General features: G+C 45.0%; 44 protein-coding genes, 1 tRNA gene, 1 other RNA gene and 1 pseudogene. 12 read left to right on the forward strand and 35 right to left on the reverse strand.

Annotated features, from left to right (window positions below; genetic code table 11):
- Together A3739_RS05135 and A3739_RS05140 are read right to left on the reverse strand one after the other, a co-directional pair.
- A partial coding sequence (locus tag A3739_RS05135; RefSeq protein ID WP_156502371.1) for an efflux RND transporter permease subunit occupies positions 1-1,976 on the reverse strand: 1,976 nt, incomplete at its 3' end.
- Positions 1,977-1,995: 19 nt separating this feature from the next.
- Complete coding sequence (locus A3739_RS05140; protein ID WP_068500587.1) at positions 1,996-3,174, reverse strand: efflux RND transporter periplasmic adaptor subunit; 1,179 nt, start codon at positions 3,172-3,174, stop codon at positions 1,996-1,998.
- 125 nt (positions 3,175-3,299) lie between these two features.
- Here A3739_RS05140 and A3739_RS05145 point away from each other — a divergent pair, with 125 nt between their 5' ends.
- Together A3739_RS05145 and bioA are read left to right on the forward strand one after the other, a co-directional pair.
- Complete coding sequence (locus A3739_RS05145) at positions 3,300-4,067, forward strand: pseudouridine synthase (protein WP_068473324.1); 768 nt, start codon at positions 3,300-3,302, stop codon at positions 4,065-4,067.
- 1 nt (position 4,068) lies between these two features.
- Positions 4,069-5,349 carry an adenosylmethionine--8-amino-7-oxononanoate transaminase gene (gene bioA / locus A3739_RS05150; protein ID WP_068473327.1) on the forward strand — a complete coding sequence of 427 codons (1,281 nt, stop codon included), beginning with the start codon at positions 4,069-4,071 and terminating at the stop codon, positions 5,347-5,349.
- A gap of 294 nt (positions 5,350-5,643) precedes the next feature.
- Here bioA and A3739_RS05155 read toward each other — a convergent pair whose 3' ends face one another.
- From A3739_RS05155 to rlmE, 17 genes are all read right to left on the reverse strand, one after another.
- The gene (locus A3739_RS05155) at positions 5,644-6,954 is read right to left on the reverse strand and encodes a hypothetical protein (protein WP_068473330.1); all 1,311 of its coding nucleotides are present in this window, start codon (positions 6,952-6,954) and stop codon (positions 5,644-5,646) included.
- 310 nt (positions 6,955-7,264) lie between these two features.
- Complete coding sequence (locus A3739_RS05160; RefSeq protein WP_068473334.1) at positions 7,265-7,729, reverse strand: YiiD C-terminal domain-containing protein; 465 nt, start codon at positions 7,727-7,729, stop codon at positions 7,265-7,267.
- A 150-nt stretch (positions 7,730-7,879) separates the two neighbouring features.
- Positions 7,880-8,641: a tellurite resistance TerB family protein gene (locus tag A3739_RS05165; RefSeq protein ID WP_068478027.1), complete on the reverse strand. Its 762-nt coding sequence runs from the start codon at positions 8,639-8,641 to the stop codon at positions 7,880-7,882.
- Between the two features lie 203 nt (positions 8,642-8,844).
- Positions 8,845-10,938: a polyribonucleotide nucleotidyltransferase gene (pnp, locus tag A3739_RS05170; protein WP_068500590.1), complete on the reverse strand. Its 2,094-nt coding sequence runs from the start codon at positions 10,936-10,938 to the stop codon at positions 8,845-8,847.
- 361 nt (positions 10,939-11,299) lie between these two features.
- Complete coding sequence (rpsO, locus tag A3739_RS05175; RefSeq protein ID WP_068478048.1) at positions 11,300-11,569, reverse strand: 30S ribosomal protein S15; 270 nt, start codon at positions 11,567-11,569, stop codon at positions 11,300-11,302.
- Positions 11,570-11,644: 75 nt separating this feature from the next.
- Positions 11,645-12,640, reverse strand: coding sequence for a tRNA pseudouridine(55) synthase TruB (truB, locus tag A3739_RS05180; protein WP_068478020.1), 996 nt, complete (start codon positions 12,638-12,640; stop codon positions 11,645-11,647).
- Positions 12,641-12,653: 13 nt separating this feature from the next.
- Entirely contained in the window at positions 12,654-13,070 is a 417-nt protein-coding gene (gene rbfA / locus A3739_RS05185; RefSeq protein WP_068474514.1) for a 30S ribosome-binding factor RbfA, read from the reverse strand.
- Between the two features lie 27 nt (positions 13,071-13,097).
- Positions 13,098-15,650, reverse strand: a complete 2,553-nt coding sequence (infB, locus tag A3739_RS05190) for a translation initiation factor IF-2 (RefSeq protein WP_068478018.1) — start codon at positions 15,648-15,650, stop codon at positions 13,098-13,100.
- Between the two features lie 28 nt (positions 15,651-15,678).
- Positions 15,679-17,178, reverse strand: coding sequence for a transcription termination factor NusA (gene nusA / locus A3739_RS05195; RefSeq protein ID WP_068478016.1), 1,500 nt, complete (start codon positions 17,176-17,178; stop codon positions 15,679-15,681).
- A gap of 26 nt (positions 17,179-17,204) precedes the next feature.
- On the reverse strand, positions 17,205-17,711 hold the full coding sequence (gene rimP / locus A3739_RS05200) for a ribosome maturation factor RimP (RefSeq protein WP_068478046.1): 507 nt from the start codon (positions 17,709-17,711) through the stop codon (positions 17,205-17,207).
- 251 nt (positions 17,712-17,962) lie between these two features.
- Positions 17,963-18,048 (reverse strand) — tRNA-Leu (locus A3739_RS05205).
- A gap of 40 nt (positions 18,049-18,088) precedes the next feature.
- On the reverse strand, positions 18,089-18,448 hold the full coding sequence (gene secG / locus A3739_RS05210) for a preprotein translocase subunit SecG (protein ID WP_068476836.1): 360 nt from the start codon (positions 18,446-18,448) through the stop codon (positions 18,089-18,091).
- A gap of 31 nt (positions 18,449-18,479) precedes the next feature.
- The gene (tpiA, locus tag A3739_RS05215; RefSeq protein WP_068478015.1) at positions 18,480-19,232 is read right to left on the reverse strand and encodes a triose-phosphate isomerase; all 753 of its coding nucleotides are present in this window, start codon (positions 19,230-19,232) and stop codon (positions 18,480-18,482) included.
- 81 nt (positions 19,233-19,313) lie between these two features.
- Positions 19,314-20,657, reverse strand: a complete 1,344-nt coding sequence (gene glmM, locus A3739_RS05220; RefSeq protein WP_068478013.1) for a phosphoglucosamine mutase — start codon at positions 20,655-20,657, stop codon at positions 19,314-19,316.
- Between the two features lie 27 nt (positions 20,658-20,684).
- On the reverse strand, positions 20,685-21,488 hold the full coding sequence (gene folP, locus A3739_RS05225; protein WP_068478011.1) for a dihydropteroate synthase: 804 nt from the start codon (positions 21,486-21,488) through the stop codon (positions 20,685-20,687).
- Positions 21,489-21,544: 56 nt separating this feature from the next.
- Positions 21,545-23,476, reverse strand: a complete 1,932-nt coding sequence (gene ftsH, locus A3739_RS05230) for an ATP-dependent zinc metalloprotease FtsH (protein ID WP_068478006.1) — start codon at positions 23,474-23,476, stop codon at positions 21,545-21,547.
- Between the two features lie 121 nt (positions 23,477-23,597).
- A complete protein-coding gene (gene rlmE / locus A3739_RS05235; RefSeq protein ID WP_068478005.1) occupies positions 23,598-24,215 on the reverse strand; it encodes a 23S rRNA (uridine(2552)-2'-O)-methyltransferase RlmE in 618 nt (205 codons plus the stop codon).
- Between the two features lie 99 nt (positions 24,216-24,314).
- Here rlmE and yhbY point away from each other — a divergent pair, with 99 nt between their 5' ends.
- On the forward strand, positions 24,315-24,623 hold the full coding sequence (gene yhbY, locus A3739_RS05240) for a ribosome assembly RNA-binding protein YhbY (protein ID WP_068478004.1): 309 nt from the start codon (positions 24,315-24,317) through the stop codon (positions 24,621-24,623).
- Positions 24,624-24,704: 81 nt separating this feature from the next.
- Here yhbY and greA read toward each other — a convergent pair whose 3' ends face one another.
- The 7 genes from greA to grpE all read right to left on the reverse strand — a co-directional run bounded on the left by greA (position 24,705) and on the right by grpE (position 34,871).
- Positions 24,705-25,181, reverse strand: coding sequence for a transcription elongation factor GreA (greA, locus tag A3739_RS05245; protein WP_068477249.1), 477 nt, complete (start codon positions 25,179-25,181; stop codon positions 24,705-24,707).
- Positions 25,182-25,230: 49 nt separating this feature from the next.
- Complete coding sequence (gene carB, locus A3739_RS05250; protein ID WP_068478003.1) at positions 25,231-28,437, reverse strand: carbamoyl-phosphate synthase large subunit; 3,207 nt, start codon at positions 28,435-28,437, stop codon at positions 25,231-25,233.
- A 75-nt stretch (positions 28,438-28,512) separates the two neighbouring features.
- The gene (carA, locus tag A3739_RS05255) at positions 28,513-29,643 is read right to left on the reverse strand and encodes a glutamine-hydrolyzing carbamoyl-phosphate synthase small subunit (protein ID WP_068478038.1); all 1,131 of its coding nucleotides are present in this window, start codon (positions 29,641-29,643) and stop codon (positions 28,513-28,515) included.
- A gap of 249 nt (positions 29,644-29,892) precedes the next feature.
- On the reverse strand, positions 29,893-30,696 hold the full coding sequence (gene dapB / locus A3739_RS05265; RefSeq protein WP_068478002.1) for a 4-hydroxy-tetrahydrodipicolinate reductase: 804 nt from the start codon (positions 30,694-30,696) through the stop codon (positions 29,893-29,895).
- Positions 30,697-30,927: 231 nt separating this feature from the next.
- The gene (gene dnaJ / locus A3739_RS05270) at positions 30,928-32,061 is read right to left on the reverse strand and encodes a molecular chaperone DnaJ (RefSeq protein ID WP_068478001.1); all 1,134 of its coding nucleotides are present in this window, start codon (positions 32,059-32,061) and stop codon (positions 30,928-30,930) included.
- Positions 32,062-32,193: 132 nt separating this feature from the next.
- Positions 32,194-34,128 carry a molecular chaperone DnaK gene (dnaK, locus tag A3739_RS05275; RefSeq protein WP_068500592.1) on the reverse strand — a complete coding sequence of 645 codons (1,935 nt, stop codon included), beginning with the start codon at positions 34,126-34,128 and terminating at the stop codon, positions 32,194-32,196.
- A 131-nt stretch (positions 34,129-34,259) separates the two neighbouring features.
- A complete protein-coding gene (grpE, locus tag A3739_RS05280) occupies positions 34,260-34,871 on the reverse strand; it encodes a nucleotide exchange factor GrpE (protein WP_231876611.1) in 612 nt (203 codons plus the stop codon).
- Positions 34,872-35,046: 175 nt separating this feature from the next.
- On the opposite strand from grpE, the gene recN reads away from it, so the two are divergent.
- Complete coding sequence (recN, locus tag A3739_RS05285; protein ID WP_068478036.1) at positions 35,047-36,711, forward strand: DNA repair protein RecN; 1,665 nt, start codon at positions 35,047-35,049, stop codon at positions 36,709-36,711.
- 20 nt (positions 36,712-36,731) lie between these two features.
- Here recN and fur read toward each other — a convergent pair whose 3' ends face one another.
- Positions 36,732-37,136, reverse strand: a complete 405-nt coding sequence (fur, locus tag A3739_RS05290) for a ferric iron uptake transcriptional regulator (RefSeq protein ID WP_068477987.1) — start codon at positions 37,134-37,136, stop codon at positions 36,732-36,734.
- Positions 37,137-37,264: 128 nt separating this feature from the next.
- On the opposite strand from fur, the gene A3739_RS05295 reads away from it, so the two are divergent.
- Entirely contained in the window at positions 37,265-37,639 is a 375-nt protein-coding gene (locus A3739_RS05295) for an outer membrane protein assembly factor BamE (RefSeq protein ID WP_068477985.1), read from the forward strand.
- Here A3739_RS05295 and A3739_RS05300 read toward each other — a convergent pair.
- Positions 37,636-37,929, reverse strand: coding sequence for an RnfH family protein (locus A3739_RS05300; protein ID WP_068476034.1), 294 nt, complete (start codon positions 37,927-37,929; stop codon positions 37,636-37,638). The two genes, A3739_RS05295 and A3739_RS05300, sit on opposite strands and share 4 nt — an antisense overlap.
- On the reverse strand, positions 37,919-38,356 hold the full coding sequence (locus tag A3739_RS05305) for a type II toxin-antitoxin system RatA family toxin (protein WP_068477983.1): 438 nt from the start codon (positions 38,354-38,356) through the stop codon (positions 37,919-37,921). The genes A3739_RS05300 and A3739_RS05305 overlap by 11 nt, the downstream gene beginning before the upstream one ends.
- A gap of 146 nt (positions 38,357-38,502) precedes the next feature.
- Between A3739_RS05305 and smpB the strand changes: the two genes are divergently transcribed.
- The 3 genes from smpB to A3739_RS05325 all read left to right on the forward strand — a co-directional run bounded on the left by smpB (position 38,503) and on the right by A3739_RS05325 (position 40,315).
- Positions 38,503-38,985 (forward strand): SsrA-binding protein SmpB, encoded by a 483-nt coding sequence (gene smpB / locus A3739_RS05310; RefSeq protein ID WP_068476070.1) that lies wholly within the window; start codon positions 38,503-38,505, stop codon positions 38,983-38,985.
- A 242-nt stretch (positions 38,986-39,227) separates the two neighbouring features.
- Positions 39,228-39,614: a transfer-messenger RNA gene (gene ssrA, locus A3739_RS05320) on the forward strand.
- 236 nt (positions 39,615-39,850) lie between these two features.
- Complete coding sequence (locus A3739_RS05325; protein WP_068500596.1) at positions 39,851-40,315, forward strand: hypothetical protein; 465 nt, start codon at positions 39,851-39,853, stop codon at positions 40,313-40,315.
- Positions 40,316-40,419: 104 nt separating this feature from the next.
- On the opposite strand, the gene A3739_RS05330 is transcribed toward A3739_RS05325, so the two are convergent.
- A complete protein-coding gene (locus tag A3739_RS05330) occupies positions 40,420-40,683 on the reverse strand; it encodes a DUF3081 family protein (protein WP_068477973.1) in 264 nt (87 codons plus the stop codon).
- 143 nt (positions 40,684-40,826) lie between these two features.
- Between A3739_RS05330 and A3739_RS05335 the strand changes: the two genes are divergently transcribed.
- Together A3739_RS05335 and A3739_RS05340 are read left to right on the forward strand one after the other, a co-directional pair.
- A complete protein-coding gene (locus A3739_RS05335) occupies positions 40,827-41,273 on the forward strand; it encodes a DUF3429 domain-containing protein (RefSeq protein ID WP_068477597.1) in 447 nt (148 codons plus the stop codon).
- A gap of 19 nt (positions 41,274-41,292) precedes the next feature.
- Positions 41,293-41,610, forward strand: coding sequence for a DUF6482 family protein (locus tag A3739_RS05340; RefSeq protein ID WP_068477599.1), 318 nt, complete (start codon positions 41,293-41,295; stop codon positions 41,608-41,610).
- Positions 41,611-41,642: 32 nt separating this feature from the next.
- Here the strand turns inward: A3739_RS05340 and A3739_RS28635 are convergent, their stop codons facing one another.
- The 5 genes from A3739_RS28635 to A3739_RS05360 form a co-directional block, all read right to left on the reverse strand.
- Positions 41,643-41,810: a hypothetical protein gene (locus tag A3739_RS28635; RefSeq protein WP_156493473.1), complete on the reverse strand. Its 168-nt coding sequence runs from the start codon at positions 41,808-41,810 to the stop codon at positions 41,643-41,645.
- A 24-nt stretch (positions 41,811-41,834) separates the two neighbouring features.
- Complete coding sequence (locus A3739_RS05345; protein WP_068477972.1) at positions 41,835-42,194, reverse strand: hypothetical protein; 360 nt, start codon at positions 42,192-42,194, stop codon at positions 41,835-41,837.
- A 125-nt stretch (positions 42,195-42,319) separates the two neighbouring features.
- Positions 42,320-43,075: a MipA/OmpV family protein gene (locus tag A3739_RS05350; protein ID WP_068478034.1), complete on the reverse strand. Its 756-nt coding sequence runs from the start codon at positions 43,073-43,075 to the stop codon at positions 42,320-42,322.
- A 188-nt stretch (positions 43,076-43,263) separates the two neighbouring features.
- Positions 43,264-44,769 carry an AbgT family transporter gene (locus A3739_RS05355; protein ID WP_068477971.1) on the reverse strand — a complete coding sequence of 502 codons (1,506 nt, stop codon included), beginning with the start codon at positions 44,767-44,769 and terminating at the stop codon, positions 43,264-43,266.
- Between the two features lie 174 nt (positions 44,770-44,943).
- Positions 44,944-46,707 (reverse strand): ABC transporter transmembrane domain-containing protein, encoded by a 1,764-nt coding sequence (locus A3739_RS05360; protein ID WP_068477968.1) that lies wholly within the window; start codon positions 46,705-46,707, stop codon positions 44,944-44,946.
- A 445-nt stretch (positions 46,708-47,152) separates the two neighbouring features.
- Between A3739_RS05360 and A3739_RS05365 the strand changes: the two genes are divergently transcribed.
- Together A3739_RS05365 and A3739_RS30705 are read left to right on the forward strand one after the other, a co-directional pair.
- Positions 47,153-47,632 carry a helix-turn-helix domain-containing protein gene (locus A3739_RS05365; RefSeq protein ID WP_068477966.1) on the forward strand — a complete coding sequence of 160 codons (480 nt, stop codon included), beginning with the start codon at positions 47,153-47,155 and terminating at the stop codon, positions 47,630-47,632.
- 134 nt (positions 47,633-47,766) lie between these two features.
- A pseudogene (locus tag A3739_RS30705) lies at positions 47,767-48,815 on the forward strand (MASE1 domain-containing protein); the annotation flags it as partial.

Below are 48,815 nucleotides of genomic sequence, written 5' to 3' on the forward strand. Positions count from 1 at the left end.
GCGCCAGCAATCGCGTCTGCACTTAACTCAGGACTTTGCCGCTCATCAAAAGGTTTCAAGCCAACGAAAACAATCCCTTCATTTGAAGAAATCGAGAATCCATTCGGTGACAAACCTGGGAAAGCGACCGACGATTCAACGCCAGGGTGCTCTAAGGCAATCGCTGACATTTGTTTGATCACTTCTTCGGTTCGATCTAAGCTCGCCGCATCAGGTAATTGTGCAAAAGCAATCAAATACATTTTATCTTGTTGCGGAACAAAGCCTGTTGGAGTCGTCTCAAACTGATGCTTAGTTAAAGCCATCAGTCCGGCATAAATCGCAAGAACAATGATCGACATCCGTACAATGATTTTAAGCAAAGACGTGTAGCCATTCGTTAGAGCACCAAAAAACTTGTTGAATGGTGCAAACACAAAGCGACCAAACACTGAATCGATCATACGCGACAGAATATCTTTCTTGGCATCATGCGGTTTCAGCAACGCCGCCGCTAAGGCAGGACTCAAGGTCAACGAGTTGAAGGTAGAAATAATGGTTGATATCGCTATCGTCAGCGCAAACTGCTTATAGAACTGACCTGATAAACCAGAAATAAATGCCGTTGGAATAAACACCGCACTTAACACTAAAGAGGTAGCGATGATCGGTCCGGTTACCTCTCGCATGGCCTGTTTGGTTGCCTCAATAGAACTTTTACCCAAGGCAATATTACGTTCAACGTTTTCGACAACAACGATCGCATCATCGACCACGATACCGATCGCCAATACCAAGCCAAACAGGGTTAAGGCATTCAAAGAAAAACCAAACAAGTGCATGACTGCGAACGTACCAACCAGTGATACCGGCACGGCAACCAATGGAATAATGGACGCGCGCCATGTTTGCAAGAACAGCAGTACAACGATGACCACTAGCAACATCGCTTCTAGTAAAGTTTGAACAACCGCTTCAATAGAGCCGCGTACAAAGACTGTTGGATCATAAACGATCTTATAATCCATACCTTCAGGGAAGGTTTCTTTGAGCGCCGCCATACTGGCACGTACGTCATTCGAGATTTGGATTGCATTCGAACCCGAACGCTGGAAGATCGCAATTGCCGCTGCTTGCTTGTTATCTAATAGCGAACGTAAAGCGTAGGTATTGGCACCCAATTCAATACGCGCAACATCTTTAAGTCGAGTGATTGCGCCATTGTTACCAACACGAAGAACGATGTCTTCAAACTCTTCGATGCTTTCTAAACGCCCCTTCACTTTGATCAAGAGCTGAAATGGATTCTCTTCAACGCTTGGTTGAGCACCTATTGTACCCGCTGCTGCTTGGCGATTTTGTTCACGAATAGAGGTGATAACATCGGTCGTGGTCATACCTAATGCGGCAACTTTCTCTGGGTTCAACCAAATACGCACGGCGTAATCACCTGCCCCAAAGACCTGTGCGTTACCGACACCTTCCAAACGCGCTAACTCATCGCGTACTTTCAACTTCGCAAAGTTCGAGAGATACAACATGTCATAACGATCATCAGGCGATAGTAAATGAACAACCATCGTGAGGTCAGGAGACGACTTTGTTGTGGTAACACCTAAGCGCTGAACATCTTGCGGTAGTCGAGGAATCGCTCGCGCTACCCTATTTTGAACTTGAACCTGCGCGTCATCGACGTTAGTTCCTAGCTCAAACGTAACTGTGATAGATAAAGCCCCATCAGATGTTGCTTGCGAAGCCATGTACAGCATGCCTTCAACACCATTGATGGCTTGCTCTAAAGGCGTTGCAACGGTTTCAGCCATCGTTTCTGGATTTGCACCAGGATAGCTTGCATTGACCACGACAGTTGGTGGAACAACTTCAGGATATTCGGTAATCGGAAGTTGAAATACTGCAATCAAACCGGCAATAAAAATCAGAAGCGACAGAACGCTTGCGAAAATAGGACGAACAATAAAGAACTGCGAAAAATTCATAGCGACTCCTAAGCGTTCTTTATTGGCTAACGAGAGCAGTTTGCTCTTTCTTCAGCTCTTCCAAGAAAGCAGCGTCCACCATTTTGACATTCTCAGGCGCAACAGGCATCCCTGGGAAAACACGCTGTAATCCTGAAACAATAATTGTTTCATCTGGCGCTAAACCACTAACTGCACGCAGAGAGCCATAGCGCAGACCCGTTTGAATCGGGCGATACTGAGACATATTATTTTCATCAACCACTAGAACGTACTTAGAGTTCAAGTCAGTCGCGATAGCGGTTTCTTTAACTAGCACAGTCTCTTTTGGATCTTCCACACGCACCATCAAACGTACAAACAAACCGGCCGTAAGTACTTGTTGTTTGTCTTCGAATACTGCACGTAGGCGAATTGTACCTGTGGTGATATCAATTTTGTTGTCGACAAAATCGATATATCCTTGGAATGGGAACTCGAAAGCTGTGCCTATACCCATCAATACCACGTTATCGAGTTTGCTAGCACTCAGTGCTTTAAGCTCGAGATATGTCGACTCATCAACGTCGAAATATGCATGATAACGATCTGTCGAAACAAGCTCAGTCAACTCGGTGCGACCTTGAGTAATCCAAGTACCCTCTTTTACAAAAGCATTCGAGGCACGACCATCAATCGGTGCTTTGATTTTCGTATAGCTTAAGATGGTCGCAGCACCATCTACCGCCGCTTCTAATGCAGCCGCGTCCGAGATAGATTTTGTCAGCTCAGTTCGACGATTATCGAGTTCTTCTTGAGAAAGTGAGTTTTTCTTACGCAAGCTCACTGCGCGCTCAACATCTCTTTTTGCCAGTTCAATTTGTGCACGAGCACTTTCTAGCTCAGCCTTCAACTCGTTGTAGCGTGCGGCTTGCGTACGAGAATGCATCTCAAACAACACATCACCTTGCTTAACCACCGCGCCCTCTTCAAAAGTAACGTGTTTAATCTGACCAGACACCTGAGGCGTCATAATCACTTCTTGTTCTGCTTCTAAACGACCGGTATAGATTTTTGTCGCTGCCATGGTCAAAGCCGTTACTGATGCAACTTGAACTGGCACTGCAGGAGGCATTTGCTGTGCTTGTTCAGGGGCATTCTCCTCTTTAGAGGAACAGCCAACTAATACAGCGAAAGACAAAACTAACAACGAACCTAGGCTCAAAAAACGAGACACCATTAAAACTCCAAAAAATGAGCAAATATTGATGCACAAAAAGAATGAATGATTGCGCAAAATTAAGCGCGCGATAGTACCAAACAACAGGTAAAATCTCTAAGCCTTCTACTTCAACAGACTGTTGCATGAACAATACGAACGAATCGTCTCACAACACTGAACACGAGCCCGAAACGCTTGAGATCATTTACCAAGACGAATATATGATCGCCGCGCACAAACCGGCGGGAATGCTCGTCCATAAATCTCCCATTGATAAACGCGAAACACGGTATACGATGCGTATTTTGCGCAACCAAACAGGGCACTGGGTTTACCCCGTTCATCGCCTGGATAAACCTACATCAGGATTGCTACTGTTTGCTTTCGACCCAGAAACGGCAAAGAAAATATCTGATCAATTCGAACAGCGGCATATAAAAAAGACGTACTATGCAGTAGTCCGCGGGTATACGCCGCAAGAACTAGAAATCGATCACCCATTGAAAGAAATCGCTGCCTTCAAAAGTGATCAAGCAAAAGCAGATGAGAAAGAGCCGAAAGACGCACAAACACAACTGCGCCGTGTAGAGCGGTATGAATTGCCCATATCAGACGGACGCTTCCCTACTTCACGTTACAGTTTGGTAGAGCTAAAACCTAGAACTGGACGTAAACACCAACTACGCAGACATATGAAACATATCAGTCACCCTATTTCGGGTGACGTGAAATATGGAAAAGGCAATCACAATAGACTGTTTCGCGATGAACTCAATTGTGATCGACTAATGCTCGCAGCCACGGATCTCAACTTGGTTCATCCTATAAGCAACGAGCCATTAACGTTACACTGTTCTTTTGAAAATAGCTTTCAAGCAACGCTAGATAAGCTCGAACAATACAAGGTTTAACATGACTATCCGCTCGCATAACTCGACCGACAAAGAACATATTTGGCATCCTTACAGCGCGATTGGCTCTGATCTCCCTATATTTCATGTCGATTCTGCTAAAGGCTGCAAGATCAAACTCAAAGATGGAAGAGAGCTTATTGATGGCATGTCGTCTTGGTGGAGCACCATTCATGGCTATAACCATCCAGCTATGAATGCAGCGCTAAATAGCCAGTTGGAGAATATGAGCCATGTGATGTTTGGCGGACTGACTCATGACCCCGCTATCGAACTCACCGAAAAGCTGCTTGAGGTGCATGACGACCGCCTAAACGCGGTATTCTTTGCCGACTCCGGCTCAGTGTCAGTCGAGGTGGCGATGAAGATGGCGATTCAATATTGGGCGAGTCTAGGTAAACCCGATAAACAACGATTTCTAACTGTTCGTAATGGCTATCATGGCGATACTTTTGGCGCGATGTCGGTATGCGACCCCGTCAACGGCATGCACTCCTTGTTCGAAAAAACACTGGCCAAAAATCTTTTTGCGCCCGCGCCGCAAACGCCATTTGGCGAACCTTGTACCGATGAGGATGTCGGAGAACTAACGCAATTGTTAATTGATAACAAAAGCGAGATCGCAGCCGTAATTATTGAGCCGATCGTACAAGGCGCAGGCGGCATGCGTTTTTATTCAGCGGATTACCTAAACCGTTTACGCACGCTCTGCGATGAATACGACGTGCTTTTAATCTTTGATGAAATTGCAACGGGTTTCGGACGCACAGGAAAGATGTTCGCCTATCAGCACACAGACATCATTCCCGATATTATTACCATGGGTAAAGCACTGACTGGGGGCTACATGACACTAGCCGCCACGATGACAACACGCGACATTGCAAAAACGATTCAGTCAAAGTCGCCGGGCGTTTTCATGCATGGACCCACCTTCATGGCCAACCCTCTTGCTTGCAGTGCAGCCGTCGCAAGCTTAGAGCTATTATCAAGCTATGACATAGAAGCCGTCACCGAGAACATCGCTGAACAGCTAGAAATAGGACTATCTCCCTGCCGACAGTTAGACAAAGTTGCCGAAGTTCGAATTCTTGGCGCTATCGGCGTGGTCGAAATGAAAGACCCCGTGAATATGACTGTTATCCAACCAACGTTCGTAGAGCATGGCATTTGGGTTCGCCCCTTCGGGAAACTTGTTTATGTCATGCCGATATATGTCATGACAAATGAAGAACTTGCAGAGCTATGTGCAGGAATTGTAGAGGTAGTTTCTAAGCTTTAAGTCTGTTAGAAAAAAGGCGCTTCAAGCGCCTTTTTTTAAATGCATAATTTGGATAATAAGGTTACAAACCAAGAAATGCATGTCACTAGCCTTTTAGGTCTATGTCAATAAAAGTTTCAATTAAAGGACATGTACTCAAAGACTTATCGAATCACCATTTCTAATCAGTCTTATAACGATTGATTCTCCCTTAAAGGCTAGCTTAGGCTAATTAAGATCACACCCAATATACGACGTCAGTTCTTGTACAACTGTAGTTTTGCATATTCGATATTAGTTTTATCAAAAGTGCCATTAATTAGACAGTTTCTCGTACACAGGCATTGGCGCTCGATTCAACACCAACTCTTCTTCTGAACTAATAACGCCACTCTCATCTTCATCAAACTGAAGCGTTAAAGTATCTCCTTCAACTTTAGCAAATAACGGAATTGACTCGGAAAGAGTGTCCGTCAAGCCCGTATCAAGATTACCGTCAAAAGTAATCGAAGCAGTCAAAGCGTCATTTTCAGAGTTAATAGAGTAAGTGCCCCATTCCATCCCACTCACTTCATCTGGATTCTCAGGATTGTTTGGAGCTTCCTCATCAACTTCTAGATGCGCATAGGTACCGTTGTCAAAGAAAACAAAAGCGAGTAATTCATTTTCTGTAGAGGTATTAGTCCATGCACCTAAAATATCACTGTTAGCAGAACGTGTAAGATCAAGCGACTCGTCTTCATCAATAGTGCCATTGTTATTGTCATCGAACTCAAGAGTTAGTACGTCATCGTCAACTTGAGCGAAAATATTCGCAGGATCCGCCGCAGAGAAAACGAATAATCCTGTATCAGTATTGTCAAAAGTAATACCAAGCTCTAATAAACCCGTCTCATCATTGCGGGAGTAAGTTCCCCATTCCATACCATTAGTTTCACTGGCATCGTCAATATCAACTTCCATATGCACATACGTGCCATCTTGGAAGAAAACAAAAGCAAGCAAGTCATTTTCATCATCGTCGGTTGTCCAAATACCTGCGATACTGCTGCTAGGCGTAAAGGTTTCTCCTTCTTCAATCAGCGTTTCTTCAAGGTGAGAAATCGCCTGATCTTCTGAAATAAGTGCCGTAGTCGTTGATCCAGAATTTGCTACAAGCGTTGTAACAGCAGTGCTATTAGCAAAGTCAGTTATGGATTGAGTAAAATCGACAGCAGTCGCGACATCTGAAGCTTCATCAGCAATTTCAATACCATTATCTGGGTCACCATCGGTATCCAAACTTTGAAGTAGACGAGTAATATTTACCACTGTGTCATCTGAGGTATCCTGCGTTCCTGCGATAGTTAGAGGAGTGACAACGCCTGTTGCTTCAACTGCAGGGAGTTCAAGATCACCAATAAAAAACGTAACCGTTTCACCCGATAAGTAGTTGTACTCACCGTTATCATTCGTCACGCCAGATTGCGTATCCGTGCGGTAACCGATATTCGCAACAGCACTATCTAAGAAAACGCCTGTTGACACTGAACCACCACTGCTGGCGGGAGCGGATGAACTGCCGCCGCCACACGCACTTAAGATAAGCGCAGATACAATCGCTACACTTAGTCCTAATTTTTTCATTCTATTCTCCTTTAGATACAAACTATACTCTGTATTAAGCGTTCCGCTAAACAAACGCAGACTTTATATTCAATGATACTCACACTTGAAGGAGGTTTTAATTCTGCAGACTTTAAAGAATTGAGTACTTCAGAAACACGCTCAAACCAACAAATGTACCCGTAAATATGTCACGGACACTAAAAGTGTAGCTTAATCATAAAGACATAAAAGGAATAAGAAGTTATTTTTTTATTAAATAAATATTACAACATAAATTGCACTAAAGCTGAGCAAATTTTAGACTTAGATCACCGAAAGGGAGCGTGATTCACCTATTCAACAAAGCATATTTTCCGTTAAAACGAGCGCAGGCTTTTCCTTCGCTATTATTTACAAGCACTTCTAATTCAAAGGCAGCTTTACCTCGCGTCTCAAAGCTATGTTTGAAGTGATCTAAGGATTCCTGATCTGGAGAGAGAACTTCTGCACGAAGCGTTTCACTAAGCGGGCGCAGGTACTCAATTTCAGCCTTCGCGACGACTAATTCACCATCCAGACCTAATTCTTGAGACTTTATTGAGGACATTCCCCATGCTGTAGCAACAGCGATGACATAGATACTTCCACCAAACGCGGTTCCCTTGTCATTGGTATTCGGATCTAGCGGCGCTTCAAAAACAAGTCTATTTCCATCATAAGAATGTACCGAAATCTCTGCAGCACGAGCCAAAGGCACATTAAGCATAAAGAAGTCTTGAAGTGCGCGTGCTGCGATATCGTGTAATGCATTCATTCGGTATAGATCTCAAAAAAGAATAGGCGCGAAAGTATACCGCAAATCAAATATAAACCTAGTTGCATCACCGCATGCATACTAACTCGAATACATTAAGCGGCGATGCAAACCGAACTACTAAAAAGCGACGCAAGAACAATGCAAGAACTACGCAACCTCAACTTTGACATTTTGTGCTTGCGCGCGAAGCTGATGCTCAAGACCTGCTGGCAGATTCAATGCTTTTGAGAGCAGTGATAAATGCCTGTATTCAGACTCGTCATCAAGCTCAATTGTCAAACAAGAAGCAAGATAAATCTCTGCCTTTTGCTCCATTGAATCGAACTGTCCAACTATCTCAACCATGAGTACAGGCTGCAGGAATAGATTCAACAACTCACTCTTCACATTCACACTCAAATCTAACCTGTTAACCGTTTCGGCTATTCTGCGCTGCTCTTCTAAATCAATCTGACCATCAGCGCGTGCCGAAGCAATCATAGCTTTCACTAAACGAAGTTCGAAATCACTATCCTGTTGAGGCTGATTAATATGCGCTAAGGCTTCTCGTTCATAACTTGACTGGAAACGAGATGCTTGATGAGAGGGCGCTTCATATCCTGCATCTCGTGCGGACTGCTTTTCATGAGCTTGACCAGTATGCTGCCAATCTTTGTAGGCTCTATATGCTAAGACTCCTAATAATGCTGCACCGCCATATTTAGCCGCCTTGCCAGCTATCTTACGCCTTGATTTGCTAGCGACGAGGGTAGCGATCAAGCCTCCCGCAACGGCACCACCAGCTAAATCACCCGGAATATTGCTAGTAAAATTTGATAATTTATTTGAAGCTTGTTGATTATTCAGTTGTGACGATTCGTTCGCTTGTCCTGAACCCGTGAATTGATTGAGTAATTCTGAAAAGTTCATATACGATTCCTCTTTGTCTTCCAATTTTCTGAAAAAACCTGCGGCTTACTTTGTTCTCACAAAGACGCCGACATTGAACAAATCGTATACAGATTCAGACACCGCTAATAGTCAACTTAGCGGACGAAAAACTCGAAATTAACGATGAGGAATGGCCAAAAAAAAGGAGGCACAAAGCCTCCTTTTCAACACTTAAGCTAGACTTACGCGTCAGCTTCGATGTCTTTCATAGTCAATTTAATACGACCACGGTTATCAACATCTAGTACTTTTACTTTAACCATCTGACCTTCAGAAAGTACGTCAGCCACATTCTCAATACGCTCTTCAGAGATTTGAGAGATATGAACCAAGCCGTCTTTACCTGGCAAGATATTAACGAATGCACCGAAGTCTACGATACGCTCAACCTTACCTTCGTAAGTTTGGCCAACTTCTGCTTCTGCAGTAATCGCTACGATCATATTGATTGCTGCTTGCGCTGCTTCGTTGTTTTCAGCGTAAACGCGGATTGAACCGTCGTCTTCGATATCAACAGATGCACCAGTTTGCTCTGTGATTGAACGGATAGTCGCACCACCTTTACCGATTACGTCACGGATCTTGTCTGGGTGAACAGACATGTTGTGCATCGCAGGTGCTTTATCAGAAACAGACTCACGAGGGTTCTCGATGACTTTGTTCATTTCTTCAAGGATGAACAAACGAGCATCTTGAGCTTGTTTAAGCGCAATCGTCATGATCTCTTCGTTGATACCTTCGATCTTGATATCCATTTGAAGCGCTGTGATACCTTCGTCAGTACCCGCTACTTTAAAGTCCATGTCGCCTAGGTGGTCTTCGTCACCAAGGATGTCGGTCAGAACTGCGAAACCGTCGCCTTCTTTAACAAGACCCATTGCGATGCCAGCAACTGGTGCTGCAAGTGGAACACCTGCATCCATCAATGCCAAGCTTGAACCACAAACAGAAGCCATAGAACTTGAACCGTTTGATTCAGTGATTTCTGAAACAACACGTACTGCATATGGGAACTCCTCTTCGTTTGGCATAAGCGCTTGAACACCACGCTTAGCAAGACGACCGTGACCAATCTCACGACGACCTGGTGCGCCCATACGACCACACTCACCTACTGAGTAAGGAGGGAAGTTGTAGTGCAACATGAAGTGCTCTTTAGTATCGCCTTCAAGTGTGTCAACGATTTGTGCGTCACGCGTAGTACCAAGCGTAGTCGCAACGATTGCTTGCGTTTCACCACGAGTAAACAATGCAGAACCGTGTGCATTTGGAAGTACGCCAACTTCAACAGAAATTGGACGAACTGTTTCATTGTTACGACCATCGATACGCGGCTCTTTCGCAATGATACGACCACGAACGATTTGCTTCTCTAGCTTGCTGAAGTAAGCCTTAACGTCTTCTTCGCTTGCTGCGCCTTCTTCACCTGTTGCAATCGCTGCAACTGCTTGGTTACGAAGCTCGCCCAATGCGCCGTAACGCGCCATTTTGTCACTTGTGCTGTATGCAGCAGTAATGCCTTCAGCAAACTGCGTTTTGATCGCGTCTGCTAGTACAATGTTAACTTCTGGTGCTGACCATTCCCACTGCTCAGTACCAACTTCAGCTGCGAATTCTGATACAGCGTTGATCACTGTTTGCATTTCTTGGTGAGCGAATAGAACCGCACCAAGCATCTCGTCTTCAGTAAGCTCTTTTGCTTCTGACTCAACCATCAATACTGCGTCTTTCGTACCCGCTACAACCATGTCTAGTAAAGAGTCTTTTAGCTCTTCGTTAGTTGGGTTAAGTGAGTAGCCATTTTCATCAGTGAACGCAACACGTGCTGCACCGATAGGACCAGCAAAAGGAACGCCAGAAACAGCAAGCGCTGCAGACGTACCAATCATTGCTGCAATATCAGGGTCTTGCGTTTTGTTCGCAGACATAACCTGACATACAACCTGAACTTCGTTCACGAAACCATTTGGGAAAAGTGGGCGAATTGGACGGTCGATCAAACGCGAAGTTAGTGTTTCTTTCTCGCTTGGACGATTTTCACGCTTGATATAACCACCAGGAATTTTACCAACTGAGTATTGGCGCTCTTGGTAGTGAACTGAAAGCGGGAAGAAATCTTGACCTGGCTTTGCTTCTTTTGAAGCAGTCACTGCTACCAATACAGAAGTATCGTCAACCGTTACCATCACCGCACCTGCGGCTTGACGTGCAATACGACCAGTTTCTAGCGTAACGGTAGAGTTACCGTATTGAAATTGTTTAGTTACCGGATTCACATCGGCTCCTTTACTTTTAAATATAAAAAGAACGCCTCATCGATCACTACAACTAAAGCTTTATGCTCAATACTTTAGAAAAATAACGTAAACGCAAATTTTCTAAAGCACTCAGCTATAAAACTTTACTGCAAACCTATGAAGCTACCCTATTCGTGTTTTGATTTTTAATGCACTGGTGCTCGTTTTAGACACCTACAAAATCACGTACTTACAATAGATCAATCGCATAACAATAGAATTACGATTGTCTTAAAAACGAAAATACCGGAGGGCCCTAAAGCGCTCCGGTACTACAACTAAACTTGGGAGTTGGTTCTTGTAACCATTTACCCTTGTTTGTCTCGCTGCTAATTCGAGATTAGCGACGTAGACCTAGACGACCGATCAAAGAAAGGTAACGATCTGCATCTTTGCCTTTCAAGTAATCAAGAAGCTTACGACGTTGGTTAACCATGCGAATCAAACCACGACGTGAGTGGTGATCTTGCTTGTTACCTTTGAAGTGACCTTGAAGCTTGTTGATGTTATGAGTCAACAATGCAACTTGAACTTCAGGAGAACCAGTGTCGCCTTCAGATTGTTGGTAGTCTTTAAGAATTGCTGCTTTTTCTGCTGCGCTTAATGCCATGATATTTTCCTCAATATGCTTGTTTAAAAACCACTTACCGCGCATACGTACAGTAAGTCGTACATCGTTTTTCCTTTACGACACAGGCGTAAAGTTAATCAGCCGTTTTGCTTGCAGTTCCCACTGATCGCTCTGTTCACTTAGCTCCACTACACCGGCAAATAGCCAGTCGTCACCAAGCTCACAAGTTTTTGCGATATTCGCAATCGGCCCTAGCTGTTCATCAATTGCTTGCTTCGGAATATAGACACGATGAAAACCTGATTTTTCAGCGGGCGATATTCTAACTGTTTGCCCGTGTAATAGCGACCTTGTTTGGCGATTATTTATGCAAATATACGGTAAATTTGGTAACAAAATGTCGATAGGCTGAATAAATTTGCTCAACGCATCGAAATCACCCTCTAAATCGACCAATGTTTGCAGGCTTACAGTTTGCTCGAGCTCAAAATGACCTGCGATTGAACGGCGCAACATCGACACATGTGCACCACAACCAAGATCTAAACCAATATCTTCCACAAGAGATCGAATATAAGTCCCTTTGGAACACTCGACATACAAAGATAGCGTATCTTCTGTTATCGCATCTAAACGTAAGTTAGAAACAGTGATAGGCCGAGGTTCTCGCTCTACCGTAACCCCCTCACGCGCCCATTTATAAAGTGGCCTTCCTTGATACTTTAGCGCAGACCACATCGTCGGAACTTGCATTGTGTCGCCTCGAAACTTATCAAGACTTTGCTCTATGTGAGCACCCGAGAAATCTGGAACCTTGCGCGTCTCAACCAACTCACCTTCGCTATCTCCGCTTTCACGAATCTCGCCTAATTGAGCAGTGGTGTAATACGCTTTGCTAGACTCTAGTAGATACTTCGCAAACTTCGTTGCCTCACCAAAACATATTGGCAAAACACCTGTTGCAAGCGGATCAAGCGCACCGGTATGGCCAGCTCTTCGTGCATCAAAAAGCCAACGCACCTTTTGCAGCGCACCATTACTTGTAATATCTAGAGGTTTATCAAGAAGAAGGACGCCATCAAGAAGGCGCCCTTTTTTGCGTCGACCCATCTTTTAGTGTTGCCTAAGAAGGGTCTTGATCAGTTTGTTCGTTCGCCGCGTCATCAGCACCGTCTTTCTTACGCGCTTGCGTAATTAGGGCGTCAAGCTTACGGCCACGCCCAACAGAGCTATCGAAGTGAAAACGCAACTGCGGAATCGTACGCAGCTTTATCATCTTACTTAACTGACTTCTAAAAAAGCCCGACGCAGAATTTAAGACCTTAAGTGTTTGCTTCACTTCGTCTGAATTCGCATCATTCTCTTCAAGGGTCAACAAAGTAACGTAAACGTTGGCGAAACCTAAGTCTCGCGCAACCTCAACGTCATTTATCGTTACCATACCGACACGAGGGTCTTTCATTTCGGTACGAATCAATGTCGCCAAATCCTTTTGAATTTGATCGGCAATTCGATCAGTACGGTTAAACTCTCGTGCCATGTATTACAACTCCTCTAATGACAAAACTTATGACAAAGTACGCGCAATAGAGACCTTATCGAAGACCTCAATCTTGTCGCCCACTTTCACGTCATAGTTCTTAACACCGATACCACATTCAGTACCCGAACGAACTTCGTTTACATCATCTTTAAAGCGACGAAGCGATTCTAGCTCGCCTTCAAAGATAACGATGTCATCACGTAGTACACGAATTTTCTTATTGCGGAAGATTGTTCCTTCAAGAACCATACAACCAGCAACCTGACCGAATTTCGGAGACTTAAAGGTGTCACGCACTTCAGCAATACCAACAATGTCTTCACGGAATTCTGGCGCCAACATACCAGAAAGCGCTTGTTTCACATGATCGATAATCTCGTAAATAACGCTGTAATAACGAAGATCTAAGGATTCTTCTTCGATAATCTTTTTCGCTTGCGCATCAGCACGAACGTTAAAGCCGAAAATAACCGCATTGGTTGCTAGCGCAAGACTTGCATCTGTACCTGTAATACCACCAACACCACTACTCACAATCTTCACCTGAACTTCTTCGTTACCGATTTCATTCAAGGCAGCACTTAATGCTTCTAGAGAACCTCGCACATCAGTTTTGAGGACGATATTCAGCGTCTTAACTTCGTCTGCGCCCATGTTCGCGAACATGTTCTCAAGCTTCGCTGCTTGCTGACGCTGTAAACGGTCTTTACGCTGCTTCTCAGCACGGAACTCTGCAACTTCACGGGCTTTACGCTCATCAGCAACAACAACGAATTCATCACCAGCATCAGGGGTGCCGTTTAAGCCTAAGATCTCAACCGGAATAGATGGACCAGCTTCGTTTGCTTGCTTACCAGCTTCATCCATCATTGCGCGTACACGACCGTAGTAATTACCTGCAATCACAATATCGCCACGACGCAAAGTACCATTCTGAACCAGTACTGTCGCAACAGCACCACGACCTTTGTCGAGGCTTGATTCAACAACCGTACCTTTCGCAGGCGCTGATGGAACAGCTTTAAGCTCCAACATTTCTGCTTGTAGAAGAACCGCATCAAGCAATGCATCAATACCAGTACCAGTGTGCGCCGATACAGGAATGAACTGCACATCACCACCCCAGTCTTCTGGGATAACATCTTTTGCAGCGAGCTCGTTTTTAACGCGATCTGGATCTGCTTCTTCTTTATCCATTTTGTTGACTGCAACAACAATCGGCACGCCCGCTGAGCGAGCGTGCTGAACCGCTTCTTCAGTTTGAGGCATTACACCATCGTCTGCCGCAACAACAAGAATAACAATATCTGTACTTTGAGCACCGCGAGCGCGCATTGCGGTAAACGCAGCGTGTCCAGGCGTATCAAGGAATGAAATCATGCCGTGACCAGTCTCAACGTGGTATGCACCAATGTGCTGGGTAATACCACCAGACTCGCCTGCAGCAACTTTCGCACGACGAATATAATCAAGTAATGAGGTTTTACCGTGGTCAACGTGGCCCATTACACTAACAACTGGTGCACGAGGCATTTCTTCGCCATCGTAACTAATGCTATCTAGTACATCAGTTTCGACTGCATCTTCAGAAAACAACTTAACCTTGTGGCCCATTTCCTCAACAACCAAGGTTGCTGTTTCTTGGTCAATTGACTGGTTTTGCGTTGCCATCACACCAAGGCCCATTAGAGTCTTGATGACTTGAACTGCTTTGACTGACATTTTGTCAGCAAGCTCACTCACAACGATATTTTCACCAACTGACACTTCTTTTACGACAGGTGCACTTGGTTGTTGGAAGCCGTGAGATTTCTTTTTCTTTTTCGCTTTAAGTTTGCGAGGTTGAATCTCTTCTTCCAAAGCATCTTCAGACAATATTTCGCGAGATGCATTTACTGCGTGAATATCGACCTCTTCTTCACGCTGACGCGGTGCACGATGTCCAGCAGATTTGTTGTGCTTCTTAGGCTTATCATCATCAGAACCGCCTGCCGAATCATGCCCTTTCTTCTTAGGAGCACGTTTCTTGGAATTGTCGTCAGCATCACCTTTAGGAGCAGGAGCTGGCTTAGCAGAAGCTTTCGCAGACGCCTTTTCTGCTTCAGCTTTCGCAGCCACTTCATCAGCCGCTTTTTTCGCTTCGGCTTCAGCCGCAGCTTTTTCTTCTTCAACCTTTTGCGCTTCTACAGCTGCTTTGCGCGCAGCATCTTCAGCTTCTTGCTTGGCACGCAATGCGTCTTGCTCTTCTTTTTGCTTCTCAAGCTCAACATTTACATCTGGGCGCTTCACATAAGTGCGCTTTTTTCGCACTTCAACATTAACTGTTTTCGTTTTACCCTGCCCACCAGACATCTTTAATGTGGTTTGCGTTTTACGCTTAAGAGTGATTCGCTTCGGTTCTGATTCGTCATCACCGTGACTCTTCTTAAGATGTGCAAGTAGCTGCTTCTTCTCATCTGCTGAAACGACACCACCTGCATCACGCGCATCGAGCCCTGCGTCAACAATTTGTTGCAAAAGACGATCGATCGGCGCACCGATGTCTTCCGCTAACTGTTTAACTGTTACTTCTGACATTACAATAATTCTCCCGACTCGCTGTCTATTAGTCTTGGTTCTCTTCGAACCATGGCGCACGAGCGGTCATAATCAATTCACCAGCGCGCTCTTCAGTCATATCTTCAATTTCCATCAATTCATCGACGGATTGCTCAGCAAGGTCTTCCATGGTGATCACTCCACGGCTCGCTAAGGTCAATGCAAGGTGCTTATCCATACCTTCCATCGTTAACAAATCTTCTGCAGGCTCGCTACCTTCCAGCTTCTCTTCCGTTGCTAGAGCCTTGTTAAGCAATGCATCTTTTGCACGACGACGAAGCTCTTCAACAATGTCTTCGTCAAATGCTTCGATAGACAGCATCTCTTCTAAAGGAACATATGCGACTTCTTCCAAAGTCGTAAAGCCTTCACTTACAAGCTCAGACGCAAGATCTTCATCAACGTCTAGGGCCTCGATGAATAAATCGACGTACTTGCCGACTTCTTCTTCTTGCTGCTTGCCAGCTTCTTCTTCAGTCATCACATTCAGCTCCCAACCAGTAAGTTGAGACGCTAAACGGACGTTTTGGCCTGCACGACCAATCGCCATCGCTAAGTTATCTTCTGCAACAGCAACATCCATCGAATGCGTGTCTTCATCGACAACAATAGAAGCGACTTCAGCTGGAGCCATTGCATTCACGACTAACTGCGCCGGGTTATCGTCCCAAAGCACAATATCAATACGCTCATTACCTAGCTCACCCGATACAGCTTGTACACGCGCTCCGCGCATACCTACACAAGCACCAACTGGGTCGATACGCTTGTCATTTGTTTTAACTGCAATCTTTGCGCGAGAACCAGGGTCGCGCGCCGCACCACGAATTTCAATCACTTCTTCTGAGATTTCTGGCACTTCAATACGGAATAGCTCGATCAGCATTTCTGGCGCTGAACGACTTAAAATCAATTGCGGTCCACGTAGATCTTGACGAATTTCTAGAAGCAAAGAACGAACACGATCACCCATGCGGAATACTTCACGACCCACTAGATTTTCACGTGGAAGTAAGGCTTCAGCATTATTTCCGAGATCAACAATCACGTTATCACGCGTTACTTTCTTAACAGTACCTGAGACCAATTCTCCAACGCGGTCACGATAGCCATCAACGATTTTTTCGCGTTCAGCTTCACGTACTTTTTGAACAATAATTTGCTTAGCAGCTTGTGCACCGATACGACCAAAAGCAATCGACTCAACCTGCTCTGTGTGAATATCACCTGGTTGAAGCGCTGTATCAATTTCTTCAGCTTCTTCCATAGTCAGCTCAGTACCTAAAGCAGGCACTGCATCGTTGCTCACAACTAACCAGCGACGAAAAGTATCGTATTCACCCGTTTTGCGATCGATATTTACTAAAATATCGGCTTCTTCCTCGTCTTCATAACGCTTTTTAGTTGCTGTCGCCAATGCCAACTCAATAGCTTCGAAAATGACTTCTTTGTCAACGCCCTTTTCGTTTGAGACCGCCTCAACAACCAGCAGAATTTCTTTGTTCATCGCGTCGTTTGCTCCAATAATCCTAATCAATCAAATTGCGGTACGATATTCGCTTTCTCAATGCCTTCAACTGGGAACAAGTATTCTTCTTGATCCACCTGAATCACCACATCATTCCCTTCAACGCCTTTAATCAAGCCGTTGAACTTTCGTCGACCTTCAAATGGCATTCTTAACTTCAATGCAACTTGATGGCCTTTAAACCTTTCATAATGCGCAAGTTCATATAATGCGCGATCCATTCCCGGAGAAGACACCTCAAGGGTGTAATCACCTGCAATAGGGTCTTCAACGTCAAGCACGGCACTCAATTGGCGACTTACTTTTTCGCAATCCCCTAGCTCAATACCGCTCTCACGTTCTTTACCATCTTCGCCCACTTCCGAGCTCTCTGGCGTTTCAAGACTTTCTATATAAATTCGCAACATTGAGTGCTTACCTTGAGACAAGAAATCAATGCCCCAACACTCATAACCTAGCCCTTCTACGACCGGCTTAATAATGTCATTTAGTAGCTGTTTTTTAGCTGCCACTACGCCTCCAATGGGTTCGTTTTCATTGTTGCAGAAACAAAAAATGGGCATAAAGCCCATCAGTACAAAAAAGCCCCTACAATGAGGGGCTCTTTACAAAACTGCTGTAAGGAGAGCCTCAACTGGCGTATAGCCCAAACTCAGAAATTCTGAGCCGCTCCAAATACTGGCGGCATTATAGGCAGCTATACAGCAAGGGTCAACATAAAACAAAAAGCCCGTACTCGTACAAGTGCGGGCTTTTTTATTATTGGTGCCGATGGACGGATTTGAACCGTCACGAGCATAGCTCACCACCCCCTCAAGATGGCGTGTCTACCAATTCCACCACATCGGCATACTCAATTGATTAACTCAATTAAGTGAAAACTTATTGGCTACTCCAATTCAGGAGCGGCATTGTCTTCGTTTTGCGCTTCCAACTCAAGGCTTTCTTCAGAATTTTCTTGAGTTTCTAGCGTAGAAAGCGTCGTCGCTTCTTGAACGCTCAATGCAGCTTGCTCTTTAGCAATATAAGCAAGACTAATACTGGTCGCGAAAAATACAACAGCCAACCATTTTGTAGACTTTGTCAGGAAGTTACCGCTACCTTGGCTACCGAATACTGTTTGAGAAGCACCGCCACCAAAAGAGGCTCCCGCTTCTGCTCCTTTTCCTTGCTGCAATAGCACAAGAACAACAAGCGCCAACGACACCAAGATGTGAACTACGATTACCGTTGTTTCTAAAAATTCCATATTACTCGCAACCTACTACAAACTCGATTCGTCAGGCCGACTGACAAATCTCAAAAAACTCATCAACTTTAAGTGACGCTCCACCTACTAGACCGCCATCGATATCCGGTTGAGCAAACAACTCTTTCGCTGTTTTGCTGTTTACACTTCCACCGTAAAGGATAGTAAGCGAATCCGCCCACTGCTCATCTAGTTCTCGCGCCACACTGCGCAAATGAGCGTGCATTTCTTGTGCTTGATCAGGCGTGGCAGTCAACCCCGTACCTATCGCCCAAACAGGCTCATAGGCAACTACTAAGTTTTTCAACTGATCTACCGAAAACCTCTCTAGCACTGCCTTGAGCTGATTTTCAACAATCTGCTCCGCATTACCCGCTTCTCTTTCTTCAAGCGTTTCACCAACACATAGCACCGGCGTAATACCTTGCTCAACAAGTTGCGATACTTGTGCGGCGACAACTTCATCTGTCTCGCCAAATAAAGTACGCCTCTCCGAATGCCCGATCAATGAAGCCTGACAAGACAAATCACTTAACATGGAAGCAGAAACTTCACCGGTATAAGCGCCTTTATCAAACTGCGCAACATTTTGCGCGGCTACCTGAATATTCGATTCGCTAAACGCATTTGCTAGCAATGCGAGGTAAGGTGCAGAGGGAGCAATCATGACATCGCACGTCACTTCCGCAGCATCAAACTTAGCTTTTAAGTCTTGAGCAAACTCCGCAGCAAACTCGGTGTTACCGTTCATTTTCCAATTACCAGCAACTAGTTTACGACGCATAGCATTACCTCAAGTCAAGCGGGCGCAAATACTAACCGAGTTGCTCCGTAACTACAAGCCGATTAAAACCCATACTTTTACTTAAGCGAGATTTTCAGTGACGACTGAAACAAGCTGATCCACCACATCATTAACTAACGCCGAATCTTCGCCTTCAGCCATCACACGAATCAGGGGTTCAGTACCCGAAGCTCGGAGCAATACACGTCCTCTTCCCTCAAATCGCGCCTCTTGCTGAGTAACCGCAGTGGCTACAATTTCGTTATCTAAAGGGTTACAGCGCTCAGCGACTTTTACATTCTTGAGCACCTGAGGAAGCTTTGTCATCTCTCCAGCTAAATCTGACAAACTCATCTTCCTGCGCCACATGGCGTGAAGTACTTGCAGAGCTGAGACAATACCATCGCCAGTAGTCGACTTATCGAAACAAATTAAATGCCCGGACCCTTCACCACCCAGAAGCCAACCTTTCTCTTTAAGCTGCTCCATGACATATCGATCACCCACTTTTGCACGAGTGAAAGGTATACCTGCCTCGTTAAATGCGACTTCGACACCAAAGTTCGTCATTTGAGTACCGACAACACCACCATCCATCGCGCCTTGATCAATACGATCTTTTGATATGATAAAAATGAGCTCGTCGCCATCAACAATCTGACCTTCGCCAGTCACCATCACAACACGATCGCCATCGCCATCAAAAGCAATACCTAAATCTGCGTTCAGCTCTTTTACTTTTGCCACCAACGCTTCTGGGCTAGTAGAGCCAAATCCACGATTTATATTTAATCCGTCCGGTTCAACACCAATAGCGGTCACATTCGCGCCTAGCTCTCTGAACACATAGGGAGCCACTTGATAAGTTGAGCCGTGCGCACAATCTAAGACGATATCCATACCTTCAAGGTCCATCTTGTTCGGTATTGTGCTTTTGCAATATTCAACATAACGACCAACAGCATCATCAATCCGTTTTGCTTTCCCCAACTCCGCTGGCGGAACAACTTCTAGGTCTTTGTCGAGCCATGATTCAATCTCCAGCTCTATATCATCATCAAGCTTCATGCCCTCAGAAGAGAAAAACTTAATGCCATTGTCTTGATATGGATTGTGCGACGCACTGATAACAATTCCGGCATTCGCGCGATATGTGCGCGTCAAATAAGCAACTGCTGGAGTAGGCATTGGACCAATCAAACGTACACCCACACCGGCCGCGGACAAGCCAGCCTCTAGCGCCGCTTCAAATAAATAACCTGAAATGCGCGTATCTTTTCCAATAATGACCTTATTCTTGGTACCTTGTTTTTTAAACACCTGACCACAAGCCCAGCCAAGCTTGAGCATAAACTCGGGTGTAATTGCTCCCTCACCTAATCGACCACGAATTCCATCCGTCCCAAAATACTTCCTGTCTGCCATTATTCTCTCTCTTAATTCTTGTAGGTATTACTTAGCTAACTTCATTGCCTGCCATATTTTAAGCGCATCTGCCGTTTCAGCAACATCGTGAACCCGCAAAATCGAAGCGCCACGTTCTAATGATAGCAAGGCTGCTGCAACACTACCGATTAAACGCTGATCCACATCCTTATCGAGCACTGTACCAATCATACTTTTGCGCGAGATCCCTACCAACAAAGGCGAGCCCAAATGCTGCAATTGGTCTAAATGTTTTAACAAACTCAAGTTATGCGCGAGCGTTTTACCGAAGCCAAAACCGGGATCTAGAACAATTTTCTCTTTTTGTACTCCTGACCCAATCAATGCTTCCACACGGCCTTGCAGAAACTGCGACACATCATCCACAACACTCCCGTACTCAGGTGAATCTTGCATAGATATGGGCTTGCCCTGCATATGCATTGCGCAAACATATACATCTGATTCACCAACAACCTCAAGCGCCCCCTCTCTCTGAAATGCGCGCACATCATTGATCATCCAAACACCTAAAGCCGCACCCTCCCTCATCAGCTCAGGCGAACTGGTATCTAAGGAGATCGCGACATCCGTTTCTGCTCGAAGCTTTTCAACAACCGGCAAGACACGATCCATTTCCTCTTGCAGCGACACTTCAACCGCACCAGGGCGTGTTGACTCACCACCGATATCTATAATCGAGGCACCTTGCTCAACCATACGAAGAGCTTGCGAAATCGCGAGATCGAGGTTAGAAAACTTTCCACCATCAGAGAAAGAGTCCGGAGTCACATTGAGTATCCCCATAATTTTGGGGGTAGAAAAATCCATAACGCACCCATAAAAAAAGCGCGGACCAAGCCGCGCCTTATTATTACAATTTTAACTTAGTGACCTTCTGCAGGTCCACCAACGCTATCAGACGGCGCATCACGCTCCTGCGTTACGTCTTCCGCTTCAGAAGCTGCACTACCACCGGCATCATTAGAACCATTATCACCCCAACCTTTCGGCGGACGAGGTGTTTTGTCATTCATAATGTCATCGATTTGAGGAGTATCGATCGTCTCATACTTCATCAAAGCATCAGCCATTGCATCTAGCTTGGAGCGATTTTCTTCTAAGACTCGCTGCGCCGTCGAATAACACTGGTCAACGATTGAACGGACTTCCTCATCGATACTGGCCTGCGTCGAACCTGAAACATGAGAAGTAGACCCGCCTGCAGATTTGCCGAGGAACACCTCTTCTTGCGCTTCGTCGTACTTCAAGGGACCAAGCTTCGCTGACAAGCCCCACTTCGTTACCATGTTACGCGCAATATCTGTTGCACGCTCAATATCGTTTGACGCACCTGTCGTAACACCTTCTGGACCAAGCGTCATTTCCTCAGCAATACGACCGCCGTACAAAGAGCAAATGTTGCTGATCAAGTGCTGACGACTCATGCTATAACGGTCTTCTTCTGGCAAGAACATCGTCACACCAAGCGCTCGCCCGCGAGGAATAATACTCACCTTGTAGACTGGATCATGCTCCGGCATGAGGCGACCTACAATCGCGTGTCCCGCTTCATGATAAGCAGTATTTAGCTTTTCTTTGTCAGACATAACCATCGATTTACGCTCAGCGCCCATCATGATCTTGTCTTTAGCCAACTCAAACTCAACCATACCAACAGTACGCTTGTTCGCACGCGCCGCAAACAGAGAAGCTTCATTTACAAGGTTGGCCAAATCTGCACCAGAGAAGCCCGGAGTACCACGCGCCATAACTGCTGCATCCACGTCGTCACCTAGAGGGACTTTCTTCATGTGCACTTTAAGTATTTGTTCACGACCAAGAATGTCAGGCAAGCCAACTACAACCTGTCGGTCGAAACGACCTGGGCGTAACAGCGCTGGATCGAGAACGTCAGGACGGTTCGTCGCAGCGATAACAATGACACCTTCACTACCTTCGAAGCCATCCATTTCAACGAGCAGCTGGTTTAATGTTTGCTCACGCTCGTCGTGTCCACCGCCAAGGCCAGCGCCACGATGACGACCCACAGCATCGATCTCATCGATAAATATAATACAGGGGCTTTGCTTTTTAGCTTGCTCGAACATGTCTCGCACGCGGGATGCACCCACCCCCACAAACATTTCGACAAAGTCTGAACCTGAGATAGAGAAGAACGGAACCTTTGCTTCACCAGCGATCGCTTTCGCCAATAACGTTTTACCCGTACCAGGCTGACCGACCATCAAGACACCGCGCGGAATTTTACCACCTAAGCGCTGGAATTTGCTTGGGTCACGCAAAAATTCCACAAGTTCTTTCACGTCTTCTTTGGCTTCATCAACACCCGCCACATCAGCAAATGTCGTTTTAATTTGATCTTCACTCATCAGTCGCGCTTTGCTCTTACCAAACGACATCGGCCCTTTGCCACCGCCGCCACCTTGCATCTGGCGCATGAAAAACATGAAGACGAGAATAATCACGAGAATTGGAAATGAGGCGACTAACAGCTGCGACCAGATACTTTGCTTCTCTGGTTCCTTACCGATCACCGTAACGTTATTGTTAATCAACTCATCCATTAGCTTTGGATCTTCGACCATTGGTCGAACGGTTGAATAACGACGGTTGTCTGAAGTTTCGACTTCAAAACGCAATCCATCAATTTCAACTTGGCGGACCTGCCCACTCTGAACAAGCTCAATAAACTGTGAATAGTTCATTGCTTGCGTTTTTTGCTGTGCACTGAAGTTGTTAAACACCGTCAGCAACACAGCTGCGATCACCAACCAAAGTACCAGATTCTTGACCATATCGTTCAAGAGAAACCCCTCTCAATTACAAAGTGATGTGTGTATTACGACTTAAAATATACAAGTAGATTCTTAAATTAGCTATTTAACGATCTTATATAATTTTTAAGCTTTCCAAGCTCTAGCCCTTAAAACCAATACCTATTTGGTACACCTCACGCGAACGTGCACGCGAAGCATCAGGCTTACGGGAATAGACCTTAGTAAACATTGTGCGCATTTGCTTAAGAAGTTCATCAAAACCTTCTCCTTGAAAAACCTTCGCGACAAAATTACCGCCCGGTTTCAAGGTGTGGTTAGCCATATCCAAAGCAAGCTCCACTAAATACATTGCGGATGGAATATCCACCGCTGCGTTACCACTCATATTGGGGGCCATATCTGAAATTACAAGATCTACCTTTCCATCAATTTCTGCCAATATATTTTCAAAGACCTGATCATCGGTGAAATCACCTTGAATGAAGCTCACATCAGGCAATGGGTCCATAGCCAAAATATCGCTAGCAACGACTTTACCAGAGTCTCCAATATACTCCGCGGCTACTTGAGTCCAACCACCGGGCGCTGCGCCAAGATCAATCACCGTCATACCTTTGCGAAATAATTTGTCTTTTTCATGCAATTCGATCAGTTTGTAGCTTGCACGAGATCTATATCCATCTTCTTGAGATCGTTTCACATACTGATCATCAAAATGCTCTTTTAGCCAACGACCGCTAGACTTAGAACGTGCCATAGTAATGCTCTTCTATAATGGTGATAGTTTTAAAATATTGACTTTGGTTTCTTTCGGCCAGACTGTAAACTTGCGCCGAAATATTTACAGGATTCAAACATGACAACACTTAGCGCCGCCGAGAAAAAACAACTTCGCGCCATTGCCCATAACCTAAACCCGATCATTATAGTGGGTGATAAAGGAGTCAGCGAGGGTTTACTTGAAGAGTTAGATCGCGCATTAGAACAACACGAATTGATCAAAGTAAAAGTTGCGTCAAATGATCGTGAGTTTCGCGCACAAGCTATGACTGAAATGGCGGAAAAAACAAATGCCACGCAAGTTCAAATCATCGGCAAAATCGTCGTATTGCTTCGCCGTAGCAAAAAGCCAAATCCGAAGCTATCAAACTTGATCAGAATGTAGATCAAAGCTGTAAGAATCAAAACTCGAAAACAAAAAAAGCGCTCGTTCATGAGCGCTTTTTTTGTTTGTAAGGCCTAGCGATTAAATATGCTCAACCTCGTCGATTTCATACTCGACAATACCGTCTGGCACACGAACAGAAGCAACGTCGCCTTCGTTCTTGCCAATCAAGGCACGAGCGATCGGTGAAGAAACAGAAATCTTGCCAAGCTTAATATCCGCCTCATCTTCGCCAACGATTTGATACTTCACTTCTGAGTCATCGTCGATTTTCAACAACGTTACCGTTGAGCCAAAAATTACTTTTCCTGAAGGCTCAATTGCCGCAACGTCAATCACCTGCGCATTAGAAAGCTTACCTTCAATTTCTTGAATGCGTCCTTCAATAAAGCTCTGCTGCTCACGCGCTGCATGGTACTCAGCATTTTCTTTCAAATCGCCATGCTCACGGGCATCAGCGATCGCCTCAATAACACGAGGACGTTCTACGGTTTTTAATTGAACTAATTCTTCGCGCAAGGCGGCTTCGCCTTGCACTGTCATCGGAATACGATTCATAGTTTTCCTATAATTTGCTTTATATCCTGCTAATCAGTATAGCCTTGCTTTAGTGCAAATCCTGCAAGCGACGCACTTTTTCATTTGAGCCAAAACGAATCGCACGCGCGATCGCTTCACCACCCCACAAAGTAGTACTGTAAGCAATCTTCTTCTGCAACGCAGATTGACGGATATGCGAAGAGTCTTTGATTGCTTGACGCCCTTCCGTAGTATTGACGATCAAAGAAATATCTTCATTCTTAATTACGTCAACAACGTGTGGACGACCTTCACGCACTTTATTCACAACACTAACTTCCATGCCTGCTTCCTCAATTGCCTGAGCAGTACCACGCGTTGCAACTAAGCTAAAGCCACCCTCAACAAGAAGTTTCGCAAGTTCAACAACACCTTCTTTGTCTACGTCACGAACACTCAAGAATGCCTTACCTGATGCAGGAAGTGTTTCACCTGTCGCGATAAAACCTTTAGCAAACGCCTCATCGAAGGTTTCACCAACACCCATAACTTCGCCCGTAGACTTCATCTCAGGACCAAGGATCGGGTCAACTGCTGGGAACTTCTTAAATGGGAACACTGACTCTTTCACACTGAAGTGCTCTGGGATGATCTCAGTTGTAAAATCTAGCTCTTCTAGAGTTTTGCCCGCCATTACACGTGCTGCAACTTTCGCTAATGAGGTACCAATCGCTTTTGACACGAATGGTACGGTACGTGACGCACGTGGGTTCACTTCGATCACGTAAATTTCACCATCCTGATAAGCGAGCTGAGTATTCATCAAACCGACAACGCCAAGCTCTAAAGCCATCGACTTAACCGCTTCACGCATTTCGTCTTGAACATCTGCAGACAATGTATATGGAGGTAGTGAACAAGCCGAGTCACCAGAGTGAACACCCGCCTGCTCGATGTGCTGCATAATTGCGCCAATCACGACTTGCTTACCATCTGAGATCGCATCGATATCCACTTCGATTGCAGAATTCAAGAAGTGGTCAAGCAAAACAGGGCTATCGTTAGATACTTGAACAGCATCTTTCATGTAACGCACAAGCTCGTCTTCTTTGTAGACGATTTCCATCGCTCGGCCACCAAGTACATAAGATGGACGAACAACCAATGGATAGCCAATTTCATTCGCTGCCACGATACCTTCTTCAAGGCTACGTACTGTCGCGTTATTTGGCTGCTTCAACCCTAAACGCTGAATCATTTGCTGGAAACGCTCACGATCTTCAGCACGGTCAATCGCATCAGGGCTAGTACCGATAATCGGCACACCAGCATCTTCAAGGCCACGCGCAAGCTTAAGTGGTGTTTGACCACCGTAGTGCACGATCACACCTTTCGGTTTTTCTAGTTCGATAATTTCTAGTACGTCTTCAAGCGTAATAGATTCGAAGTACAAACGGTCTGAAGTATCGTAATCCGTTGAAACTGTCTCTGGATTACAGTTGATCATGATCGTTTCATAGCCATCTTCACGCATTGCAAGCGCAGCGTGTACACAACAGTAATCAAACTCAATACCTTGACCAATACGGTTAGGACCACCGCCAATAACAACAATTTTCTCGCGATCAGACGTTTGCGCTTCACACTCTTCTTCATAACTTGAGTACATATACGCTGTGGCAGTCGAGAACTCAGCAGCACAGGTATCAACGCGCTTGTAAACTGGACGGATACCGAAGTCTTGACGAATATTACGAACTTCTTTTTCACTCAAGTCCAACAATGATGCCAAACGGTGATCAGAGAAACCTTTGCGTTTCAATCGACGCACTGCTTCCGAAGTAAGATCAGAGCGAATCATATTTGAAACAACTTGCTCTTCTTCAATGATGTCTTCGATTTGAACCAAGAACCAAGGATCGATACCAGTTAGACCATAAATCTCATCGATGCTCATACCTGCACGGAATGCATCACCCAAATACCAGATACGCTCTGCGCTTGGCGTGCTTAATTCACCACGCAAGGTATCCATTGCATTATCCGAGGCGATATCAAGAATCGGCTCAAATCCATAAGAGCCAACTTCTAAACCACGAATAGCTTTCTGGAATGACTCTTGGAAAGTACGTCCGATCGACATCACCTCACCGACCGACTTCATCTGAGTCGTCAATGTCGCATCCGCTTGTGGGAATTTTTCAAAAGTGAAACGAGGGATCTTCGTTACTACGTAGTCAATTGCAGGCTCAAACGATGCAGGTGTTGCACCGCCAGTAATATCATTTTGAAGCTCATCGAGTGTGTAGCCAACCGCTAACTTCGCAGCAACTTTTGCGATTGGGAAACCAGTCGCTTTAGAAGCAAGCGCAGACGAGCGAGATACACGCGGGTTCATCTCGATAACAACCATACGACCAGTTGTTGGACTGATACCAAACTGTACGTTCGAACCACCCGTTTCAACACCAATTTCACGAAGTACCGCAAGCGATGCGTTACGCATGATTTGGTATTCTTTATCCGTAAGTGTTTGCGCTGGCGCTACAGTAATCGAGTCACCCGTATGAACACCCATTGCATCGAAGTTTTCAATCGAACAAATGATGATGCAGTTGTCCTTCTTATCGCGGACAACTTCCATCTCGTATTCTTTCCAACCGATCAAAGACTCATCAATGAGAAGCTCATTTGTTGGCGACATATCCAAGCCGCGAGCACAGATTTCTTCAAACTCTTCGCGGTTATATGCGATACCGCCTCCGCTACCACCCATGGTAAACGAAGGACGAATAATACATGGAAAGCCTAGCTCGTCGATCAGGCCAACCGCTTCTTCCATACTGTGTGCGATACCAGAACGCGGCGTTTCAAGACCAATCGCTTTCATTGCCTTATCAAAACGATCACGATCTTCTGCTTTATCGATCGTATCAGCGTTAGCACCGATCATCTCAACACCAAACTTGTCAAGCACACCCTCGCGCTCAAGATCTAAAGCACAGTTTAGCGCTGTTTGACCACCCATGGTTGGGAGTAATGCGTCTGGGCGCTCTTGCTCAATAATACGTGCAACCGTTTCCCAAGTAATTGGCTCAATATAAGTTGCATCCGCCATCGCCGGATCAGTCATGATAGTCGCAGGATTGGAATTAACGAGGATCACTCGATAACCTTCTTCGCGAAGTGCCTTACAGGCTTGTGCGCCTGAGTAATCAAATTCACACGCCTGACCGATGACGATCGGGCCCGCTCCAATAATAAGAATACTCTTTATGTCGGTACGCTTTGGCATCTAATTTCGTTCCACTTTTACAATTTGTCTTCGAAAGCGGCTCCCTTAGGAGCCGCTCGATAATTCATATTTTGTTTATTTTGCCGCTTTACGCATTTCAGCAATAAATTGGTCAAATAATGGCGCTACATCATGCGGCCCTGGGCTTGCTTCTGGGTGACCCTGAAAACTATAAGCCGGAGTATCTGTGCGCTTGATACCCTGCAAACTTCCATCAAACAAAGATTTATGTGTTGCTTCGATGTTACTAGGCAACGACTCTTCGTCCACCGCAAAACCATGGTTCTGACTCGTAATCATCACTTCGCCCGTCGCCAAATCTTGAACAGGGTGGTTCGCACCGTGATGACCAAACTTCATCTTGACCGTTTTTGCGCCGCTCGCTAGTGCTAACAACTGATGACCAAGACAAATACCAAACACTGGCTTTTTAGTCTCTAGAATTTCTTGAATCGCAGAAATTGCATAGCCACATGGCTCTGGGTCACCAGGACCATTAGAGAGGAACACCCCATCAGGGTTCAAAGCAAGCACTTCACTTGCAGGAGTTTGTGCTGGAACCACAGTCAATTTACAACCGCGTTCAGCAAGCATACGCAGAATATTGCGCTTCACACCAAAGTCGTAAGCAACTACGTGGAACTCAGAATCTTTTGCTTGCGCATAACCAGAGCTCAAGTCCCATTCTGCTTCAGTCCATTCATAGACTTCTTGATGCGTCACTTCTTTTGCCAAATCCATTCCCTTAAGACCAGGGAATGCTTTTGCTTTTTCTAATGCCAGTTCTTCTGAAATATTATCACCAGCGAGGATACAACCATTCTGGGCGCCCTTCTCGCGCAAAATACGCGTCAAACGACGTGTATCGATATCCGCGATCGCAACAATATTATTTTCAGAGAGATAAACATCTAATGGCTTCTCATTACGCCATGAGCTAGCAAGCAAAGGAAGATTACGAATTACTAGACCAGCTGACCAAATTTGGTCGCTTTCTACATCTTCCTCATTAACACCAGTATTACCGATGTGAGGATAGGTCAAAGTAACAATTTGTTTTGCATATGATGGGTCAGTAAGAATTTCCTGATACCCCGTCATCGCGGTGTTAAAAACAACTTCTCCAGTAGTTTCTCCATCTGCACCGATAGAGATACCCTTGAATATGGAGCCATCTTCAAGAGCTAAAATAGCGGGTTTAGTCAACACCAGTTCCTCGCGCTTGTCCAAGCAGTGTATTTTTCGTATCGAAAGAAACCGTCTTTGGCGGGCTTGAGATGCATTTAGCGAATGCTAGTTGCAAAAAAGCGAGATGAACATTTGCTCATCTCGCTTTTTATAATTCTTTCGCGTTTTTATGTACAACGCCTTATCTCAAGCGGCGGCATTGTACATATTTCACATTTTGTTGTCTATGCGATCAAAGCATTTACTGCACAAAAATTACGCGTCTCATTACTTAAGATTTAAAACATCGCGCATTTCATACAGACCGGGCTCCTGAGAATGCAACCAAGCAGCAGCACGCACCGCACCATTTGCGAACGCCATTCGACTCGATGCCTTGTGTGTAATTTCAACACGCTCTCCATCGCCCAAAAACATCACAGTATGATCACCGACAACATCACCACCGCGAACCGTTGCAAAACCAATCGTTTCTTTATTTCGTGCGCCTGTTTGGCCTTCACGTCCGTAAACAGCTACCTCACGTAGATTGCGGTCTAACCCTTCAGCTACTGATTCACCCATCGCCAAAGCCGTACCAGATGGTGCATCCACTTTATGCTTATGATGCGCTTCGTAAATTTCGACATCATAATCATCGCCTAAAATCTCTGCGGCTTTTTTCAAGAGATTAAGACACATATTCACACCCGTGCTGAAATTCGCAGCTTTACACATCGCGGCGTTCGCCTGATACGACAAAAGCAATTCTTCTTCTTCAGGAGTAAAGCCCGTTGTACCAATCACGATACCCTTGCCGTTCTCAGCACATAGTTTGGCATTTTCTAGCGTGGCATCAGGAGCAGTAAAATCGATCAACACATCAAAATCATCAATCACTTCACTCAAGTGACCCACAACACTAACGCCATTTTTACCAATCCCAGACAACTCACCTGCATCGGCACCAATCACACTACTGTCTGGCAAAACAATCGCTGCGCTTAATTCTGCTTCTGCTGATTGATGAACAGCTTCAATCAACATTTTACCCATGCGGCCAATCGCACCTGTTACTGCAATGCGTACCATTGCTTTACCCTCTTTTTTAAATGAAAAATTCCCGCTCAAAGGCGGGAATTATAAATAGCTTAATTACTAACCAAACTCTATACAGTAAAAACTCGGCACACACCTACTGGATAGATATTTTTGCATCAAGCGAGGCGAAAGTGCACGGAAAAGCTGAGCTTACACGAAGTAAGTGAGCATTTGAGTACACTGTTAACAAAGCTTGAGGTGAAAATAGCATGCAGTCCTGCACTAAAGCTTCATGTCGTCAAAGAAGCTTTTAACCCCCTCAAACCAAGAATGCTTCTGGGGCGCATGTTTCTTCGACCCACTTTCAAGAGTCTCTTGAAACTCTTTCAACAACTCTTTTTGCTTTTTAGTCAGATTTACTGGCGTTTCTACCGCGACACGACACATCAAATCTCCAACAGCTCCACCACGAACAGGCTTCACACCCTTACCGCGTAAACGGAACATCTTACCGCTTTGCGTTTCAGCAGGGATTTTCAGTTTGACGCGGCCATCAAGTGTTGGCACTTCCAGCTCACCACCCAACGCTGCATCCACGACACTGATTGGCACATCACAATACAAGTTTGCACCGTCACGAACAAAAATAGGATGCTCTTTAACCGAAACCTGAACATAAAGATCTCCGGCTGGGCCACCCATTGCACCCGCTTCACCCTCTCCAGCCAAACGAATACGATCACCCGTATCAACGCCCGCTGGCACTTTCACTGAAAGCGTTTTATTCTCTTCTTGCACGCCTGTGCCATGACAAGCACGACAAGGATCTTTAATAATTTGCCCGCGACCATGACACGTTGGGCAGGTTTGCTGAACGCTGAAAAAGCCTTGCTGCATACGCACTTGACCCTGACCATGACAAGTACCACAGGTCTCAGGCTGCGTGCCTTTTTTCGCACCAGAGCCTTTACAAACATTACAAGTCACTTGAGTCGGAACACGGATCTTGACCGATTTACCGCGTACCGCATCTTCTAGATCTAGTTCGAGATTATATCGAAGGTCTGCACCACGCGAACTTCTTTGGCCACCGCGACCACCGCCGCCACCAAAAATGTCACCGAATACATCACCAAAGATATCGCTAAAGTTTCCACCACCGAAACCACCAGCACCGCCACCAGCGTTCGGATCTACACCAGCGTGACCATATTGGTCATACGCGGCTTTCTTCTGATCGTCAGACAGAACCTCGTAGGCCTCAGTCGCTTCTTTAAACTGTACCTCTGCTTCTGCATCATCCGGATTTCGGTCTGGGTGATACTTCATCGCCAAACGACGATACGCTTTTTTAATTTCTTTGGCGTCAGCAGATTTGTCGACACCTAAAACTTCGTAGAAATCTCTTTTAGACATTACTTATTACCTGTCTTATCGACATTACTCCTCAAATAAAATCTGAGAAGCCTAGATACGATAACGCGGAAGAACTAGCTCCCGCGTTATAAAGAGCGAGCATCTAAAACACTCGCTATTCAAAAAGCAAACTTACTTTTTGTCGTCTTTTACTTCTTCAAACTCAGCATCAACTACATCGTCGCCAGCATTTGATTGCGCTTTCGCTTCTGCCTCTGGACCCGCCGCTGCACCTTCTGCTTGAGCCGCTTGNTCAGCATAAAGCTTTTGAGCAAGGCCTGATGACGCTTCAGTTAACGCTTGAGTCTTCGCTTCGATCACGTCTTTGTCATCACCTTTCAGTGCTTCTTCAAGATCAGCAATCGCTGCTTCAATTGCAGTTTTCTCTTCTGCAGTCGCCTTATCGCCAGCTTCTTCCAAAGTTTTCTTGGTTGCATGAACCATTTGATCACCTTGGTTACGCGCTGTCACAAGCTCTTCGAACTTGCGATCCGCTTCAGCATTCGCTTCAGCATCGTTAACCATGTTCTCGATCTCATCATCAGAAAGACCAGAAGACGCTTTGATCACGATAGACTGCTCTTTTCCTGTCGCTTTATCTTTCGCAGACACATTCAAAATACCGTTTGCATCAATATCGAAAGTTACTTCAATTTGAGGCATGCCACGTGCTGCTGGTGGAATATCCGCCAAATCAAAACGACCAAGCGATTTGTTCTGAGCAGCTTGCTTACGCTCACCCTGAACAACGTGAATCGTTACTGCCGACTGATTATCTTCTGCTGTTGAGAACACTTGCGACTTCTTGGTAGGAATCGTTGTGTTTTTCTCAATCAATGGAGTAGCAACACCACCCATTGTTTCGATACCTAGCGTCAAAGGCGTTACGTCTAGAAGAAGAACGTCTGTCACGTCACCAGCTAGAACCGCCGCTTGAATCGCCGCACCCATTGCAACTGCTTCATCAGGGTTTACATCACGACGTGGCTCTTTACCGAAGAACTCTTGTACTTTCTCTTGAACAAGAGGCATACGTGTTTGACCACCGACCAAGATGACGTCATCAATTTCGCTTGTGCTCAAACCTGCATCATTCAATGCTGTTTTACATGGAGCAAGACTGCGAACAACCAACTCTTCTACCAACGACTCCAACTTAGAACGCGTCAACTTCACGTTTAAGTGCTTAGGACCTGTTGCATCAGCAGTGATGTATGGCAGATTTACATCCGTTTGTTGTGCACTTGAAAGCTCAACCTTTGCTTTCTCTGCAGCTTCTTTCAAACGCTGCATTGCAAGTGGGTCACCCGTTAAATCCATACCTTGATCTTTCTTGAACTCTTCAGCCAAATAGTCGATCAATGCCATATCAAAGTCTTCACCACCTAGGAATGTGTCACCATTGGTCGCTAGTACTTCAAACTGCTTTTCACCATCAACATCTGCGATTTCGATAATCGAAATATCGAAAGTACCACCACCAAGGTCATACACAGCAATCGTAGAATCACCTTGGCTCTTATCTAGGCCGTAAGCAAGTGCTGCTGCAGTTGGCTCGTTGATAATACGCTTAACATCAAGACCAGCGATTTTACCTGCATCTTTTGTTGCCTGACGCTGAGAGTCATTGAAGTATGCTGGAACAGTGATAACTGCTTCAGTAATGTCTTCACCTAAGTAATCTTCTGCAGTCTTCTTCATCTTTTTCAAGATTTCAGCAGATATCTGAGGTGGAGCCTTCTTCTCGCCTTTTACCTCAACCCATGCATCACCATTGTCTGCTTTAACGATGTTGTATGGCACCATATTGATGTCTTTCTGTACTACGTCTGAATCGAATGTACGACCAATCAAACGCTTAATTGCGAATAAAGTATTAGCAGGATTAGTAACTGCCTGACGCTTCGCTGGCTGACCAACTAATGTTTCGTTATCGTCAGCAAATGCAATGATAGATGGGGTAGTACGATCACCCTCTGCGTTTTCGATAACTTTTGCCTGATCACCATCCAATACAGATACACAAGAGTTTGTAGTACCTAAGTCGATTCCAATGATTTTTCCCATTGCTTCTCTCCACTCTAAATTCTGTTAAAGGCGCTCGCCTTTGTATAAGCTTTGATCTTTATGTTTGGCCTTTTTTTTAGTTTTCAAGGACCAAATTTAATTTTTAAACGTAAACTTTTGCTGACGTAAATTTACTGCGCAACAACAACCATTGCCGGACGAATTAATCGTCCATTCAAGGTATAACCTTTCTGCATTGCCGCGATCACTGTGTTTGACTCCGCATCAGGTGCTGGAACCATGCTCATCGCCTCATGCAATGCTGGATCAAATGGCTTCCCAATGGGGTCAACCTGCTCAACGCCAAACTTGGCAATTCCGCTCAGCATGATCGTCAAAGTCATCTCGACACCTTCTCGAAGTGGTGTCATCTCATTTTCTGCAGCTTGTTCAGCTTCAATCGCTTTTTCTAAGCCATCGATCACTGGCAAAAGCTCTTTCGCGAACTTCTCTAGCGCGAACTTGTGTGCTTTCTCAACATCTTGCTCTGCACGACGGCGAACATTTTGAGCCTCAGCTTGCGCACGCACTGCAGCATCTTTTAATGCACCAAGTTCGGCAGCTAATTGCTCTGCTTTAGCTTGCCAATTTTCACCTTCTTGATTTGCTTCTGTAGATTCTTCAACTACTTCAGCTTCAGGCGCATCATTCACTAACTCTTCTTCTGGAGTCTCGGTTTGCGCATTATCTTGATTGTTTTCTTCAACACTCACGTGCATTCCCTCAAATACAAACTTAGTCAATCTGTTGAGCTGCTTAGCTCAGTTGGTTCACGAAGTGGGGGCGAGAATATGTTTTTCAAGTAAAAAAGTACGGATGCAAACAAACTTTTCTATTTTTTCTCTTCCCAAACCTTTGCCATCCTACTTAGCCAGTATTACACTGTTTATAAATACAGTAATTTTGAAAGCGCCGACTATGCTTAACCAACTCAGTATTCGTAACTTCGCAATCGCCAGTGAACTAGAAATTGACTTCAATTCGGGAATGACCGTCATGACCGGTGAGACGGGTGCAGGTAAATCGATATTGCTCGACGCACTTGGGCTTACACTGGGTGATAGAGCCGACTCAAGTATGGTGCGGCACGGACAAGCCAAAGCAGAAATATGCGCAAGCTTCGATATTCGCCACATCAGCGCAGCAAAGCAGTGGTTAACACAACACGACCTTGATAATGAAGACGAATGCATTTTACGCCGCGTTATCACTGCCGAAGGTCGATCTCGTGCGTATATCAATGGTCAGCCAAGCCCATTAAGCGACATCAAAGCACTTGGCGAACAAATAATTGATATACATAGCCAACACGAGCATCAAAGCTTACTAGTCAAAGATAAGCACCGGGTACTTCTCGATGATTATGCAGGCAATGAAACGCTTGTTAAGGAAGTAAAAGAGAGTTATCAAGCATGGCAAAAGAAAGCTCGCCAGCTAGACATGCTGATAAACAACCAAGAAGAAACCCAAGCGCGCTTACAAGTACTCAACTTTCAAGTCGACGAATTTGAAAAGCTAGCACTCCAAGACGGCGAACTTGAACAACTTGAGCAAGAGCAAAGCAAACTTGCCAATGCTGAAGTGCTACTTGCGGGTGCGCATGAATCTATAGCTGCAAGCAGTAATGATGAGCATGGAGCACTATCACTCCTTCAGCGCGCCAAGCATGCCTTAAGCTCACTGCCTGCTGAAGAATCTAGCATTAGCGAAGCGCTAGATTTATTCGAAGAAGCTAGTATTCAAATTGAGGAAGCGACTAATACACTTCGCCACTTTGTCGGAGGCTTTGAGCTAGACCCTAACCGATTAAACTTTATAGACGAACGCTTAGGTCAAGCCTATCAACTCGCGCGCAAACATCGCTGCCAACCAGATGAACTCAACGACGTTCATCTTCGATTAGCGCAAGAGCTCGAAGCCTTAACGGGTGGCGACCAAGACCTTGATAGCCTTGAACAAGAGGCTGAGTCTCTTAAAAACATATACATTCAACATTCCAACACACTTAGCAAACATCGACAAAAGCACGCAAAAGAACTCGAAAGCCAAGTCGCTGAGCAATTAAAGCTGATGTCGATGCAAAATGTCGTGTTTGCTACGCAATGCGACGCCTTAGACATGAGCAATGCAAGCGCAAACGGTTTAGATGATATCGAATTTCTTATTAGCACGAACCCCGGCCAACCACCAAGACCTCTTGCCAAGGTCGCCTCAGGCGGTGAACTATCAAGAATCAGTTTAGCGATTCAAGTTGTTCTCGCTCAGCGTTCAGCTGTTCCAAGTATGGTATTTGATGAAGTAGATGTTGGGATCGGCGGCGGTACAGCTGAAGTTGTAGGAAAGTTACTAAAAGAGCTTGGGCAAACAGGCCAAGTCATTTGCATCACTCACCAACCTCAAGTCGCCTCGCAAGGTGACCGCCATCTTCGCATTAGTAAATCAATCATTGATGGAACAATGCACTCAGCGGTTGAGCCATTAAATAACGCAGAAAGAACAGATGAAGTAGCAAGAATGTTAGGCGGGATAGATATTACTGAGCAAACTAAAGCGCATGCGAAAGAAATGCTAGGGCTCAACTAACCCCAGCATTACAAGATTTATTATTTCTTCTTACGAACGTACAAGGTCAAACTATGATCAACTAATTCATAGCCGTATTTCTCGGCAATTTCGTGCTGACGTTTTTCAATAATTTCATCATAAAATTCAACAACTTCACCAGACTCAGCATCAACCATATGATCATGATGCTCTTCACTCGCCAACTCAAAAACAGCATGGCCACCTTCAAAATTATTGCGCTGCACTAAACCTGCCGCTTCAAACTGAGTCAGTACGCGATACACCGTTGCCAAACCTACATCATCACCTGATTCTAGAAGTGCCTTATACACATCTTCAGCACTCATATGCTTACCATCAGAAGCTTCTAAGAGACCCAACACTTTAAGGCGTGGAACAGTTACTTTTAATCCGGCTTTTTTTAAATCAGTATTTTCAGGCATAACTTACTCTTTATTATGATGTATATAGGCGCACATCCCTTAAATCAGTTAAGATGCGCTCCGCAGACAAAATCAACGGCAGTAAACTCAAAACGAATGCTGCAAACAATAGTGGAATTAAGAACTAGATGCAAAACAAGTCTTCCCGTTTTACTAAGATTTCAAATAAGAACTTGGGCGCAATCATCACCGCTGTATTTCTTACATTAACCCTCGGCGCATGTGCCTTCCCAGGCGTATATAAAATCAACGTTCAGCAGGGCAACATTATCACGCAAGACATGCTGAGCCAGCTACAAACAGGAATGACCAGACGTCAGATTCACTTTGTACTAGGAACCCCAATTGCCCGTAACGTATTTAGCGACAAGTACGAAAGTTATATCTATTCATATCAACCTGCTGATGGTGAACTACAACAGCAGGTGATCAACGTGTATTACCAAAATGGAGTGTTTACCCACTATGAGGGAGAACCCCTCGAAGAACACTCTGCTTACTAAGCTTTTGGCTTCTTAGCACGATTCAAACGCGCTTGCTTAGGATCAATAATCAGAGGGCGATAAAGTTCAATGCGATCGCCCTCTCTCAAGGTCTCTTCTTTTGGCTTCTTAACTGCTTTACCGAAGATCCCCATATCAATTTCATCGTAATTTATTTCAGGGAAAAACTTCTCTAAACCAGAATGTGTTGCGGCATCAAACACAGTCGTACCCGCATCCACTTCCAACTCAACTATTTTCTGAAGATCGGGGCGCGCATATGCCACCTCAATGCGAAGCTTACTTTCCATATACCACCTTTGCGCGTTCACAGAACGCATCAACCATCGTGTTTGCGGCTTGATTAAACACAGGACCAAACGCCAGTTTAGCTACGCCCTGCTTCAACTCGAACTCTAGATCTAATTCAACCTTACAGGCATCTTCACGCAACGCTGTAAAATGCCAATCACCTTTGAGCTTTTTAAATGGGCCATCTTCTAAACGCATCGATATTTTTTCATGCGCAACGAGCTCATTCCGCGTAGTAAAAGATTGCCTCATCCCACCCTTACTCACATCCAAACTTGCACGCATCTGTGTAAAGTCCGCTTCAAGAACAGTCGCACCCGAACACCACGGCAAAAAAGAAGGATAAGAAGCCACATCATTTACAAGGTCATACATTTGCTGAGCAGAAAACATGACCAGCGCGGAGCGATTTATTTTTAAAGACATAAAACCCAGCCCAATTAATTGGCGCGTATTGTAACCGCCTTCTCATCTGCACTCTAGCGCTTCTGCGAATGCGCGATAAATTCTGTAGCAAGACCAGAACTTGTAATATACTTCCCGTTTTTCACAGACACTCCAGCAGTAATTTCATGGCCGGCAAGAAAAAACCAAAGCAACAAAGCAATACCATCGCGTTGAATAAACGCGCCAAGCACGACTTTCATATTCAAGAAAAATTTGAAGCTGGCGTTGCGCTTACAGGATGGGAAGTGAAAAGCTTACGTGAAGGCAAAGGCCAGCTTACAGACTCGCACGTATTCTTGAAAGACGGGGAAGCATGGCTACTTAACGCACACATTACGCCACTTATTTCTGCAAGCACTCACGTCATCGCAGAGCCAACTCGCCAACGAAAACTGCTGCTTCACAAAAAAGAAATTGCCAAAATTAATGCAAAGATAAGCCAAGCAGGCCACGCATGTGTTGCCCTAGCCCTTTACTGGAAAAACAACAAAGTAAAGTGCGAAATTGCATTGGCCAAAGGTAAAAAAGAATTCGATAAACGCGCGACCGAAAAAGATCGCGACTGGAATCGTCAAAAAGCTCGCGTTGTTCGCGAGCATGCGAAGTAACTAATATTTTTTGACTTTGGGCTTGCTACTCATGGTTTCAAGAGTATGATTGCCCAACTAGCGTTTCACCAACGCTTAAAGGTTTCAATAAGTTTCGGAATGATATGGGCCACAGGCCGATTTCTTCCAGAAATTGAAAATCAAATTGTTGATTTTCAAAGGCATGAGCGACAGCAGCATCTTGCTGCTGGCCGGGACTCGACGCAGTCGAAGCCAAACGCTTAAAGGTTTCAATAAGTTTCGGGGATGATATGGCTTCGACGCTGGTAACGAAACCAGAGGTGCATGCCGAGTGTACAGTGGCACTCGTACTCCAATCGCTGTAATCAATAGTTGCAAATGATGACAACTACGGTGCTGCTCTAGCTGCGTAAGCAGTTAAAAAAGCACTTTTAGGGGTACGCCCCTAACGGTCTGTAACAAGGTGCCTGTACCGCGATACCGACTGTCACTCAGAACAGGACCGCACCACGGCATACTCGGGGTCGTGCTGCTAAATTTTACTGAGTTCGCCAACCACGTCCTGCCCGTTGGGCTGTGGAAGGTTAAACTAATTAACGGAATCTAAGCATGTAGAGCCGATGGCAGAGTGCTGACGGACGCGGGTTCGACCCCCGCCATCTCCACCAAACAAGCATAAGCCCCTGTATCCACGGGGGTTGAGCTTCCCTCAAGTCAGAATGTCACACAAGCTGTCACACAGCTAGGACGTTTGACTATGCAACTGCCCTACACTATCGTGCGCCACGGAGCGCTCTACTACAATCGACGCCTACACTCTGGCTTCCTTCGATTATCCCTTCGCACCTCTTGCGAGCGAGCAGCTCTCCGCTATGTAGTCCTATTAAATGAGTTAGTGGATAGAATGACCGTAAGACGAGCAAAACTAAAAGAAATACGCCAAGCCGCTAGAGTCTGGCTTGAACGCAATATCGAACATAACACCGTAACAGAGGCACCTAAGGCACCAGCAGAAAACACACATGACTTAGAGGTTGTGGGGTTAGAACGGGAGGATAAGAGCGCTAGCATCAAGGACTCGCAAGACATCGTCGATGAACGCCAGCACGAAATGATGTTCAGCAGCGACTGTAAATACTTGAATCAGGAATTCACACTCCAAGTAACCCTAGAAGAGAATAAGGTCTTAGCATACTACCATGCCCAAGCTAACGTAGCATTCCATAAACACAGACTTGAGCCGACCGCCGACTTCGCAGCAATACCACCAATAAGCGAACGCGCGGCATCAGAGCTAATAAGCAGCCTAATTGAGAAGTATCTCAAAGAGAAGAAAAGAGAAGTCGCAGCTCAGAATTACGGAGAATAGCTGCAATTACGTGAACAATTACTATGGTGATCAGATCTGCGCTAGTTGCAAATAAGTTTGGGGGTTCGAAGGTGCCTCTTGTCTTCGAACCCTTATTTCAGTTCTCAAGCGGCATCAGTTTTTGCGATCTTGCACGCTAAGTCGTACAGCTCTTCAAGCTCAATATTATTACGATAATTAGCCTGAAACTTGTTATGAAAAAAAACACTGATACTAGCCTTGGGCGTGCTTAGAACAAACGTATAACCATCAAAACTCATTTCAAGCGTTAGACCAGAATAGAAGTACCGGCCGCTCTTCTGCTCGCCGTGCTGTCTAACTTTTTCTGCAGCTAGTAAGAGTTTTCTTACCTCAATACGGTTTTCCACTGCGACTCTCCAATTAAGCATTCCATTAAGCTACTTAGGAAGGGCTCAAATGGATTCAAGACCAAAGCACGTTATACATATATAAAGTAATCGGCTGTGTTTTTACTCTCGTAGGTTTTATTGAAAAAAACAGAGTAAGATCGATGAGTAACCACGCACGCATTCAAACATTTGGCTTCGCAGGCCTGATCCCATTCATAGGCTTCAGCCTTACGATTTGGTTCGTCCCTCAAGAATCAGCAGACTCCCTGCTCGATTTCTTCCTGTCTTACTCCGTTGTCATTCTGTCTTTTTTAGCAGGTTTACTTTGGGCAATACCCGTCGTGATCGGCTCGAACTTGCGCCAGAACGGCATACTTCTCAATACGGGCATCGTTTTTAGTTTATTAGCATGGGCTAGCACAATTTTTAAACCCGCCTTACAGAGTGCGATCTTGGGCCTCAGTTTTATTGCCTTACGCTCTGTCGAGAAGAAGTTTTGCGATCATTTGTACGAAACCATGTTCGCGGTTTTGCGAGACAGACTAACAATCGTCGTCACCTTGGCACACTTATCAGCGTTCTCTTACGCCGTATTCTTAGGTTATTAAACTAGATAGGAAAATGACTATGAAGATTTCATACGAAGAGCTCGGACAATTAGAGCCCATTGAAAAAGTGATCATTCAATCAGTTGATTTGTCGCTTTATAGGGTGATGATTGAGCATCAAGGAGAGACTTATTACTTGGTCGATGGTAGTCAAATACAAACTTACCGAAGCCTTCAAGCCGCCAAAACAGCACTTAGCTTGCTGCGAATCATAAAGCTAGTGCTGCGGCACACGAGCGCCTATGACGAAATGATCGGACACCCTGAAAAGGGCTCTAACCTAATGGAGATTAAATTAGAGCACCTACACTTCGACACGCAGTCACGGGCTAATTAACAGTCTCTAAATAAACAAGGTGATAGCTATGATCAAATGCTTGCTCCCCGGATAACTTGTTCGTTGATTAGCCAAGGTTGCATACGCTCATCTTCCAATAGCTTCACTTTGAACAAGTTATAATCCACACTCTCCATTTCAATCACCGAAAATGAACTACGTGTGCCACCACTAGATGTCTCTTGGAATAGCGTTGTCATGTACGGAAAAACAGTAACTTCACCTTATTTTACCTCAAACTCTATATTTAAGGGGTAGCCGTCGTCATTGGCGGAGGTTGATCGCCAACGAGACGCCATCTTAAATTTCATCGCACCAACTTCGTAGCGCCCTGGAGGCAAATCATTAATCGCAATATATGCATCAGAACTATTTGAGAACCATACATCGAAATTAATATCACTCGTTTCACCCAGAGATCGAACATCAAACTTCCACGTTCGACTCCAAGATTCCATTGAGGAGTTTTCATGTGATTTGGGGATAACTAGCAGCGTGCTATTTTGATCATACGGTGCAATTTGAATACTGCTACACGCAGACAGAGAGAGGATGAAAAATACAAAAACCAAACAGCGATACATCTTGGATTTTCCCGATCATTATAATTTTTTGTCGTTAGCTACACAGTTAGCTGTGTAGCCAGCTCGGTATTAAGCTATCTCAAGATGATGTTACATATTAATATTCGATTCAAATAAACAATTATTTAGAAGAATCGAGTATAAGCAAAGCGGATATTGTATCCCTCGGTTTGATCTACAATGGGGCTATCGGTAATTGAATTTGAGTACCAAATATATCCCAGATCTAGGCGCGTAAAACCACCAAATAATATGGGGGTAGAGAAGTTTAAATCGGCACGATAATTCCAACCCGATCGCCCTTCATAACGCCCACGCTCAAGCGTCGCTTCGTTCTGCTCAACACCATAATAGTAATCGACAAGCTTTTGGTTTAGGTAATGAGCAGATACTTCCGGTACAAAGAAGAACGGGCCTTTATTGAATTGTCTTGATAACTGAATACTCGTCTCTGAGCCTTTATGGTGAGATAAGGTGTCGTGCATATATTCTAATTCGAGGCGGGCAATATCTTCTCGCTGCAAGCCCAAACTAAAACCTCCATCTAGTGAACGATCGCGGTCTTTCATACCCTTTAAAAAATCACTGTCGTCCGCGTCGTAACCATCAAACCTAACTGCGAGCTTAGCGTTTGCATCAAATGGGCCGTTCTCATACAGCTCATAACTGACAAAAGGCCCAAGTAAATTAAAACGCTCACCAATATATCCAATACCCGGAATTGGAATGACACGATTACCATCGCCCTTGTAGATACTTTCCGAAAACCCTACACCAATGCCATAAAACCAGCCTTCAGGCTTCGGGCGCTTACCCTCTAATTCAGCAAATGCTGGCAGAGATAAAATTAAAGAGCTAAGCAAGGTAAACACTAGACGCATAAACGATGTTCCATTGAGAAAGAAGTTTGAGAGCATTTTTATACTCTGAGAATTGAAAAAGCGATTCACGCATTCGTTATTATCTCGCGCTCTTTTTTGTATTCCGAGATCGGGTTAACGATGCGAATCTTATAAAAAAGCCCCATTAACAGAATGCTAATGGGGCTTTTTTATAAGATTTTTATGGCTTATACACCAGGACCCAGCGGCCAACCCATGCTTAGCCACAAGCCCAATAAGCATCCCCAGCCAATCAATAAGATGATGCTGTAAGGCAACATCACCGCGGCGATATTACCAATACCAGCTTCTTTGTCATATTTCTGAGCAAAGGCCACCACTATCCCAAAGTACGGCATTAAAGGGGTGATAATGTTAGTCACGGAATCCCCCACACGATAAGCCACTTGCGTCATTTCTGGCGAAATTCCAGAAAGCATTAACATTGGAACAAAGACTGGCGCTAACAACGCCCATTTAGCCGATGCGCTACCAATCAACAAATTGATTGATGCTGTCATTACGATGAAGATCAGCAAAATAGACACAGGGCTAATGCTCAGAGTTTCAAGCCACGCAGCGCCTTTAATCGCTGTAATCATTCCAAGATTGGTCCAACCAAAGTAATTCACGAACTGCGCCGCGAAGAACATCAACACAACGTAGCCCGCCATTGTCGCCATAGTTGATTCCATTGCTTCGATCACGTCTTTGCTTGAAGAGAACTCTTTGACCGTATATCCAAAAATAGCTCCCGCTAAAGCGAAGTAGACAGAAATAATCACGACGATCCCGCCGATAAATGGAGAGACAACAATGCTTCCCGTCTCGGGGTGTCTAAGCGGCGCTGACTCGGGTAGTACAGCCAACAAAACAAGGCCTACAAACACCAAAGTAAACAGACCGACATTGCGTAAGCCTTTGCCATCGAGAGGCCCTGCTTGATCGACTTCAACATCTTCGACTTCTTCTTGGCTTTGTGATTTTTCGAGATAAGGCATCACAATTTTATTGGTCACAATTGTGCCCAAAATGCCGATCAAGAATGTTGAAGCAACCATGAAATAATAGTTCGCCGCAGGAGAGATAAAAGCTTCTTTATCCATTAATTGTGCGGCTTCGGTGGTAATACCTGACAACAATGCATCAATAGGGCCAATTAATAGATTCGCGCTAAAGCCTGCCGAAACGCCCGCAAATGCCGCCGCAATACCCGCTAATGGAGGGCGACCCGCTGCGTAGAACAGCGCACCGGCTAAAGGAATAAGTACAACGTAACCAGAGTCTGCTGCTAAAGAAGATAAAACACCTGCAACGACAACAATAAAAGTTAGCAAACTATCTGGTGCCGCTGAAACCAAACGTCTTAACAAAGTACCCAGTAAACCACTACGCTCAGCAATACCGATACCAAGCATCGCAACCAACACAACACCAACGGGCGCGAAGCTCGTAAAGTTCGTGACAGCCTTGGTTAATATGAGTCGAAGCCCTTCTCCCGATAGAAGACTTACTGCCTCGATCGTTTTGCCGGTCACAGGATTCTCAGCACTTACGCCAATCCAAGCCATGATGGCGGATAGCACAACGACAAATAAGGTCAGTAAAACAAATAGCCAAGTTGGGTGAGGCATTTTATTCCCTACCCGTTCGATGGCGTTTAGCATGCGAATCACTGGAGTAACTTCGCTCATTCGGACTTCCTCAAGCCTCCATTAGGCTTATGACTTGGTGAAAAGTTGACCAAATTAGCATAGTAGAAATGGCTAAATTTGATACAAATCAAGTCAGAAATGGCTAAATTTGATACAAATCAAGTCAGAAATGGCTTAGTGAATCGTGCGAGTGAACAATTGCAAATCGGGCGATTAGGCGTCCATAAACTGAAGCTTGGCCAAGCGCGAATATAGCTCTGAAGAGGCGAGTAATTGATCATGCGTGCCTTGTGCAACAATCTGGCCTTGATCAAAAACCAGTATCCGATCGACATGTTTAATCGTTGAAAGTCGGTGCGCAATAATTAAGGTCGTGCGATTTTCGGTTAACTCATCAATCGCTTGCTGAACGTGATATTCGCTTTCAGAATCAAGCGCACTTGTCGCCTCATCTAACAAAAGAATATCCGGATCTTTCAGTACGGCGCGCGCAATCGCAACACGCTGCTTTTGACCACCCGATAAGCGAGTGCCTTGCTCACCGAGATAGCTATCGTAGCCTTTAGGCAATGCTTCGATAAATTCATGCGCATGCGCAGCTAGGGCTGCGGCTTCTATATCTTTTTGAGAGGCATCCTCGTTGCCATACGCAATATTATGCTTAATCGTGGAAGAGAACATCACAGGCTGCTGCGAAACAATCCCTAGTCGCTTACGCAGCGCCTCAGTAGACACATCGTGAACAGATTGCCCAAATACTGACACGCAGCCTTCATTACTATCGTAAAAGCGCTGCAGCAACTCAAATATTGTTGATTTACCAGCACCAGATGGCCCAACTAGCGCCACGCGCTCCCCTTCTCGAATACTAAAGCTGACTTTATCTAAAGCTTTTACTTGAGGTCTAGCGGGGTATGAAAAAGTAACGCCATCAAATTGAATCACTGAAGCATTACTCGCCGGAAACATATCAGTACCCGACTGATAAGGAATAAGCGACTCCACAGACAGCAACTCCAAAAGGCGCTCTGTCGCACCAACGGCGCGTTGCAATTCACCATATACCTCGGAGATCGTCGCCACAGCACCGGCCATCATCAAGGCATAAAAAATAAAAGCTGCCAATTCACCACCGGTCATCTCACCGGCCAGCATGTCACTGCCGCCAACCCATATCAGAGAACTTATCGCTACAAACACCAGCAGTATCACTGTCGCAATCAGAAGCGCTCGCTGACGAATACGTTTTCGCGCGACGGAAAAAGCGAGTTCGACTTCTTTATCAAAGGCCGCACGCTCATAATTTTCACGCGTAAAACCCTGCACCGTTTTTATGTTGCGTACAATCTCACCTGCATAAGAGCCAACGTCTGCAATCGAATCTTGGCTAGCACGCGACAATTTTCGAACACGTCTGCCAAACATCAGAATAGGTAGCAAAACAAGTGGCACACCAACCAACACCAACAAGCTCAACTTCAAGTTGGTATAGAGCAACAGAATAAGTGAGCCAACAAAAGTGAGTGCGCTGCGCAGCGCCATCGAAAAAGAAGAGCCAATAATATTTTGCAGCAAACTGGTATCAGTCGTGAGACGAGACATGATCTCGCCACTACGATTCTCTTCAAAATAGGACGGATGTAATGATACTAAGTGTGAAAATACAGCAGATCGCAAATCTGCTGTCACGCGCTCCCCTAACCAAGAGACCAAATAAAATCGCGCATAGGTACCAACAGCCATCAATAGCGATAGCAAAAATACAAGCTGCACTGTATCGGACAAACCATCTAGAGAGTTAGCCACCAAGCCATCATCGACCAATAGGCGCACACCCTGCCCTATTGATAAGGTAATCGCTGCGGTAAAAATTAACGCGATACTGGCACCAACTAATGTCCACTTGTAGGGACGCATAAAGGCCCATAATTTAAGTAAGACACTCAATGACTTCTTCGGTGCTTTTTGGTTTGCCATATAAAAATTTGCTTAGAGACGATTAGGAAGAAAAGAATAGTACGAAGATAGTTGAAGGATGGGAACACAAATAAAAAAGCGGGCGCACTCAGGGTTGTATGTACGCCCGAACTACTGAACTCATAAACATCTAACCTTATAGCATCAATTCATCCATATCATGCTCATTGAGATCTAGATCCGATGCATTCAAGGTAAAGTCCTGATCAAAAAATCTCAAAATCAAACTAAATAAACTCATCGCAGCTACCTCATTTAATCAATAAGTTTCACTAACTTTGCGCAATGTAATATTGATACTGCGTCTACAACTGCAAGGCATAAGCCTTCATGTAGTTCCATATTGGAACCTTGACTCACAATATAGGTTCTAAAATGGAACTTTTCAACCTATAATTTACGAAATTGAACAATTAATACTCTGATTTCACTAAGAGAAGCATCTATGAAGTGGGAAGACATCGAATCGCAAAACTGTTCTATGGCTCGTGGTCTAGCTATTTTTGGCGACCGCTGGACGCTGCTAATTATTCGCGAGTGCTTCCGTCGAGTTAGGCGTTTTTCAGATTTTCAAAAGGCCTTAGGCATCACCAAACACCGCTTATCTGATCGACTTACAAGACTCGTTGATGAAGGCATACTCACCAAAGTTCCTTACGATGACTCTGCAAAGCGATTCGAATACCGTTTAACCGACAAAGGCTTAGAGCTCTATCCCATTCTGATGAGCGTTGCGCTCTGGGGAGATAAGTGGCTTTCAGACGAAGACGGAGCGCCCGTTATTTATCGACATAAATCATGCGGAGAGATCACTCAACCAAAATTTGTGTGCGATTGTTGTGGCGACGACATTCACGCAAGAGACATCGATGCGCTTGCAGGGCCAGGAGTGACCAAAAAACTAACCTCTAATATCAAGGCTTAAGGCTGATTATTTTTTAGACAAATGACCTAACTCAAGCAAAGCATGTTATTCACTTGAGCAATCAAAGGGGCACTGCTCCAATAGATTAGAAAGTTAGCAACAATTTAATTGATATAACTTTCGTGCTTAAAATAGTGACCAGTTCTCTGCAAGATGCTCATGCTTCTTCCGGCATAATTTCTAAAGCTTGGCTTCGAGACATTCGTTTATCCGAAGTTGTCGTCATCGCTACCATCTACGTTGTTTTTGCACGACTAGGACAAACATTCGCTATTGAGCCCTCCAATGTAACGCCCGTTTGGATACCTTCTGGCGTGCTGATGGCAGTAGCCTTACGATACGGCCCCCACATATGGCCAGGCGTTTTCTTAGGTGCGTTTTTAGGAAACATTTGGGCTTATTTTTCCACTAAATCATTCTCTACCATATTTAATGCGATTGCCTCTGCATCGATGAATGGTTTGGGCGATGTCATCAGCATTGTTGTGGCCGCGGAGTTAATAAGACATTTTGCAAGAAGCGAAGAAATCCTCGCCTCGCAACGCACACTTGCCTATTACTTATTCTACGGTGCGATACTCGGCCCATTTGCGAGCGCCCTGTTTGGTAGCTCTGGTTTATAGCTCTTCAACCACATAAGTAGCGAAACATATGCAGAAGTGTTGCTAACATGGTTTATGGGCGATAGCGTGGGCGTTTTAATATTTACGCCTTTCGTATTGTCTTGGTTATACGCAGAACCACGTTTCAATACTTCTTCAAAGCTTGCCCTGCTAGGGGCAACACTCTACAGCCTACTGCTAGCCGCACTGGTATTTGATGTGCTTCAAGTAAAATGGCTCTTAGATTATGGAATCCCTGCGTTAGTGCCATTTCTCGTTGCCATTTTGTTCCGCTATGGCCAGCGACTTATTTTTACAGTACAAGTTGCTGTACTTTCGCTGGCGGTCATCGCGACTTGCTCGGGTTCAGGGCCTTTTGTCGCGGCCACAACATGGGAAAGTCTCATTCAATTGCAGAGCTTTACTGCTGCCATTTCGATCATCTTGTTTCTAGTCGCCATTTTAAATTTAGAAAAAAGTTCAAACGAAGCCTATCTAGAGAAACGTACTAAAGAGCTTGAAGAGTTATACAGAAAAGATGCCCTAACCGGTCTTTGGAATCGCTATCGTATTGAAGAGTT

The sequence above is a fragment of the Oleiphilus sp. HI0067 genome (assembly GCF_001635735.1).

Coding starts and splice junctions, on each gene's coding strand:
- A3739_RS05140 (WP_068500587.1), bottom strand. CDS start 3,174: ATGGTGTCTCGTTTTTTGAGCCTAGGTTCGTTGTTAGTTTTGTCTTTC.
- A3739_RS05145 (WP_068473324.1), top strand. CDS start 3,300: ATGAACAATACGAACGAATCGTCTCACAACACTGAACACGAGCCCGAA.
- bioA (WP_068473327.1), top strand. CDS start 4,069: ATGACTATCCGCTCGCATAACTCGACCGACAAAGAACATATTTGGCAT.
- A3739_RS05155 (WP_068473330.1), bottom strand. CDS start 6,954: ATGAAAAAATTAGGACTAAGTGTAGCGATTGTATCTGCGCTTATCTTA.
- A3739_RS05160 (WP_068473334.1), bottom strand. CDS start 7,729: ATGAATGCATTACACGATATCGCAGCACGCGCACTTCAAGACTTCTTT.
- A3739_RS05165 (WP_068478027.1), bottom strand. CDS start 8,641: ATGAACTTTTCAGAATTACTCAATCAATTCACGGGTTCAGGACAAGCG.
- rpsO (WP_068478048.1), bottom strand. CDS start 11,569: ATGGCATTAAGCGCAGCAGAAAAAGCAGCAATTCTTAAAGACTACCAA.
- truB (WP_068478020.1), bottom strand. CDS start 12,640: ATGGGTCGACGCAAAAAAGGGCGCCTTCTTGATGGCGTCCTTCTTCTT.
- rbfA (WP_068474514.1), bottom strand. CDS start 13,070: ATGGCACGAGAGTTTAACCGTACTGATCGAATTGCCGATCAAATTCAA.
- infB (WP_068478018.1), bottom strand. CDS start 15,650: ATGTCAGAAGTAACAGTTAAACAGTTAGCGGAAGACATCGGTGCGCCG.
- nusA (WP_068478016.1), bottom strand. CDS start 17,178: ATGAACAAAGAAATTCTGCTGGTTGTTGAGGCGGTCTCAAACGAAAAG.
- secG (WP_068476836.1), bottom strand. CDS start 18,448: ATGGAATTTTTAGAAACAACGGTAATCGTAGTTCACATCTTGGTGTCG.
- tpiA (WP_068478015.1), bottom strand. CDS start 19,232: ATGCGTCGTAAACTAGTTGCTGGTAATTGGAAAATGAACGGTAACACC.
- glmM (WP_068478013.1), bottom strand. CDS start 20,657: ATGGCAGACAGGAAGTATTTTGGGACGGATGGAATTCGTGGTCGATTA.
- folP (WP_068478011.1), bottom strand. CDS start 21,488: ATGGATTTTTCTACCCCCAAAATTATGGGGATACTCAATGTGACTCCG.
- ftsH (WP_068478006.1), bottom strand. CDS start 23,476: ATGGTCAAGAATCTGGTACTTTGGTTGGTGATCGCAGCTGTGTTGCTG.
- rlmE (WP_068478005.1), bottom strand. CDS start 24,215: ATGGCACGTTCTAAGTCTAGCGGTCGTTGGCTAAAAGAGCATTTTGAT.
- yhbY (WP_068478004.1), top strand. CDS start 24,315: ATGACAACACTTAGCGCCGCCGAGAAAAAACAACTTCGCGCCATTGCC.
- greA (WP_068477249.1), bottom strand. CDS start 25,181: ATGAATCGTATTCCGATGACAGTGCAAGGCGAAGCCGCCTTGCGCGAA.
- carB (WP_068478003.1), bottom strand. CDS start 28,437: ATGCCAAAGCGTACCGACATAAAGAGTATTCTTATTATTGGAGCGGGC.
- dapB (WP_068478002.1), bottom strand. CDS start 30,696: ATGGTACGCATTGCAGTAACAGGTGCGATTGGCCGCATGGGTAAAATG.
- dnaJ (WP_068478001.1), bottom strand. CDS start 32,061: ATGTCTAAAAGAGATTTCTACGAAGTTTTAGGTGTCGACAAATCTGCT.
- recN (WP_068478036.1), top strand. CDS start 35,047: ATGCTTAACCAACTCAGTATTCGTAACTTCGCAATCGCCAGTGAACTA.
- fur (WP_068477987.1), bottom strand. CDS start 37,136: ATGCCTGAAAATACTGATTTAAAAAAAGCCGGATTAAAAGTAACTGTT.
- A3739_RS05295 (WP_068477985.1), top strand. CDS start 37,265: ATGCAAAACAAGTCTTCCCGTTTTACTAAGATTTCAAATAAGAACTTG.
- A3739_RS05300 (WP_068476034.1), bottom strand. CDS start 37,929: ATGGAAAGTAAGCTTCGCATTGAGGTGGCATATGCGCGCCCCGATCTT.
- A3739_RS05305 (WP_068477983.1), bottom strand. CDS start 38,356: ATGTCTTTAAAAATAAATCGCTCCGCGCTGGTCATGTTTTCTGCTCAG.
- smpB (WP_068476070.1), top strand. CDS start 38,503: ATGGCCGGCAAGAAAAAACCAAAGCAACAAAGCAATACCATCGCGTTG.
- A3739_RS05325 (WP_068500596.1), top strand. CDS start 39,851: ATGACCGTAAGACGAGCAAAACTAAAAGAAATACGCCAAGCCGCTAGA.
- A3739_RS05335 (WP_068477597.1), top strand. CDS start 40,827: ATGAGTAACCACGCACGCATTCAAACATTTGGCTTCGCAGGCCTGATC.
- A3739_RS05340 (WP_068477599.1), top strand. CDS start 41,293: ATGAAGATTTCATACGAAGAGCTCGGACAATTAGAGCCCATTGAAAAA.
- A3739_RS28635 (WP_156493473.1), bottom strand. CDS start 41,810: ATGACAACGCTATTCCAAGAGACATCTAGTGGTGGCACACGTAGTTCA.
- A3739_RS05345 (WP_068477972.1), bottom strand. CDS start 42,194: ATGTATCGCTGTTTGGTTTTTGTATTTTTCATCCTCTCTCTGTCTGCG.
- A3739_RS05350 (WP_068478034.1), bottom strand. CDS start 43,075: ATGCGTCTAGTGTTTACCTTGCTTAGCTCTTTAATTTTATCTCTGCCA.
- A3739_RS05355 (WP_068477971.1), bottom strand. CDS start 44,769: ATGAGCGAAGTTACTCCAGTGATTCGCATGCTAAACGCCATCGAACGG.
- A3739_RS05360 (WP_068477968.1), bottom strand. CDS start 46,707: ATGGCAAACCAAAAAGCACCGAAGAAGTCATTGAGTGTCTTACTTAAA.
- A3739_RS05365 (WP_068477966.1), top strand. CDS start 47,153: ATGAAGTGGGAAGACATCGAATCGCAAAACTGTTCTATGGCTCGTGGT.